Source organism: Bradyrhizobium sp. USDA 4532 (genome assembly GCF_024171315.1).
Classification (GTDB): domain Bacteria; phylum Pseudomonadota; class Alphaproteobacteria; order Rhizobiales; family Xanthobacteraceae; genus Bradyrhizobium; species Bradyrhizobium australafricanum.
On sequence record NZ_JALJZN010000001.1, the window covers coordinates 6,306,994 to 6,363,159 of the forward strand.

51 protein-coding genes, 1 tRNA gene and 4 pseudogenes (2 of these 56 cut by a window edge) are annotated in these 56,166 nt (G+C 64.2%); 21 read left to right on the forward strand and 35 right to left on the reverse strand.

Translation table 11 applies throughout. From position 1 onward, the window contains the following. Together lpdA and J2R76_RS29105 are read left to right on the forward strand one after the other, a co-directional pair. On the forward strand, positions 1-1,316 hold the 3' portion of the coding sequence (gene lpdA, locus J2R76_RS29100; RefSeq protein ID WP_057020923.1) for a dihydrolipoyl dehydrogenase. It extends 85 nt beyond the left edge of the window; the window shows 1,316 of its 1,401 coding nt (coding positions 86-1,401); its start codon lies beyond the left edge, outside the window; it ends in the stop codon at positions 1,314-1,316. A gap of 40 nt (positions 1,317-1,356) precedes the next feature. After that, positions 1,357-1,896 (forward strand): hypothetical protein, encoded by a 540-nt coding sequence (locus tag J2R76_RS29105; protein ID WP_076834626.1) that lies wholly within the window; start codon positions 1,357-1,359, stop codon positions 1,894-1,896. 209 nt (positions 1,897-2,105) lie between these two features. On the opposite strand, the gene J2R76_RS29110 is transcribed toward J2R76_RS29105, so the two are convergent. Continuing rightward, positions 2,106-2,696 carry a DUF4337 domain-containing protein gene (locus J2R76_RS29110; RefSeq protein WP_028336314.1) on the reverse strand — a complete coding sequence of 197 codons (591 nt, stop codon included), beginning with the start codon at positions 2,694-2,696 and terminating at the stop codon, positions 2,106-2,108. Positions 2,697-2,840: 144 nt separating this feature from the next. Further along, entirely contained in the window at positions 2,841-3,812 is a 972-nt protein-coding gene (locus J2R76_RS29115; RefSeq protein ID WP_076834624.1) for a tyrosine recombinase XerC, read from the reverse strand. Positions 3,813-4,046: 234 nt separating this feature from the next. Here J2R76_RS29115 and J2R76_RS29120 point away from each other — a divergent pair, with 234 nt between their 5' ends. After that, positions 4,047-6,257, forward strand: coding sequence for a primosomal protein N' (locus tag J2R76_RS29120; RefSeq protein ID WP_076834622.1), 2,211 nt, complete (start codon positions 4,047-4,049; stop codon positions 6,255-6,257). A gap of 223 nt (positions 6,258-6,480) precedes the next feature. Here J2R76_RS29120 and J2R76_RS29125 read toward each other — a convergent pair whose 3' ends face one another. Then, positions 6,481-6,972, reverse strand: a complete 492-nt coding sequence (locus tag J2R76_RS29125; protein WP_229189994.1) for a septal ring lytic transglycosylase RlpA family protein — start codon at positions 6,970-6,972, stop codon at positions 6,481-6,483. 629 nt (positions 6,973-7,601) lie between these two features. Between J2R76_RS29125 and J2R76_RS29130 the strand changes: the two genes are divergently transcribed. From J2R76_RS29130 to J2R76_RS29160, 7 genes are all read left to right on the forward strand, one after another. Then, a complete protein-coding gene (locus J2R76_RS29130; protein ID WP_028340805.1) occupies positions 7,602-8,162 on the forward strand; it encodes a F0F1 ATP synthase subunit delta in 561 nt (186 codons plus the stop codon). Beyond that, the gene (gene atpA / locus J2R76_RS29135; RefSeq protein ID WP_028340804.1) at positions 8,162-9,691 is read left to right on the forward strand and encodes a F0F1 ATP synthase subunit alpha; all 1,530 of its coding nucleotides are present in this window, start codon (positions 8,162-8,164) and stop codon (positions 9,689-9,691) included. Before J2R76_RS29130 ends, atpA begins: the two co-directional genes overlap by 1 nt. Positions 9,692-9,782: 91 nt before the next feature. Further along, complete coding sequence (locus tag J2R76_RS29140) at positions 9,783-10,661, forward strand: F0F1 ATP synthase subunit gamma (protein ID WP_076834620.1); 879 nt, start codon at positions 9,783-9,785, stop codon at positions 10,659-10,661. A 26-nt stretch (positions 10,662-10,687) separates the two neighbouring features. Next, positions 10,688-12,130 carry a F0F1 ATP synthase subunit beta gene (gene atpD / locus J2R76_RS29145; RefSeq protein WP_016843821.1) on the forward strand — a complete coding sequence of 481 codons (1,443 nt, stop codon included), beginning with the start codon at positions 10,688-10,690 and terminating at the stop codon, positions 12,128-12,130. Positions 12,131-12,246: 116 nt separating this feature from the next. After that, entirely contained in the window at positions 12,247-12,654 is a 408-nt protein-coding gene (locus J2R76_RS29150; RefSeq protein WP_028336321.1) for a F0F1 ATP synthase subunit epsilon, read from the forward strand. Between the two features lie 204 nt (positions 12,655-12,858). Next, entirely contained in the window at positions 12,859-13,104 is a 246-nt protein-coding gene (locus J2R76_RS29155) for a hypothetical protein (protein WP_141342851.1), read from the forward strand. Positions 13,105-13,117: 13 nt separating this feature from the next. Beyond that, positions 13,118-14,113, forward strand: coding sequence for a helix-turn-helix domain-containing protein (locus J2R76_RS29160; RefSeq protein WP_076834617.1), 996 nt, complete (start codon positions 13,118-13,120; stop codon positions 14,111-14,113). On the opposite strand, the gene J2R76_RS29165 is transcribed toward J2R76_RS29160, so the two are convergent. From J2R76_RS29165 to J2R76_RS29220, 12 genes are all read right to left on the reverse strand, one after another. Further along, positions 14,071-14,571 (reverse strand): RNA pyrophosphohydrolase, encoded by a 501-nt coding sequence (locus J2R76_RS29165; RefSeq protein WP_076834615.1) that lies wholly within the window; start codon positions 14,569-14,571, stop codon positions 14,071-14,073. The two genes, J2R76_RS29160 and J2R76_RS29165, sit on opposite strands and share 43 nt — an antisense overlap. 33 nt (positions 14,572-14,604) lie before the next feature. Further along, positions 14,605-15,108 (reverse strand): RNA pyrophosphohydrolase, encoded by a 504-nt coding sequence (locus J2R76_RS29170; RefSeq protein WP_016843816.1) that lies wholly within the window; start codon positions 15,106-15,108, stop codon positions 14,605-14,607. Positions 15,109-15,191: 83 nt separating this feature from the next. Beyond that, on the reverse strand, positions 15,192-16,406 hold the full coding sequence (locus tag J2R76_RS29175; RefSeq protein WP_057020913.1) for a divergent polysaccharide deacetylase family protein: 1,215 nt from the start codon (positions 16,404-16,406) through the stop codon (positions 15,192-15,194). A gap of 150 nt (positions 16,407-16,556) precedes the next feature. Then, entirely contained in the window at positions 16,557-17,924 is a 1,368-nt protein-coding gene (locus J2R76_RS29180) for a S41 family peptidase (protein ID WP_057020912.1), read from the reverse strand. Beyond that, complete coding sequence (locus J2R76_RS29185) at positions 17,921-19,327, reverse strand: murein hydrolase activator EnvC (protein ID WP_083715231.1); 1,407 nt, start codon at positions 19,325-19,327, stop codon at positions 17,921-17,923. Before J2R76_RS29185 ends, J2R76_RS29180 begins: the two co-directional genes overlap by 4 nt. Before the next feature lie 40 nt (positions 19,328-19,367). After that, positions 19,368-19,850, reverse strand: coding sequence for a 23S rRNA (pseudouridine(1915)-N(3))-methyltransferase RlmH (gene rlmH, locus J2R76_RS29190; RefSeq protein WP_076834612.1), 483 nt, complete (start codon positions 19,848-19,850; stop codon positions 19,368-19,370). Between the two features lie 50 nt (positions 19,851-19,900). After that, positions 19,901-20,269, reverse strand: coding sequence for a ribosome silencing factor (rsfS, locus tag J2R76_RS29195; protein WP_016847840.1), 369 nt, complete (start codon positions 20,267-20,269; stop codon positions 19,901-19,903). A 186-nt stretch (positions 20,270-20,455) separates the two neighbouring features. Continuing rightward, on the reverse strand, positions 20,456-21,079 hold the full coding sequence (locus J2R76_RS29200; protein WP_080583350.1) for a nicotinate-nucleotide adenylyltransferase: 624 nt from the start codon (positions 21,077-21,079) through the stop codon (positions 20,456-20,458). A gap of 45 nt (positions 21,080-21,124) precedes the next feature. Further along, positions 21,125-22,417 (reverse strand): glutamate-5-semialdehyde dehydrogenase, encoded by a 1,293-nt coding sequence (locus J2R76_RS29205; RefSeq protein WP_253625288.1) that lies wholly within the window; start codon positions 22,415-22,417, stop codon positions 21,125-21,127. A gap of 123 nt (positions 22,418-22,540) precedes the next feature. Continuing rightward, on the reverse strand, positions 22,541-23,683 hold the full coding sequence (gene proB, locus J2R76_RS29210; RefSeq protein ID WP_076834609.1) for a glutamate 5-kinase: 1,143 nt from the start codon (positions 23,681-23,683) through the stop codon (positions 22,541-22,543). Between the two features lie 82 nt (positions 23,684-23,765). Further along, on the reverse strand, positions 23,766-24,818 hold the full coding sequence (obgE, locus tag J2R76_RS29215; protein ID WP_016847844.1) for a GTPase ObgE: 1,053 nt from the start codon (positions 24,816-24,818) through the stop codon (positions 23,766-23,768). 101 nt (positions 24,819-24,919) lie between these two features. After that, positions 24,920-25,399 carry a MaoC family dehydratase gene (locus J2R76_RS29220; protein ID WP_076834607.1) on the reverse strand — a complete coding sequence of 160 codons (480 nt, stop codon included), beginning with the start codon at positions 25,397-25,399 and terminating at the stop codon, positions 24,920-24,922. 154 nt (positions 25,400-25,553) lie between these two features. Here J2R76_RS29220 and J2R76_RS29225 point away from each other — a divergent pair, with 154 nt between their 5' ends. Next, a complete protein-coding gene (locus tag J2R76_RS29225; RefSeq protein WP_253625289.1) occupies positions 25,554-26,468 on the forward strand; it encodes a DMT family transporter in 915 nt (304 codons plus the stop codon). Between the two features lie 176 nt (positions 26,469-26,644). On the opposite strand, the gene J2R76_RS29230 is transcribed toward J2R76_RS29225, so the two are convergent. The 4 genes from J2R76_RS29230 to J2R76_RS29245 all read right to left on the reverse strand — a co-directional run bounded on the left by J2R76_RS29230 (position 26,645) and on the right by J2R76_RS29245 (position 29,457). Then, positions 26,645-27,241, reverse strand: a complete 597-nt coding sequence (locus J2R76_RS29230; protein ID WP_028336336.1) for a GNAT family N-acetyltransferase — start codon at positions 27,239-27,241, stop codon at positions 26,645-26,647. A 170-nt stretch (positions 27,242-27,411) separates the two neighbouring features. Then, positions 27,412-27,681 (reverse strand): 50S ribosomal protein L27, encoded by a 270-nt coding sequence (gene rpmA, locus J2R76_RS29235; RefSeq protein WP_016847848.1) that lies wholly within the window; start codon positions 27,679-27,681, stop codon positions 27,412-27,414. Between the two features lie 102 nt (positions 27,682-27,783). Continuing rightward, positions 27,784-28,251, reverse strand: coding sequence for a 50S ribosomal protein L21 (gene rplU, locus J2R76_RS29240; protein WP_016847849.1), 468 nt, complete (start codon positions 28,249-28,251; stop codon positions 27,784-27,786). A gap of 255 nt (positions 28,252-28,506) precedes the next feature. Continuing rightward, a complete protein-coding gene (locus J2R76_RS29245) occupies positions 28,507-29,457 on the reverse strand; it encodes a GlxA family transcriptional regulator (protein ID WP_057020904.1) in 951 nt (316 codons plus the stop codon). 124 nt (positions 29,458-29,581) lie between these two features. Here J2R76_RS29245 and J2R76_RS29250 point away from each other — a divergent pair, with 124 nt between their 5' ends. Continuing rightward, positions 29,582-30,385 carry an SDR family oxidoreductase gene (locus J2R76_RS29250; protein WP_076834605.1) on the forward strand — a complete coding sequence of 268 codons (804 nt, stop codon included), beginning with the start codon at positions 29,582-29,584 and terminating at the stop codon, positions 30,383-30,385. A 169-nt stretch (positions 30,386-30,554) separates the two neighbouring features. Next, complete coding sequence (locus J2R76_RS29255; protein ID WP_076834604.1) at positions 30,555-31,712, forward strand: ROK family protein; 1,158 nt, start codon at positions 30,555-30,557, stop codon at positions 31,710-31,712. A 468-nt stretch (positions 31,713-32,180) separates the two neighbouring features. Here J2R76_RS29255 and J2R76_RS29260 read toward each other — a convergent pair whose 3' ends face one another. After that, complete coding sequence (locus J2R76_RS29260) at positions 32,181-33,044, reverse strand: alpha/beta fold hydrolase (protein ID WP_076834602.1); 864 nt, start codon at positions 33,042-33,044, stop codon at positions 32,181-32,183. Positions 33,045-33,257: 213 nt separating this feature from the next. Here J2R76_RS29260 and J2R76_RS29265 point away from each other — a divergent pair. Then, positions 33,258-33,347 (forward strand) — tRNA-Ser (locus tag J2R76_RS29265). A gap of 43 nt (positions 33,348-33,390) precedes the next feature. On the opposite strand, the pseudogene J2R76_RS41130 reads toward J2R76_RS29265, so the two are convergent. Beyond that, a pseudogene (locus tag J2R76_RS41130) lies at positions 33,391-33,595 on the reverse strand (IS481 family transposase); the annotation flags it as partial. On the opposite strand from J2R76_RS41130, the pseudogene J2R76_RS29270 reads away from it, so the two are divergent. Beyond that, a pseudogene (locus J2R76_RS29270) lies at positions 33,561-34,016 on the forward strand (GNAT family N-acetyltransferase); the annotation flags it as partial. The pseudogenes J2R76_RS41130 and J2R76_RS29270 overlap by 35 nt on opposite strands. Here the strand turns inward: J2R76_RS29270 and J2R76_RS29275 are convergent. From J2R76_RS29275 to J2R76_RS29295, 5 genes are all read right to left on the reverse strand, one after another. Next, on the reverse strand, positions 33,951-34,628 hold the full coding sequence (locus J2R76_RS29275; protein ID WP_229191612.1) for a hypothetical protein: 678 nt from the start codon (positions 34,626-34,628) through the stop codon (positions 33,951-33,953). The pseudogene J2R76_RS29270 and the gene J2R76_RS29275 overlap by 66 nt on opposite strands. Before the next feature lie 112 nt (positions 34,629-34,740). Further along, positions 34,741-34,941: a hypothetical protein gene (locus tag J2R76_RS29280; protein WP_057020971.1), complete on the reverse strand. Its 201-nt coding sequence runs from the start codon at positions 34,939-34,941 to the stop codon at positions 34,741-34,743. 131 nt (positions 34,942-35,072) lie between these two features. Beyond that, on the reverse strand, positions 35,073-35,717 hold the full coding sequence (locus J2R76_RS29285; protein ID WP_083715233.1) for a protein-S-isoprenylcysteine O-methyltransferase: 645 nt from the start codon (positions 35,715-35,717) through the stop codon (positions 35,073-35,075). Positions 35,718-35,961: 244 nt separating this feature from the next. Then, on the reverse strand, positions 35,962-36,501 hold the full coding sequence (locus J2R76_RS29290) for a GDSL-type esterase/lipase family protein (protein ID WP_244559011.1): 540 nt from the start codon (positions 36,499-36,501) through the stop codon (positions 35,962-35,964). Positions 36,502-36,626: 125 nt separating this feature from the next. Next, entirely contained in the window at positions 36,627-37,340 is a 714-nt protein-coding gene (locus J2R76_RS29295; protein ID WP_141342041.1) for a thioesterase domain-containing protein, read from the reverse strand. A 383-nt stretch (positions 37,341-37,723) separates the two neighbouring features. On the opposite strand from J2R76_RS29295, the gene J2R76_RS29300 reads away from it, so the two are divergent. Then, on the forward strand, positions 37,724-38,953 hold the full coding sequence (locus J2R76_RS29300) for a hypothetical protein (RefSeq protein WP_253626145.1): 1,230 nt from the start codon (positions 37,724-37,726) through the stop codon (positions 38,951-38,953). A 38-nt stretch (positions 38,954-38,991) separates the two neighbouring features. On the opposite strand, the pseudogene J2R76_RS29305 reads toward J2R76_RS29300, so the two are convergent. The 5 genes and pseudogenes from J2R76_RS29305 to J2R76_RS29325 all read right to left on the reverse strand — a co-directional run. After that, positions 38,992-39,111: pseudogene (locus J2R76_RS29305) on the reverse strand (sigma factor); the annotation flags it as partial. Between the two features lie 47 nt (positions 39,112-39,158). Continuing rightward, a pseudogene (locus tag J2R76_RS29310) lies at positions 39,159-39,745 on the reverse strand (flavodoxin family protein). Positions 39,746-40,610: 865 nt separating this feature from the next. Next, a complete protein-coding gene (locus tag J2R76_RS29315) occupies positions 40,611-42,200 on the reverse strand; it encodes an ABC-F family ATP-binding cassette domain-containing protein (RefSeq protein WP_076834598.1) in 1,590 nt (529 codons plus the stop codon). Between the two features lie 132 nt (positions 42,201-42,332). Next, positions 42,333-43,652, reverse strand: a complete 1,320-nt coding sequence (locus J2R76_RS29320) for an Hsp70 family protein (RefSeq protein ID WP_076834596.1) — start codon at positions 43,650-43,652, stop codon at positions 42,333-42,335. A 240-nt stretch (positions 43,653-43,892) separates the two neighbouring features. Then, complete coding sequence (locus tag J2R76_RS29325; protein ID WP_141342044.1) at positions 43,893-46,268, reverse strand: glucose/quinate/shikimate family membrane-bound PQQ-dependent dehydrogenase; 2,376 nt, start codon at positions 46,266-46,268, stop codon at positions 43,893-43,895. Between the two features lie 339 nt (positions 46,269-46,607). Between J2R76_RS29325 and J2R76_RS29330 the strand changes: the two genes are divergently transcribed. Then, positions 46,608-47,357 (forward strand): class I SAM-dependent methyltransferase, encoded by a 750-nt coding sequence (locus J2R76_RS29330; protein WP_076834593.1) that lies wholly within the window; start codon positions 46,608-46,610, stop codon positions 47,355-47,357. Between the two features lie 6 nt (positions 47,358-47,363). Here J2R76_RS29330 and J2R76_RS29335 read toward each other — a convergent pair whose 3' ends face one another. Further along, on the reverse strand, positions 47,364-47,852 hold the full coding sequence (locus tag J2R76_RS29335) for an SRPBCC family protein (protein WP_076834591.1): 489 nt from the start codon (positions 47,850-47,852) through the stop codon (positions 47,364-47,366). 7 nt (positions 47,853-47,859) lie between these two features. After that, the gene (locus tag J2R76_RS29340; RefSeq protein WP_076834588.1) at positions 47,860-48,816 is read right to left on the reverse strand and encodes a LysR family transcriptional regulator; all 957 of its coding nucleotides are present in this window, start codon (positions 48,814-48,816) and stop codon (positions 47,860-47,862) included. Between the two features lie 101 nt (positions 48,817-48,917). On the opposite strand from J2R76_RS29340, the gene J2R76_RS29345 reads away from it, so the two are divergent. Both J2R76_RS29345 and J2R76_RS29350 read left to right on the forward strand, forming a co-directional pair. Next, a complete protein-coding gene (locus tag J2R76_RS29345; RefSeq protein ID WP_076834586.1) occupies positions 48,918-50,099 on the forward strand; it encodes an MFS transporter in 1,182 nt (393 codons plus the stop codon). Positions 50,100-50,121: 22 nt separating this feature from the next. Beyond that, positions 50,122-51,156 (forward strand): aldo/keto reductase, encoded by a 1,035-nt coding sequence (locus J2R76_RS29350; protein ID WP_253625290.1) that lies wholly within the window; start codon positions 50,122-50,124, stop codon positions 51,154-51,156. 19 nt (positions 51,157-51,175) lie between these two features. On the opposite strand, the gene J2R76_RS29355 is transcribed toward J2R76_RS29350, so the two are convergent. Further along, positions 51,176-52,078, reverse strand: coding sequence for an AraC family transcriptional regulator (locus tag J2R76_RS29355; protein ID WP_076834585.1), 903 nt, complete (start codon positions 52,076-52,078; stop codon positions 51,176-51,178). Between the two features lie 302 nt (positions 52,079-52,380). On the opposite strand from J2R76_RS29355, the gene J2R76_RS29360 reads away from it, so the two are divergent. Next, positions 52,381-54,021 carry an NAD(P)/FAD-dependent oxidoreductase gene (locus tag J2R76_RS29360; protein WP_076834583.1) on the forward strand — a complete coding sequence of 547 codons (1,641 nt, stop codon included), beginning with the start codon at positions 52,381-52,383 and terminating at the stop codon, positions 54,019-54,021. Between the two features lie 89 nt (positions 54,022-54,110). Next, positions 54,111-55,304: a serine hydrolase gene (locus J2R76_RS29365; RefSeq protein WP_057020890.1), complete on the forward strand. Its 1,194-nt coding sequence runs from the start codon at positions 54,111-54,113 to the stop codon at positions 55,302-55,304. Positions 55,305-55,330: 26 nt separating this feature from the next. Here J2R76_RS29365 and J2R76_RS29370 read toward each other — a convergent pair whose 3' ends face one another. After that, a protein-coding gene (locus J2R76_RS29370) for a threonine synthase (RefSeq protein ID WP_076834581.1) crosses the window boundary here: on the reverse strand, positions 55,331-56,166 show its 3' portion. Its footprint extends 298 nt past the window's final position; the window shows 836 of its 1,134 coding nt (coding positions 299-1,134); its start codon lies beyond the right edge, outside the window — the gene reads right to left on this strand; the stop codon is at positions 55,331-55,333.

Genomic DNA, 56,166 nt, shown 5'->3' on the forward strand with positions numbered 1-56,166 from the left:
TCGCCGTCGTCGAGAAGGACGCGACGCTGGGCGGCACTTGCCTCAACGTCGGCTGCATGCCGTCGAAAGCGCTGTTGCACGCCTCCGAGATGTTCGAGGAAGCCGGGCACTCCTTCGCCAAGATGGGCGTCAGCGTCCCGGCGCCGAAGCTCGATCTGCCTGCGATGATGAACTTCAAGCAGCAGGGCATCGACGGCAACGTCAAGGGCGTCGAGTTCTTGATGAAGAAGAACAAGATCGACGTGCTCAAGGGGACCGGCAAGATCCTCGGTGCCGGCAAGGTCGAGGTCTCCGGCGACGGCAAGTCCGAGACCGTCGAGACCAGGAACATCGTGATCGCCACCGGCTCCGATATCGCCCGCCTGAAGGGTATCGACATCGACGAGAAGCGCATCGTGTCCTCGACTGGCGCGCTGTCGCTGGAGAAGGTGCCGGAGAAATTGCTGATCATCGGCGCGGGGGTGATCGGGCTCGAGCTTGGCTCGGTCTGGCGGCGTCTCGGTGCGGACGTCATGGTCGTGGAATTCCTCGACCGCATCCTGCCCGGCATGGACGGCGAGGTGGCAAAGCAATTTCAGCGCATGCTCGAGAAGCAGGGCTTCGTCTTCAAGCTCGGCGCCAAGGTCACCGCGGTCGATAGCTCCGGCAAGACGCTGCAGGCCAAGGTCGAGCCCGCCGCGGGTGGCGCTGCGGAAACCATCGAAGCCGACGTCGTGCTCGTCTGCATCGGCCGGGTGCCCTACACCGAGGGCCTCGGGCTGAAGGAAGCCGGCGTCGCGCTCGACAATCGCGGCCGCGTCGAGATCGACGCGCACTTCTCGACCAACGTGAAGGGTATTTATGCGATCGGCGACGTCGTGGCCGGGCCGATGCTCGCGCACAAGGCGGAAGACGAAGGCGTTGCCTGTGCGGAGATCATCGCGGGCCAGGCCGGCCACGTGAACTACGACGTCATTCCAGGTGTTGTGTATACCACGCCGGAAGTGTCGTCGGTCGGCAAGACCGAGGAAGAACTCAAGCAGGCCGGCGTCGCCTACACCGTCGGCAAATTCCCGTTCACGGCAAACGGCCGGTCCAAGGTCAATCAGACCACCGACGGCTTCGTGAAAATTCTCGCAGATGCGAAGACGGATCGGGTGCTTGGCGTCCACATTGTCGGCCGCGAAGCCGGCGAAATGATCCATGAAGCCTGCGTTCTGATGGAATTCGGCGGATCGGCCGAAGATCTGGCTCGCACCTGCCACGCGCACCCGACCCGTTCGGAGGCGATCAAGGAAGCCGCGCTTGCGGTGGGCAAGCGCGCCATCCATATGTGATGATCGAAAGTCCGGCGTCAGCCGGGTTGAGATCATAGCGATGCTGCGCCGCCTGCTTCAGCCGTTCTGGGTCCTGCTTGCGATCATCTTCCTGGTCGAGGCTTGGCTATGGGACCATCTCGAGCCGATCGTGGCGCGGGCGGTGGCGTGGATTCCGCTCCGCGCGCTCAAGCAATGGCTTGCCGACCGGGTCGATTCGCTGTCGCCGGCGATGACGCTGATCGTCTTCGTCGTGCCGGTCATCCCGCTGTTTCCGCTCAAGCTGATCGGGCTCTGGCTACTGGCGAACCAATATTGGTTCAGTGCGGTCTCGCTGATCCTGTTCGCCAAGTTCGTCGGCGTCGGCGTGACGGCCTTCCTGTTCGACGTGACGCGGCCGAAGCTGCTGGAGATGCCCTGGTTCGAGGCACTCTATAATTTCGTGATGGCGCTGCGGGCCAAGGCCACCGCGCTGGTCGACCCGATCAAGCGGCGCATTCGCGAGATGATCAGTGGCGACGGCGAGGGCTGGGCGGCGCGCACGCTGCGTGTGATCGCGCGCTTCCGCAAAAGCGTGCATCAGACCAGCAAGCCTCTCTAAGCAGGACTCTTCGGTCCGTCATCCTGAGGAGCCGCGCTCTGCGTGTCGTCTCGAAGGATCCCTATTCTCGTCATTGCGAGCGAAGCGAAGCAATCCATAAGTCGGCAGAACGGAAGGATGGATTGCTTCGTCGCTATCGCTCCTCGCAATGACGGCCATGAAAGCCTCACAGCCTCTCAGGATGACGGTTCGAAAGCGGCGCGCTGCGCTCAATGCAGATGCAGCAAGTGCGGCTGGAACAGGCCGAGCGCCGTCATCACGATGCCGGCAAGCGTCACCAGGCCGGAGACCCAGGCCAACGCGATGATGCCCGTGATGATGGTCGCCGATGCCAGCACGATGGCGATCTGGAAGGCGGCGGAGGCAAGCTCGAAATGATGATATTTCGCGGTGGCCTCGTCGCGCTCATGCTCGGCGTGCTTGGCGCGTTCGGAGAGCTGCTCCGAACCCTCGCCGGTTTCCGGCTCCGAGCGATAGCGCGCCGCGGTCTTCTGCCAATCGTCGATCTGCTTCTGCAGCGCGGCCCTGGCCGCCTCGTCGGTGGTGGTCGCGAGGTTCAGCTTGCCCTGTTCGGCCGCGGTCTGCACCGCGGTCCGGCGGATGCTCTTGGCCTGGAAGAAGGCCCACAGGTTGGAGGCCTCGACATTCTTGCTGATCGATTCGGTCTGGGCGCCCTTGCCGAGCGTTTCCGACAGCGCCAGGCACAGGGCGATCACGGCGATCAGGAGCGCGATCTTCTTGTTCTCGCCCGAGGCATGCTCGGCATGCTCCGCGTGCTCCATACTTTCATGTGCGCTCATGATTCCCCTCCGGATGAGACCGCGCCACGATTGCCGAATGCGGCGCACAAGGCAAGGGCCGAACGGTTTTGGGTAGCCGTATCAAGATGAACGGCGCATGACGGCGGGCCAAAGCCCGCGCTTTATTTTTTCAGAACCGAACGTTCAACCTCGGGGATGCGCGGAGCGATAGACTTCGAGCAGGCGGTCGCTGTCGATGCCGGTGTAGATCTGCGTGGTCGACAGCGATGCGTGGCCGAGCAATTCCTGGATCGCGCGCAGATCGCCGCCGCGGCTCAGCAGATGCGTGGCGAAGGAATGCCGCAGCGCATGCGGCGTTGCGCTGTCGGGGAGGCCGAGCGCGCCGCGCAGCCGCTCCATGGTGAGCTGGATGATGCGCGGGCTCAAGGGACCGCCGCGCGCGCCGACGAACATCGGCCCGGTCGGGCTGAGCTGATGCGGGCAGATCGCCGCATAGTCCGCGATCAATTGCAGCACGTTCTGCAGCACCGGCACCATGCGGGTCTTGTTGCCCTTGCCGGTCACCACGAGCACGTCGCCTTCGCCAGGTTTCGGCACGTCGCGGCGCTTCAGCCCCAGCGCCTCGGAGATGCGCAGGCCCGAACCATAGAGCAGCGCCATGACGGCGGCGTCACGCACCAGGATCCAGGTCTCGCGGGTTTCGTCCGCGCGCTCGTCGGCGTCGGCGAAGCGTTTCGCCGCTTCCATGTGAATCGGCTTCGGCAGGCTCTTCGCCACCTTGGGCGCGCGGATCGCCGAGAGCGCGCCGACCTTGCCCTTGCCCTCGCGTTCCAGGAATCGTCCGAACGAGCGCAGGCCCGCCAGCGCCCGCATCAGCGATCGCCCACCGATCTCCTCGGTTCGGCGCATCGCCATGAAGGCGCGCACGTCGCTCGCCTCGAGCGCGGCAAATGCCTTAAGCGTCACCCGCGCGCCCCAGTGCCCGGCCAGGAAGGCGAGGCATTGGCGCACGTCCCGGGCATAGGCCTCGAGCGTCTTCGGCGACAGCCGCCGCTCCGCACGCAGATGCGACAGCCAGCGCGTCATCTCCTGCGTGACCGATGCGTCGGCGCAATCGAGCTCGAGCGGCTGGATAGGCTGATCGGTCCGGGCCATGTCTGGGTCTTAAGTCCGTGTCTTAAGGGCTATTGGCGCTGCTCATCTCCTGATTATATCGCACTGCCTTCGTTTACCGTTCGCTAAGGCGCGAAGCGGTGGGAGAGCGTTTTCGAGCGAAGTGGACGCCTGTTCGCGTGAAGAAAACGCGTCAAAACAAGAAGCTGGAGATTTGGTTCTGATTCAATCAGAAACCAAATCTCTAGCCCGCTCGGGTTCAAGGTTTCTGATTCAATGGACCATACCACGCGCCCCGGCCCAGCCTCTGCATCGACGATACGTGTCGTCGACGTGCTGGTGCCTGTCGCGCTGAACCAGACCTATTCCTACCGCGTTCCGCGCGGCATGGAGCTTGCGCCGGGCGACGTGATCGGCGTTCCGCTCGGGCCGCGCGAGGTGGTCGCGGTGGTGTGGGCGGAAAATGCCAATCCGGATCCGCGGCTGCACAACCGGCTCAAGGACGTCAGCGAGAAGCTCGATGTTCCGCCGCTGAAGCCGGAGCTGCGCCAGCTGGTCGACTGGGTCTCCAATTACACTTTGTCGGCACGCGGCACAGTGCTGCGGATGACGCTGCGGATGGGCGAAAATCTCGGGCCGGAGCGGATGCGGCTCGGCGTGCGGCTGGTCGGCGAGCCGCCGCGGCGCCTGACGCCGGCGCGCCGGCGGGTGATCGAGGTGCTGTCGGACCGCTTGCTGCACGGCAAGTCGGAGGCGGCGCGGGAGGCCGGCGTCAGTTCCGGCGTGATCGACGGCCTGGTCGACGAAGGCACCCTGACGGTTGAGGCGATGCCGCCGCCGGCACCGCCGCCCGTTCCGGATCCCTCCTACGCGCAGCCGGATTTTTCGCGCGAGCAGCGCAGCGCCGTCGACGTGATGCGGACGCTGGCCGCGAGCGGCAGCTTTCACGTCGCGCTGCTCGACGGCGTCACCGGTTCCGGCAAGACCGAAGTCTATTTCGAGGCGATCGCCGAGAATATCCGCCGCGGCAAGCAGACGCTGATCCTGATGCCGGAGATCGCGCTGACCGGCCAGTTCCTCGACCGTTTCGCGCAGCGCTTCGGCGTGCGGCCGCTGGAGTGGCATTCGGAGCTGACGCCGCGCACGCGCGCGCGCAACTGGGCCGCGATCTCCGAGGGCAAGGCGCCGGTCGTGGTCGGCGCCCGCTCCGCGCTGTTCCTGCCCTATGCCGATCTCGGTCTCATCATCGTCGATGAGGAGCACGACCAGGCCTACAAACAGGACGACGGCGCGCATTATCACGCGCGCGACATGGCGGTGGTCCGCGCCCATATCGCAAAGATTCCGATCGTGCTGGCGTCGGCGACCCCGTCGGTCGAGAGCGAGGTCAATGCGCGCAAGGGGCGCTACCAGCGCGTGGCGCTGCCGTCGCGGTTCGGCGGCCAGCACATGCCGCATATCGAGGCGATCGACATGCGCCGCGCGCCGCCGCCGCGCGGCCGCTTCATTTCGCCGGTGCTGGCCGAGCAGATCGGCCATGCCATCGAGCGCCGCGAGCAGGCGCTGCTGTTCCTCAACCGCCGCGGCTATGCACCGCTGACGCTGTGCCGGGCCTGCGGCCACCGCTTCGCCTGCACCATCTGCGATGCATGGCTGGTCGATCACCGGTTCCGACAGCGGCTGGTCTGTCATCATTGCGGCTTCTCGATGCCGCGGCCGAACATCTGCCCGCATTGCGCGGCCGAGGAATCGCTGGTCGCGGTCGGGCCCGGCGTCGAGCGCCTGCAGGAGGAGGCCGCCCACATCTTCCCCGAGGCACGGACGATGGTGCTGTCGAGCGATCTCATCACCTCGATCGAGACCATGCGCAGCGAGCTCAACGAGATCGCCGAGGGCCGCGTCGACATCATCATCGGCACCCAGCTGGTGGCGAAGGGCCACAACTTCCCGCGGCTCAATCTGGTCGGCGTCATCGACGCCGATCTCGGCCTGAGCAATGGCGATCCGCGCGCCGCCGAGCGGACGTTCCAGCTGCTGAACCAGGTGGTCGGCCGCGCCGGCCGCGAGCAGGGCCGCGGCGTCGGCTTTCTGCAGACCCATCAGCCGGAGCATCCGGTGATCAAGGCCCTGATCGCCAATGACCGCGAGGCGTTCTATGCCAGCGAGATCGAGATTCGCGAGCGCACCGGCTACCCGCCGTTCGGTCGGCTGGCGAGCCTGATCGTCTCCGCCGGCGACCGTCCGACCGCGGAAGGCTTCGCCCGCAAGCTCGCCGCGGTGGCGCCGCTCGATGAGCGGATCCAGGTGCTCGGCCCCGCCGAGGCGCCGCTCGCCGTCATCAAGGGCCGCTATCGCTTCCGCCTGCTGGTGAAGTCGCTGCGCAATGTCGACCTGTCGCAATATCTGCGCGAATGGCTGGAATCCGGTCCCAAGACCAAGGGCAATCTGAAGCTCGAGGTCGACGTCGATCCGCAGAGCTTTTTGTAAGCAGCTTCAATCTTGACCGTCATTTGCGAGGAGCGAAAGCGACGAAGCAATCCATGTGTCCGCAAACGCGGTGAAATGGATTGCTTCGCTCCGCTCGCAATGACGGCGGCTGGCAGCACGTCCCGCAAAAGAAAAAGCCTGCCGTCATTTGCGACGGCAGGCCATTTTTTGGCGCGAAGCAGGCCTCGCGGCCGTTACGCAACGCAACGCTTACTGAAGGCGCTTACGAGACGACCTCAGCGGTGACGCGGCCGACGCCGGCACCGGTCAGGCCGATGGCGCGTGCTGCGCCGGTGGAGAGGTCGAGCACGCGGCCGCGGATGAACGGGCCACGATCGTTGATGGTGACGACGACGCTGCGGCCGCCATGGGTGACGCGGAGCCTGGTGCCGAACGGCAGCGAGCGGTGGGCCGCGGTCATGGCGTTCTGGTTGAAGCGCTGGCCGGAAGCGGTGCGGCTGCCCGACTCATTGCCGTAGAAGGAGGCCATCCCCGAGAACGAGTGGCCGCCGGACGGCTGGATCGATGCATTGGCGTCGCGCCAGGACGAGCCTTCGGCGCGGGCGTGGTGATGATGGTGGTGGCGATGATGGTGGTGCCGGGACTTCGCGGACGCCTCGGTCACGCTGCCCCCGACCAGAATAGTTGCGGCTACAAACGCAAGCGCCGTACGCGAGCGGGTTACGTTGCCCGCCGCCTTCTTGATATTCAGCATTGATAAGACCCTCAGACAGTATTGCCGCTAACGCGGCAAGTGGAACCCCCGTCCCTTCGTTGACCAAGGCCGTTTGGTTTCCCAATGAGGCACGAATTGGGCAGTAAATCCGGATTATCTCGTGCTGAAATATCTTGTTACCGCCTTGGGGTAGTCAATCGAGGTCCCGTAATCTTGCTGTTTAACCAATTTTTAACGATCAATATACTTGCCAATACTGATTATCGAGGCGACGGTAAGTTTTCGGTAAGTAATCGCTAAATGAAACCGCAGCCGGCCCGGAGTTCCCTGCGCGCTCGGCCATAGGCCTATGCAAATTTCGATGGAACAAAATCGCGGCGGCGCGAATCGGAGCCGACGCGCCGAATTTCCGCGCGCCAAATTTTCCGGTTCGGCCACCGGCTGCGGTCGGCAAAAAGCGCATGCGACAAGGCGGCACTCACGATGCCGTCATGTTGCACCTGCGCGATTGCTATGTTAGCAAAGCCGCGATTTTAACGGTCCCGGCACGTCCTGTGCCGGTCGAAAATCGAAGTCCCGCTTGAATTCCAAGGGCTTGGATCGCTAGGCGCTGCTTTGGTGGCGACGGTTTTTCCCTTGCGAATTTGACAGCAAAAAAGAGCGAGCTCGTGGCTGCTGAAGATCCGTCCGTTTCGGGAGTGTCCGGTCGTTACGCAACGGCCCTGTTCGAGTTGGCGCGCGACGAGCAATCCGTCGATCAAGTCCGGGCCGACCTCGACAAGTTCGAGGCCCTGCTCAACGAGAGCGCCGATCTCAAGCGCCTCGTCCGCAGTCCGGTGTTCGCGGCGGACGCCCAGCTGAAGGCGCTGACCGCGGTGCTCGACAAGGCCGGCATCGCCGGCACGTCGGCCAAGTTCCTCAAGGTGCTCACCGCCAATCGCCGGCTGTTCGCCGTTGCCGATGTGATCCGCGCCTATCGCGCGCTGGTGGCGAAGTTCAAGGGCGAGGCGACTGCGGAAGTCACCGTCGCCGAGCAGCTCAGTGACAAGAATCTCGACGCGCTGAAGGCCGCACTGAAATCAGTGACGGGCAAGGACGTCGCGCTCAACGTGAAGGTCGATCCCTCCATTATTGGTGGCCTGGTGGTCAAGCTCGGCAGCCGCATGGTGGATAGTTCGCTTCGCACCAAACTCAATTCGATCAAGAACGCGATGAAAGAGGCAGGCTGATGGACATCCGCGCCGCAGAAATTTCTGCGATCCTCAAGGACCAGATCAAGAATTTCGGCCAGGAAGCCGAGGTCACCGAAGTTGGCCAGGTGCTGTCGGTCGGTGACGGTATCGCCCGCGTCTACGGTCTCGACAACGTTCAGGCCGGTGAAATGGTCGAGTTCGAGAACGGCACGCGCGGCATGGCGCTCAACCTCGAAACCGACAACGTCGGTATCGTGATTTTCGGCGCCGACCGCGAGATCAAGGAAGGCCAGACCGTCAAGCGCACCCGCGCGATCGTGGACGCGCCGGTCGGCAAGGGCCTGCTCGGCCGCGTCGTCGACGCGCTCGGCAACCCGATCGACGGCAAGGGCCCGATCCAGGCCACCGAACGCAAGCGCGTCGACGTCAAGGCGCCCGGCATCATTCCGCGCAAGTCGGTGAACGAACCGATGGCCACCGGCCTCAAGGCGATCGATGCGCTGATCCCGATCGGCCGCGGCCAGCGCGAGCTGATCATCGGCGACCGTCAGACCGGCAAGACCGCGATCGCGCTCGACACCATCCTGAACCAGAAGCCGCTCAACGCCCAGCCGGACGAGAACCTCAAGCTGTATTGCGTCTACGTCGCAATCGGCCAGAAGCGCTCCACCGTCGCGCAGTTCGTCAAGGTGCTCGAAGAGCAGGGCGCGCTGGAATACTCGATCATCGTCGCGGCCACCGCGTCCGATCCGGCGCCGATGCAGTACATCGCGCCGTTCACCGCCTGCACCATGGGCGAGTACTTCCGCGACAACGGCATGCACGCCGTGATCATCTATGACGACTTGTCCAAGCAGGCCGTCGCTTATCGCCAGATGTCGCTGCTGCTGCGCCGCCCGCCGGGCCGCGAGGCCTATCCGGGCGACGTGTTCTACCTGCATTCCCGCCTGCTCGAGCGCGCCGCCAAGCTCAACAAGGAGCATGGTTTGGGCTCGCTGACGGCGCTGCCGGTCATCGAAACCCAGGCCAACGACGTGTCGGCCTACATTCCGACCAACGTGATTTCGATCACCGACGGCCAGATCTTCCTGGAAACCGATCTGTTCTTCCAGGGTATCCGTCCCGCCGTGAACGTCGGTCTGTCGGTGTCGCGCGTCGGTTCGTCGGCGCAGACCAAGGCGACCAAGAAGGTCGCCGGCAAGATCAAGGGTGAGCTCGCGCAGTACCGCGAAATGGCGGCGTTCGCGCAGTTCGGTTCGGACCTTGACGCTTCGACCCAGCGCCTGCTCAACCGCGGCTCGCGTCTGACCGAACTTCTGAAGCAGCCGCAATTCTCGCCGCTGAAGATGGAAGAGCAGGTCTGCGTGATCTGGGCCGGCACCAACGGCTATCTCGATCCGCTGCCGCTCAACAAGGTGAAGGCGTTCGAGGACGGTCTGCTGTCGCTGCTACGCGGCAAGAACGCCGACATCCTCGATGCGATCCGCACCAGCCGCGATCTGTCCGACGACACCGCCGCCAAGCTCAAGACGGCCGTCGAGGGCTTCGCCAAGACGTTTGCATAACGAATGGGGCGTCGCCCGGCTCGCCGCCGGGCGTGACGAACGGAGGCTTGCGATCTGACCATTGTGGTCGGATCGCCGGGGTGAACGAAGAATGGCGTCACTAAAAGACATGCGGGTCCGCATCGCCTCGACCAAGGCGACGCAGAAGATCACCAAGGCTATGCAGATGGTCGCAGCCTCGAAGCTGCGCCGCGCGCAGAACGCCGCCGAAGCGGCGCGGCCCTATGCCACCAAGATGGATGCGGTGATTTCCAACATCGCCGCGGCAGCCAACGGCACGCCCGGCGCGCCGGCGCTGCTTGCCGGCACCGGCAACGATCAGGTGCACCTGCTTCTGGTCTGCACCGGCGAACGCGGCCTGTCCGGCGCGTTCAACTCTGCCATCGTGCGCCTGGCGCGCGAGCGGGCGAACGCGCTGCTCGCGCAGGGCAAGGAAGTCAAATTCTTCTGCGTTGGCCGCAAGGGTTACGAGCAGCTGCGCCGGACCTTCGAGAAGCGCATCGTCGAGCACCTCGACCTGCGTTCGGTGCGCCAGATCGGCTTCGCCAATGCCGAGGACATCGCCAACAAGGTGCTGGCTCGGTTCGAGGCCGGCGAGTTCGATGTCTGCACATTGTTCTACTCGCGCTTCCAGTCGGTGATCGCGCAGATCCCGACCGCGCAGCAGATCATCCCGCTGGAGGTGGCTGAGCCCGCGGCCAATGCGGCGCCCTCCACGTCGTACGAATACGAGCCTGAAGAGGACCAGATCCTCGGCAGCCTTCTGCCGCGCAACCTCGCGGTGCAGATCTTCCGCGCGCTGCTCGAGAACAACGCCTCGTTCTATGGCGCGCAGATGAGCGCGATGGACAGCGCGACCCGCAATGCCGGCGAGATGATTCGCAAGCAAACCCTGATTTACAACAGAACCCGTCAGGCCCAGATCACGAAGGAGCTGATCGAGATCATCTCCGGCGCTGAGGCGGTCTAAGGCAGATTTTCGAAGGAGAACAGTCCATGGCTACAGCAGCCAATCAGATCGGTCGCGTTACCCAGGTCACGGGCGCCGTGGTCGACGTGCAGTTCGAAGGCCACCTTCCGGCGATTCTGAACGCACTCGAGACCAAGAACGGCGGCAACCGCCTGGTGCTCGAAGTCGCGCAGCATCTCGGCGAATCGACCGTCCGCACCATCGCGATGGACATCACCGAGGGCCTCGTGCGCGGCCAGGAAGTGACCGACACCGGCGAACCGATCCGGGTGCCGGTCGGCGAAGGCACGCTCGGCCGCATCATCAACGTCATCGGCGAGCCGATCGATGAAGCAGGCCCGATCAAGTCCGACGGCCTGCGCGCCATCCATCAAGAAGCGCCGACCTATACCGACCAGTCGACCGAAGCCGAAATTCTCGTCACCGGCATCAAGGTCGTCGACCTTCTTGCTCCGTATGCGAAGGGCGGCAAGATCGGCCTGTTCGGCGGCGCCGGCGTCGGCAAGACCGTGCTGATTCAGGAGCTCATCAACAACGTCGCGAAGGCGCACGGTGGTTACTCGGTGTTCGCCGGCGTCGGCGAGCGCACCCGCGAAGGCAATGACCTCTATCACGAGTTCATCGAATCGAAGGTCAACGCCGATCCGCACAACCCGGATCCGAGCGTGAAGTCGAAGTGCGCGCTGGTGTTCGGCCAGATGAACGAGCCGCCGGGCGCCCGCGCCCGCGTCGGTCTGACCGGTCTCACCGTTGCCGAGCACTTCCGCGACCAGGGCCAGGACGTGCTGTTCTTCGTCGACAACATCTTCCGCTTCACCCAGGCGGGCTCGGAAGTGTCGGCGCTCCTCGGCCGTATTCCTTCGGCGGTGGGTTATCAGCCGACGCTCGCGACCGACATGGGCGCGCTGCAGGAGCGCATCACCACCACCCAGAAGGGCTCGATCACCTCGGTGCAGGCGATCTACGTGCCGGCCGACGACTTGACCGACCCGGCGCCCGCCACCTCGTTCGCGCACTTGGACGCCACCACGGTGCTGTCGCGCGCGATCTCGGAAAAGGGCATCTATCCGGCGGTGGATCCGCTCGACTCGACCTCGCGCATGCTGTCGGCGCTCGTCGTCGGTGACGAGCACTACAACACCGCGCGCATGGTCCAGCAGATCCTGCAACGCTACAAGTCGCTGCAGGACATCATCGCCATTCTCGGCATGGACGAATTGTCGGAAGAGGACAAGCTGACGGTCGCCCGCGCCCGCAAGGTCGAGCGCTTCCTGTCGCAGCCGTTCCACGTCGCCGAAGTCTTCACCGGCTCGCCGGGCAAGTTCGTCGACCTCGCCGACACCATCAAGGGCTTCCGCGATCTCTGCCAGGGCAAGTACGACCATCTGCCGGAAGCGGCGTTCTACATGGTCGGTACCATCGAAGAAGCCGTCGAGAAGGGCAAGAAGCTGGCGGCCGAAGCCGCCTAAGCTTTGGGATGTCGTCATCGCCGGACCTGATCCGACGATCCATCGCACGTGAAGTATTTTGACTGATGGACCCGCGGGTCGAGCCCGCGGGTGACAGCGCAAAGAACGGAAAGACAATGGCCACCTTCCACTTCGATCTCGTCTCTCCCGAAAAGCTCGCCTTCTCCGGCGAGGTCGATCAGGTTGACGTCCCCGGCGTGGAGGGTGATTTCGGTGTGCTCGCCGGACACGCTCCGGTCATCGCCACGGTTCGTCCGGGCATCCTGACGATCACGACCGCCGGCAAGCGCGAGAAGGTGATCGTGCTCGGCGGCCTCGCCGAGGTCTCGGACAAGGGCCTCACCGTGCTCGCCGACGTCGCGACCGCGCTTGCGGACATCGATCGCGCGAAGTTCGCCGAGACGATCAACGAGATGCAGGAGAAGCTCGCCGAGAAGGAGGGCTCCGAGCTCGACCACGCGATCGAGCGGCTCGACCACTTCAAGAGCATCCAGCAAGAGCTCAACACGACGGCTATGCACTAGGGCGCGGTTGCCGACCGGCGATCGCGCCGCCATGTCGAGTGAGCCGACCCCTTAGTGGAATAGCTCACACTTTTTCGATCATCGCCTGAGAAGGCTTGAATAATTCAACGCTCGCCACGCCGTGGCGAGCGTTCAATGTTTATTGCGCGCGGGATCGTCTGGCGGCATTCTCCTCGGCATATCTGGGTTCGGGGGCCGCTACTCATGAAGCGTAAGGTCGCAGCAATCCTCGCGGCCGATATCGCAGGTCAGGGCCGATTGGTTGCCGACGATGAGGAAGCGACGCTGCGGCGGCTCGCCTCTTCTCGACAAGTCGCTTCTTCGCGGTCGGCCCGACCGAACGACCTGCAAATATGTGAAGCAGGTTACAGCAGGGATCGCGCACAAATGACAAGCTGCAGCGCGATGACGATACGGCCCGACCGCATCGCGATTTCATTCCTGACATAACGGACAAGCTGCCGTGCTGACCTTCACCACCGATGCTCTCCGCCCGCAGGACCGTTTCGAGCACTGGTGCGAGGTGCGCGGCAAGAGCCTGTTCGGGGTCACGATCGAGCTCGAGCGCGACAAGAGAGCCGATTTCCGCGGACACTTCTCGGCGACGACGGTGGGCAGTGCCGTGCTGGCGCAAATGTCGGCTTCCTCCTACCGCGTCAGCCGGACCGCATCCGACATCGCGCGCGTTCCGAGCAACAGCCTGCATCTCGCCTGGCAGGTGCGCGGCCCCGGCCACATGAATATCGGTCGCGATCGTGTCCAGTTCGTGCGCAACGGCGACCTGGTGTTCGGCCACTCCAATCTTCCGTTTGCCTCGACACCCGAACGGACCGACGGCTTTGACTTCTTCAGCCTCAAGATCCCGGTCACCGACGAGCTCGTGCTCGGCGCGCGGATCGAGGATGCGCCGCCGGTCGCGCTGGCGCGTGATGCGAGCCTGACCCGGCTTGTCGGCGCCATGTTCCGCTCGATGACGCGAGATCTCGCGCAAGCCGGGCAGTTCGCCGACGACGTTGCGCATATGGTGCGCCTGGCGCTGCTCGCGCGCGGACGCGTGCGGCCACGCCAGGACGAAATCCGTGCTGCGCTGCATGCGGGCTACCTTCATGCCGCCCGCGAAATTCTGTTCCGCGACCTGCATCGCGCCTCGCTCACGCCGGCCGTGGTTGCCGCCGAGCTCGGCATCTCACTGCGGCAATTGCATGCGCTGTTCGAGCCAACCGGCCTGTCATTTGCGCGGACGCTGACGGCGGCAAGGTTGAAGGCGGCGAGGCGCGCGCTCTACGCCATACGGGAGCGCAGCATCGACGAGATCGCGTTCTCGTGCGGCTTCGACAGCATCGCGACCTTCTATCGCGTCTTCCGTTCGACCTACGGCATGACACCGGGCGACGCGCGGCGCATACCGCCGCAGGATCAGCCGGCGAATTCCGCGAACCGGGTCGCGACCGCGCGATAGACGTTGCGGCGGAACGGCACCACGAGATCGGCAACGTGGTCGAGGCGCTCCCAGCGCCATTGATCGAATTCGGCGGGCTGGCCGTTGCGCGGCGTCAATGGATCGATCTCCTCGTCGCGTCCGGTGAAGCGCAGCGCAAACCATTTCTGCCGCTGGCCGCGGAACTTGGCGAGCCGGTGCGATGCCGGCCCGTCATAGGCGGGGAATTCGTAGGTCATCCAGTCGGTCTCGCCGAGATAGTCGGCGTTGACCGCCCCGGTCTCTTCCCACAATTCGCGCATCACGGCCTGGCCCGGATCCTCGCCGGCGTCGATGCCGCCCTGCGGCATCTGCCATTCGAGGCCGGGCAGCACGATCTCCGGACCGTCGTCCTTGATCCGGTGGCCGATCAGCACGCGTCCGTCGGCGTTGAACAGCGCGATGCCCACATTGGGGCGATAGGGCTTATCTGATGACATCTCGGTGGGTACGTCGCGCGTTGACCCGGTCGGCTACTTGGCCGCCAGACCGGCGAATTCCTTCACGACGCGCTCATAGACCGGACGCTTGAACGGCACAATCAGCTCCGGCAGATTCTTCATCGGCTCCCAGCGCCAGGTGATGAACTCGGCCTTGTGGCCGCCGCCCGGATTGGCGACGTTGATCTCGTTCTCATCGCCGGTGAAGCGTAACGCGAACCACTTTTGTCGCTGTCCGCGATAGCGGCCCTTCCAGGCGCGGCCGGCGACGGTGCGTGGGATATCATAGATCAGCCAGTCCGAGACCTCGCCGAGCTTCTCCACGGACTTGATGCTGGTCTCCTCATAGAGCTCGCGTCGCGCCGCCTGAAACGTATCCTCGCCGGGATCGACGCCGCCTTGCGGCATCTGCCAGACATGCGCGTCGTCGACATGCTCGATGCCGCCCGCGCGGCGTCCGATGAAGACCAGCCCCGCTGTATTCAGCAGCATGATGCCGACGCAGGTTCGATAGGGCAGGTCTTCATAACGTGCCATGCTGCCGCTACCTCGCACATTTTCTGGAGCCGCCCGACCCGGCCCCCCGGCAAGGTATCGAGCTGCACCAACGGATTGAATCTTTAGCCCGATTTTGATTTCAGCATCGCCGTTGTCAATGGCACAAGCATAATGCCCTTGGAGTCCAGTGTCTTGAGCCAGGCGCCGAGCCGCTCGATCGAGACCGGCAACGCCGAGGCGACGCCCACCGCCGTGCCGCGTTCCTTGGCGATGGTTTCCAGCTTGACCAGCGCGCGGTCGATTTCCGCCGACGTCGGCACCGCGTCGATGGCGAAATCGGCCTTGGCGAACGGCAATGACTGGCCCGCTGAGAGGGTCTGCGCGACGCTACGTGGGGTGGAACCGTCGTCGAAATAGCTCAGGCCGCGCTTGGCCGCTTCGCGGACGATGGGGTGCATCACGGGATCGGCCGCAACGAACCGGCCTCCCATGAAATTGGCTATCCCGGCATAGCCTTGCAGGCGGCTGAGGTGCCAATAGAAGCGGTCGAGGTTCTGCTCGCTGCTCAGCGTGGTCAGCAGGGTTTGCGGCCCGGGATCGTTGTCGGGATAGTCGAACGGCTCCATCGGGATCTGCAGCAGGATCTCGTGACGCTGGGTCCGGGCACGTTCCGCAAGCTTGCCCGGATCGGAGCCATAGGGCGTGAAGGCCAGCGTCACCGCCGGCGGCAGCTTCATGATGGCGTCGGTGGTCTTGGCGGCGCCGACGCCGAGGCCGGCGACCACAATGGCGACCACGGGCATCCGGGCGGCCTTGGCGCGGTCAGCCTCGGCCGCGTAGACCGTGAACGGCTTCAGGCCGTCGGTGACCACCGGGATCATGCCGTAGCGTGACTTTTCCAGCAGGCGCGGATCGATGCCAGTCATCGCAAGTGGCGGCGTATCGCCGTCGGCCTTGTCGGCCGGATCGCCGGCGCCGATCACCACGTCCTGGCGCTTGCCGTTGGAGCCGTCGATGATGGTGACGGTTCTCGCGTCACTGGCTGCGGCCGGGGCCTTGGCGGCGGATTTGGCCGCCGGTTCGGCCGCCGCCTGGGCGGCTGGAGCGTGCTTGTCGTCGTCGGCGGCGGGCGGGGGATTGCGCAGCGTGACACGGGCGATCGGCTCGCCCCCGAGCGGGTTGTCGTTGAACAGCGCGATGCCGACAAAGCCGACCAGCACGAGCCCGAGCAGCACGGCGAGCGCCTGCATCGCCGTGAATGGCAGGCGAAACCAGCGCGTCCTGCCCACGGTCGTCTGCCCAAGCGGCGTGCTCAGTTCGTCGGCCGCTTCTGCCATGACCCTCCCCGAATCAACAGCGCGAACGATAGCACGATGCGGTGCAATCCCGCGCGCCGGCCTGCCCGGCAAAGCACGGTTACGGGCGGACACCGAAAGCAGAAAGGGCGGCCCGCGGGCCGCCCTGTTCGCCGAATCGATCGGATTAAATCAGTTCGCGGCCTTGTTGCCCGGCTTGTCGACCGCGGCCTTGTCGCGCGCGGCCTCCGGCGCCGCTGGCGCGCTCGAGGTCGACTTGATGCCGTGCAGCAGGTCGTCGGCCATCTTCAGCGCCTTGTCGTCCTTGGCGTCCGGCGGGACGTAGGACTGCGAGCCGGTCTTCTCGTCGCCGTCGTTCTTGAGATGGCCGCGCAGCGAGGCTTCGCCCTTGGTGTCGGTGCGCGCCTTCAGCTCTTCCGGCACGTCCTGCAGCACCTCGATGTCGGGCACGATGCCCTTGGCCTGGATCGACTTGCCCGACGGCGTGTAGTAGCGCGCGGTGGTCAGGCGCAGCGCGCCATTGCCCGAGCCGAGCGGGATGATGGTCTGCACCGAGCCCTTGCCGAACGAACGGGTGCCGACCAGCGTCGCCCGCTTGTGGTCCTGCAGCGCGCCGGCGACGATTTCGGAGGCCGATGCCGAGCCGCCGTTGATCAGCACGATCACCGGCTTGCCCTTGGTCAGGTCGCCCGGATGGGCGGCGCGGCGCTGGGTTTCCTCGGCGTTGCGGCCGCGGGTCGAGACGATCTCGCCACGCTCCAGGAAGGAGTCGGACACCGTGACCGCTTCTTCGAGCAGGCCGCCGGGGTTGTTGCGGAGATCGATGACGTAGCCCTTCAGCTTGTCGCCGATCTGGCCCTGCAGATTGGTGATCTCCTTCTTCAGGCCTTCGGTGGTCTGCTCGTTGAAGGTGGTGATGCGGATATAGGCGATGTCATCGGCCTCGACGCGCGCACGCACCGAGCGGACGCGGATGTTGTCGCGCACCAGCGTGACGTCGATCGGATTGTCCTGGCCCTTGCGGATGATCTTGAGCTTGATCTTGGTGTTGACCGGACCGCGCATCTTCTCGACGGCCTGGTTCAGCGTCAGACCCTGCACCGCCTCGTCGTCGAGGGTCGTGATGATGTCGTTGGCCATGATGCCGGCCTTCGAGGCCGGGGTGTCGTCGATCGGCGAGACGACCTTGATCAGGCCGTCTTCCATCGTGACCTCGATGCCGAGGCCGCCGAACTCGCCGCGGGTCTGCACCTGCATGTCGCGGAAGCTCTTGGCGTCCATGTAGCTCGAGTGCGGGTCGAGGCCGGTCAGCATGCCGGAGATCGCGGATTCGACCAGCTTGCTGTCATCGGGCTTCTCGACATAGTCGCTGCGCACCCGCTCGAACACGTCGCCGAACAGATTGAGCTGGCGATAGGTGTCCGACGTCGCGGCGCGCGCGCTCGATCCCATCAGCACAGCGCGGGGCTGCGTAACGAAAAGCGTCAGGGCCGCGCCGGTGGCGGCGCTAAGGAGAATTACCGAAGTCTTGCGCATCATCCGCGAACCTTTTCGCCTTCATTTGCGGCCCACCATGGACCTGGATCGATTGGAGTGCCGTCTTTCCGGAACTCAACATAGAGCACTGGCTGGCTCGCATTTGTCGCGAGAATGGATGCAACTTGGGACGTCGACCCCATGGTCGCAACCGGCTCCCCCGTAAGTACAAACTGGCCGATGTTTACCGAAATACGCTCCATCCCGGCGATCAGGACATGATACCCGCCCCCGGCATTGAGGATCAAGAGTTGTCCATAGCTACGGAAAGGACCAGCGTAAACAACCCAGCCGTCACACGGGGTTGTGACCTGCGCGCCCGGCTTGGCTGCCAAAGAAATGCCTTTTTGTACGCCCCCCGCGCCGTCGGAACCGCCAAATTCGCGAATCTTGGTGCCATTCACGGGATAGGAGAACAGGCCCTTGGCCGAGGCGAAAGCGACCGCCGGGCTCATGCGGGCCGGGTCCTTGAGCGCCCCCAGATTCGGCTTGCCGTTAACCGTCGCCGGCGCTCCCTGGAGGCTGGCGGTGGCGGCGGCCTTGGCCGCGCTCTTGAGATCCTGCTCCATCTTGGCGATCAGGGTCTGCAGATTGTCGGCCTGCTTCGACAGCGCGATGGCACGGGCGCCTTCGGCCTCCATGTCCTTTTCGGCCGCGCTCTGCTGCCGTTGCCGTTCGTCGACCAGCGCCGCCAGCCGGGTCTGGTCTTCCTTCAGCTTGTCGCGGTCGGCCGCCAGCGCGTCGCGCTCGGTCGAGATGGTCTTGCGCAGCGCCACCAGCTCGCCGAGATCGGCCGCAAGCTTCTCGGCGCGGACGCGCAACTCCGGCACCACGGCGCCGAGCAGCATTGCGGTGCGCAGCGATTGCAGCGCGTCCTCGGGCCGCACCAGCAGCGCCGGCGGCGTGCGTCGCCCGGCGCGCTGCAGCGCGGCCAGCACCTCGATCACCTCGGAGCGGCGTGAATCGAGCGAGGCGCGGATTTCGCGCTCACGGCCGTCGAGCGGCTGCAGGCGTGCCTCGGCGTCAGCGATCCGCGTCTCGACGCCGCGGACCTGGCCGGCAATATCGATCAGCTGCTGATTGAGCTTGCTGCGGTCCTGGCCGATCGCGGCGATGTCGGCCTTCAGCTTCTCCTGCAGCTCGGTCGCCTTGCGCTGCTGCTCGCGCGCGGCCTCGAGTTCCTGTTCGCGCTGCTTGATCTCATCGGGCGACGGCTCCGCGGTTGCGGCCTGCTGCGCCGGCGGCGCAGATTGCTGCGCTGGTGGTGTCGCTTGCGCGTGCGCCGCGGCCAGCGGATAGGCGGCGAACATCGCGATCGACAGCGGCAGCGATGCCGGCAGCCGGCGGCGGCGCGCGGTGCCGGCATGCGAAGCCGAATACGAAGCTGTGTCCCGCTTGTGCTGCATTCGCGTGAGTTCAGTGGTTTCGACTGTCCGTCACCACGCCTTACGCGCGATGATAGGGGTGGCCGGCCAAAATGGTTGCGGCGCGATAAATCTGTTCCAGAAGCATGACGCGGACCATTTGATGCGGCCAGGTCGCGGAGCCGAATGCAATTCGCAACAAAGCCTTGCGCTGCAATTCAGGCGAAAGTCCGTCTGCGCCGCCGATCACGAAGACAGTATGTGCTGTTCCCTCGTCGCGCCAGCGGCCGAGCTGCCGGGCAAAGGTCGCACTGTCGATGCTCTTGCCGCGTTCGTCGAGGGCGACCAGCGCGTGCTTCTCAGGCAGCAATGCGGAGATCGCCGCAGCCTCCTCGGCAATGCGCGCGGCGGTGTCGCGCGCGCGGCTTTCCGCGATCTCGTGGATGTCGAGGCCGCGAAACCCGAGCTTGCGGCCGATATCCTCGAAGCGCTCGCGGTAACGCTCGGCGAGCTCCCGTTCAGGGCCCTGTTTCAGACGGCCGATGCAGATCACGACAAGGCGCATCAACGCAGACTAGCTGCGCTGCAGCCGATTCGCATCGGCTTCGAACCCCCTTAGACCGCCGCGACCGCCGGGTTCTGAGTCCACAACCGCTCGAGGTTGTAGAACTCGCGCACCTCAGGCCTGAACACGTGCACGATCACCTCGCCGGAATCGATCAGCACCCAGTCGCAATTGGGCAAGCCCTCGACATGGATGTTCTTGACCCCGTTCTCCTTGAGGCTCTTCGTCACATTTTCCGCGATCGCGCCAACGTGCCGGTTAACCCGGCCGGTGGTGACGATCATGTAGTCGGAATATGCGGATTTGCCCCGAAGGTCGATGGTGACCGTCTCTTCCGCCTTCATGTCCTCGAGGCGGGAGAGGATCAGGCTCAGCGTCTTGTTGGCATCCGGTTTGTCGGCGTCCGGTTGCGCCTGCAAGGCCGCGGTTTTCGTCGATGTTTTACGCGCAGTCTTTGGAACCTTGGGTAAAACAGACTTTGACAATACAGATGTGGCCAGGGACCATTCCTTTCACTGTATCGCGGGTGCCGAATCCTCGGCCCCACGCGCCATACTACGCATGTGGGGTTAATGGTTTCAATATTCCAGTAACCCTTTTGCGCTTCATGCCGTTCTCCAGCTCCCGTCCGGGTTCCGAAGTCCGGTCGAAGACAAATTGGATTTCATTCCTGTCAGGAACACCCAGGCCGGCGCCTGCTGGTCGGCCAGCCGTGTCGCCTGATTTTCGGGCATGCGATAGCGCGCGAGCGCCTGCGCCGCCGGTGCGGCAAGGGCGCGGAAGCTTTGGGGCGGACGGTCGATCACGGCAATCGGCACATCGGACGCGATGCGCCGCCAATCTTTCCAGCGATGAAATTGCGCGAGATTGTCAGCGCCCATGATCCAGACGAAGTGCACGCCGGAGACACGGCGGCGCAAGTGGATGATCGTGTCCACAGTGTAGCTGACGCCAATGACAGCTTCGAGACAGCTGATGTCGATGCGCGGATCATCGGCAACGCGGCGCGCGGCCTCGGCGCGCTCGGCAAGCGCATGCAGGCCGTCATGGTTCTTCAGCGGGTTGCCCGGCGTCAGCAGCCACCACACGCGGTCGAGCTGCAGGCGCTTGAGCGCAAACAGGCTGATGGCGCGATGCGCGGCGTGCGGCGGATTGAACGAGCCGCCAAGCAGCCCGATGCGCATGCCGTTGGTATAGAACGGAAGCGCCTGGGCTGCGGATAACGACACGCTCGATGCTTGCTGCAATGGCTTACCGTGCGCGTGCGACAATGATCACGGCCGCGTCTGCCCGGTGCCGTGGACGCGGTACTTGAAGCTCGTCAGCTGCTCGGCGCCAACAGGCCCGCGGGCGTGGAATTTGCCGGTAGCAATTCCGATCTCAGCGCCGAAGCCGAACTCGCCGCCGTCGGCGAACTGGGTCGAGGCGTTGTGCAGCACGATCGCCGAATCGACTTCGTTGAGAAACCTTTGCGCGGCAGCGGCATCCTCCGTCACGATCGCATCGGTGTGATGCGAGCCGTGATTTTGAATATGCGTAATCGCTTCATCGAGACCGTCGACGATCCTCGCCGAGATGATCGCGTCCTCGTATTCGGTGTCCCAGTCCTCGTCGGATGCGGGCTTCACCCTGGCATCGACGCCCTGCACGGCGTCGTCGCCGCGCACCTCGCAACCGGCATCGATCAACAGCTCGACCAGCGGTTTCAGCTGCGTCGCGGCAGCGGTGCGATCGACCAGCAGGGTCTCGACGGCGCCGCAGACGCCGGGACGGCGCATCTTGGCGTTCAGCACGACCGCCTTGGCCATATCGAGCCTGGCGCTGGCGTCGACGTAAATGTGGTTGACGCCCTCGAGATGCGCGAACACCGGAACGCGCGCCTCCGCCGCGACACGTGCGACCAGGCTCTTGCCGCCGCGCGGCACGATCACATCGATGCCGCCGTTCAATCCCGTCAGCATCAGGCCGACTGCCGCGCGGTCACGGGTCGGCACCAGGGTAATCGCGGCCTCGGGCAGGCCGGCCTCACGCAGGCCCTGCACCAGGCAGGCATGGATCGCGCGGCAGGAGCGGAAACTGTCCGAGCCGCCGCGCAGGATCACGGCGTTGCCGGACTTCAGGCACAGCACACCGGCGTCGGCGGCGACATTGGGCCGGCTCTCGAAGATCACGCCGATGACGCCGAGCGGCACGCGGACGCGTTCGATGGTCATGCCGTTCGGCCGCTGCCAGCTTTCGGTGACGGCGCCGACCGGATCGATGATCTCACGCACGGTCGCAACGCCATCGGCCATGCCGGCAACGCGCGCCTGGGTCAGCGTCAGGCGGTCGACGAAGGCGGAGGTCATGCCGCTCGCGCGCGCCTCGGCGACATCCTCGGCATTGGCGGCGAGGATGGCCGGCGCGTCGGCGCGGATCGCGCGCTCGATCGCGGCGAGCGCCCGGTCCTTCTGCTCCGGCGGCGCCAGCGCCAGCACGCGCGCCGCGGCGCGCGCCTTGGCGGCGAGGTCGGTCATCAGGGCAGTAAGATCGGCGTTGCCGTCGATCGCCTTCAGGGGGGCGCTCATGAAACTACCAGCTTTGGACTAAGGCCATGTTCTAGCATGGCAATTGAAGGGTGGCGAGGCGCGGAACCGGCATGGCAGGTGGGCGGCAGGCCGCCCCGCTCGGCCAATGGCCTATCCAGTGGCTTATTTGGGCGGGATCGCCCCGGCCGGGCCGATCACGAGGTCGTCGCGATGGATCATCTCGGACCGGCCGCTGATGCCCAGAATGGTCATCACGTCGGGCGAGGAGCGGCCCATGATCTTCTCGGCGTTCTCGGCGTCGTATGCGACCAGGCCGCGGCCGATCTCGTGGGTGTCGGGGCCGCGCACCACCACGGCATCGCCGCGGGCGAACTGGCCGTCGACCCGGATCACGCCAGCCGGCAACAGGCTCTTGCCGGCGCGCAGCGCCGCGACCGCGCCGGCATCGATGGTCAAGGTGCCCTTTGGCTCGAGTGAGCCCGCGATCCAGCGTTTGCGCGCGGTGACGGGATTGGCGGGGGTCAGGAACCAGGTGCAGCGGCCGCCGTCGGCGATCGCAGCGAGCGGATGCTCGATCTTGCCGGAGGCGATCAGCATGTGGGTGCCGGCCGTGGTCGCGATCTTCGCGGCCTCGATCTTGGTGGTCATGCCGCCGCGCGACAATTCGGACCCGGCCGAGCCGGCCATCCCCTCGATCTCCGAGGTGATGCTTTCGACCACCGGGATCAGCTTGGCGTCGGGATCGAGCGCGGGCGGCGCGGTGTAGAGGCCGTCGATATCGGACAGCAGGATCAGAAGATCCGCGCTCGCCATGGTGGCGACGCGGGCGGCGAGGCGATCATTGTCGCCATAGCGGATCTCGGTGGTCGCGACCGTGTCATTCTCGTTGATCACGGGCACCGCGCCCCATTCCAGCAGCTTTGCGATCGTCGAGCGCGCGTTGAGATAGCGGCGGCGCTCTTCGGTGTCCTGCAGCGTCACCAGAATCTGCCCGGCGCCGATGCCGTGATGGCCGAGCACCTCCGACCAGATTCGCGCCAGCGCGATCTGGCCGACCGCTGCGGCAGCCTGGCTCTCTTCGAGCTTCAGCGGGCCGCGCGGCAGCTTCAGGCGGCTGCGGCCGAGCGCGATCGAGCCCGACGACACCACCATGACCTCGCAGCCTCGTTTGTGCAGCTTTGCGATGTCCTCGACCAGCGCGGCGAGCCAGGACGCGCGCACTTCGCCGGCCTGCGAGTCGACCAGCAGCGATGAGCCGACCTTGACGACGATGCGGCGAAAGTTCTTGAGCGCGGGGCGTTTCATGGATTCGGTCTGGCAGGAAGGTGGAAGCAATAGACGCCACAATGTGGCTTGGGAAGTCCAGGCGTTGCGCGGCTTGTGCCGTTCAACCCTGCGGCACCGGCGTCGCCCACGGCTCCGCCTGGCCACCCTTGGCCTTGTTGGACACCGGCGCCTCGCCGATCACCTCGACCAGCGCGCGCAGCGCATCCTGCACGCCTTCGCCGGTCGCGCCTGACAGCAACAGCGGCGTCTTCTTCGCCGCCCGCTTGAGGCGGTCCTTCTGCTTCTTCAGTTCGTCGGGCGCGACGGCGTCGATCTTGTTGAGCGCGACGATCTCGATCTTGTCGGCGAGATGGCCCTCATAGGCTTCGAGCTCGGTGCGCACCGTCTTGTAGGCCTTGCCGGCATGCTCGCAGGTCGCGTCGACCAGATGCAGCAGCACGCGGCAGCGCTCGACGTGACCGAGGAAGCGGTCGCCGAGCCCGGCGCCTTCATGCGCGCCCTCGATCAGGCCGGGGATGTCGGCGAGCACGAATTCGCGGCCGCCGAAATTCACCACGCCAAGCTGCGGATGCAGCGTGGTGAAGGGATAGTCGGCGATCTTCGGCCGTGCCGCGCTGACCACCGACAAGAAGGTCGATTTGCCGGCGTTGGGCAGGCCGACCAGCCCGGCATCGGCGATCAGCTTCAGCCGCAGCCAGATCCAGCGCTCTTCGCCGGGCGCGCCGGGATTGGCGTTGCGCGGCGCGCGGTTGGTGGAGGATTTGAAATGCGCGTTGCCGAAGCCGCCATTGCCGCCTTCAGCCAGCACGAATTTCTCGCCGAGTTCGGTGAAGTCGTGCAGCAGGGTCTCGCGGTCCTCGTCGAACACCTGGGTGCCGACCGGCACTTTCAGCACGATCGGCTTGCCGTTGGCGCCATGGCGGTCCTTGCCCATGCCATTGGTGCCCTTCTGTGCCTTGAAGTGCTGCTGGTAGCGGTAATCGATCAGCGTGTTCAGTCCGTCGACGGACTCGATGATGACGTCACCGCCGCGACCGCCATTGCCGCCGGAGGGACCGCCGAACTCGATGAACTTCTCGCGCCGGAACGCGACGCAGCCGTTGCCGCCGTCGCCCGAGCGAATATAGACCTTGGCTTCATCGAGGAATTTCATGATTTTCACTAGTTAGGGCAGGGTGGCCGCGGCGGCAACCCGGAAAGGCCCTGACTTCAGCGAAAAGCCTTAATTTTCGGGCCTTTTTACGGCCCTTGCGGCTAACTCGGCCGCCGCCGGACCAGGAATTTCTGCATCCCCTCCAGCACCAGCTCGCGGCGCTGGTTGTGCACGGTCGAGCGCAGCGTCACGACGCCGGTGGTCTTGCCCGGCGACAGCTCGATCACCTCCAGCGCGGGGTAGATGGTATCGCCGGCATAGACCGGTTTCAGGAACTTGCTCGATTGCTCGAGGAAGCCGATCAGCGACTCCTCCACGACATAGGGGAACAATCCCGCGCCGGGCGCGGTGTGCACCAGGGTCTGGAAGCCGTGCGCGAGCAAATCAGGCATGCCGCGCGCGCGGCAATATTCGACGTCGTAATGGATCGGATGGGTGTCGCCGCTGGCGGTCTGGAACGCCGCGAACACCGCCGAGGTCTGGGTCCGGCTCGGAATCACGAAGCGCTCGCCGAGCACGAAATCCTCGAACCAGCGCTGCGCGGGGACCATGCGATGCTGGGTGGGGTCGAAGTCGCTCATGCGGCGTTTCCTGCTCATTTTGTTGCCGGGATCAGCTACCGGTATCGCAGCGGCGCAGGTGCGGCAATCCGTTCAATTCGTCATGCCCGGGCTTGTCCCGGGCATCCACGTCTTTAAAACCGGACGACTCGGGAACAAAAGCGCAAGTCTGCTCATGAGCCTGTTCGCAAAGCTGTCCTCCTACGACGACCGATCGGCGCGGCTCGCCGGCATCGGGTTGATGCTGCTGTCGATCTTCATGTTCTCGTTCGGCGATGCGATGGGCAAATTCATCGTCGCCACCTATTCGGTCGGGCAATTGCTGTGGCTGCGCGCCTGTGCGGCGCGGCTCGTGCTGCTGCCGATCGTGTGGCAGCGGCGCGCGGATTTTCTGCATCTGGAACGCCCGTGGCTGCAATTGCTGCGCGTCACGCTGTCGACGGTGGAGGTTGCGGCGTTCTTCCTGGCGACCGTCTATCTGCCGCTCGCCGACGTCATCACCTACTATCTGGCCGGACCGATCTTCGTCACCGCGATGTCGGGCCTCGTGCTCGGCGAGCATATCGGCTGGCGGCGCTGGACCGCGATCCTGGTCGGCTTCTGCGGGGTGTTGATCGCGCTTCGGCCGTCGGCGCAGACCATCAGCTGGCCGGCGATGATCGCGCTTGGCGGCAGCCTGTCGTTTGCAGTGCTGATGCTGATCACGCGCTCGCTGCGCGCGACCCCCGATATCGTGCTGGCGACGTCGCAATTCGGCGGCACCTTCATCCTGGGCCTCGTGCTCTCGCCGTTCGGCTGGGTGACGCCGTCAGCCGGCAGCCTCGTGCTGTTCTTCACCGCCGGCATCATCTCGGTCGCGGCGCTGCTTTGCGTCAATCGTTCGCTGAAGCTCGCGCCGGCGAGCGTGGTGGTGCCGTACCAGTATTCGATGATCGTCTGGGCGGTGATCTTCGGCTTCGTGGTGTTCGGCGACGTGCCGTCCTGGGCCACGATCATCGGCGCCGCTATTATCATCGCGGCCGGCCTCTACATCTTCGTGCGCGAGCAACAGCTTGGACGCCCGGACTCCGCGGTGAATCCGCCGGCGTGATGTTTACCCTCCCCTGGAGGGGGAGGGTCGACGCGAATGCAATGAGCGGCGGGGTGGGGTGAAGGTCTCTCCTCATCCAACGGTGCCCGAGTGGAGAGATCACCCCACCCCGTTGCGCCTTCCGCTGCGCTTCAGCAACGACCCTCCCCCTCCAGGGGAGGGTGAAGCCAAAAGTCTCAGCTCTCCCGCCGGGTCGAGTTGTTCCAGCGCTTCAGCGACGTCCAGACACCGCGTGACAGGCGGAAGCAGTCGACCGGGCTCGAGGAGCCCAGCGCCTCGAAGCGGTGCAGCTCGACGCCGCCCCACTGGAAGCCGCACTTCTCGAGGATATTGCGCGACGACGGATTGACGACGCGGGCGCCCGAGATCAGCTGGTCGAGATCGAACTCCTCGAAGAAGTAATCGATCACCGCGCGCGCAGCCTCGGTGCCGAAGCCCTGGCCCCAATAGTCGACGCCGAGCCAGTAGCCGAGTTCGGCCGATGTCTCCTCGCGCCAGTCGATGCCGACCATGCCGATCGGCGTGTGATTGTTCTCGATCAGGAAAACGGTTTCGCGCCCGCCGGCGCCGAGCGCGCGCACGAAGTCGATGGCGTCGTCCTGGGTATAGGGATGCGGCAGGCGGCGGGTGTTCTCCGCGATGCGGCGGTCATTGGCGAGGCGTGCGATTGCTTTTACGTCCGCGAGCGTCGGCTTGCGCAATGTCAGCCGTTCTGTCTCGAGGACGCAAGCTCTTGCCTCGCGCAAGGTCGGCGTCGGGATGTCCTGCAACATGTCGAGCTCCTGTGATGCGAAAAATCGGTACGCAACGCTTGGAACGTCACGCGCGGTCGAAGTGGAACGCGCGCAACAAAAAGGGGAGGCCGGTCATCCCGCCTCCCCTTGGAGCCCTTTGCGACTCCGCCGGTTCAACAGGACCCGGCGGACTCATGTGTGTCCACCGTCTACTCGGCCGCCTCTGCCATCGGAATAACCGATACGAATGTGCGGCCGTTGGCTTTGGCACGGAACTCGACATGACCCTCGACCTTGGCGAAGAGAGTATGATCGGTGCCCATGCCGACATTAAGGCCAGGATGCCAGGTGGTGCCGCGCTGACGCGCGATGATGTTTCCGGGGATCACGCGCTCGCCACCGAACGCCTTGATGCCAAGGCGCTTGCCCTTGGAATCACGCCCGTTGCGCGATGAACCGCCTGCTTTTTTGTGAGCCATGGCTCGTCTCCGACTTCGCTTTGATCTCTAGATCAATTCCTTGACGGAATCATTTCACGTTTTGTCACGCTTCACATCTGAAAGCGCGACGATCACTTCTTCTTAAGCCTTGGCCGCGGCCTTCTTGGCCGGAGCCTTCTTGGCGGCCGGCGCCTTTGCGGGCGCCTTCTTCTTGGCCGCCTTTGGCGCTGCATCCTCGCCATCGGCGGGCGCTGCGACCTTTTCCTTCTTCGGCCGCGGGCCGACGGTCGGCTTGGCGTTATCGGCGAGGATCTCGGTGATGCGAAGCACCGTGAGCTCGTCGCGATAGCCGCGCTTGCGGCGTGAATTCTTGCGGCGACGCTTCTTGAACGCGATCACCTTGGCGCCGCGCTTGTGCTGCAGCACTTCGGCTGCAACGGACGCGCCTGCGACGGTGGGCGTTCCCAGCACCGGCGTGTCACCGCCGAGCACCAGAACTTCGCCAAGCTGCACGATCGTGCCGACATCGCCGGCGATCTTGCCTATCTCGAGTACATCATTCGGAACGACACGGTATTGCCGGCCGCCGGTTTTGATGACTGCGAACATCGTTTGATTCCTTCGTGTTCGATCCCGGCCTCGGACGATTCGCCCGGGTCGGCTTTTTGTTCAGTCGCTATGGGTTGCGTGTCTCGTGCGAAGGGAATGAATTCCCAAATGGTCCGCACAAAAACGATCGGCGCGAGAAATCCCCGCGCCGGACGGGGGGACTTATAGCCGCAAACGACCGAGAGTCAAGGTAAAGCAGGGCAAAAACCGGCCAAAAATGAAGGGTTTGGCATGGTTTTGGCCGAGATTGGCGGCTCAAGCCTGCGCCTGGGCCGCGATCCTCGCGTGGCGTCGGATGGTCTGGGGCGGCTGGCCCAGCACCCGCAAGAACGCCCGCCGCATCCGTTCGCGGTCGGCAAAGCCGGTCTCTACGGCAATTTCGTCCATCGAATGGCGGCCGTCACCGATCAATTCGCGCGCCGCCTCGACCCTAAGATGCTCGATCGCCTTGGCCGGTGACTGGCCGGTCTCTGAACGGAAGGCGCGGCTGAACTGGCGCGGGCTGAGCCGTGCGACGGCGGCCAACTCCTCGACCGAGAGCTCGTTGCGCAGATGCGCCTTGGCGTAATTGAGCGCGTTCTGGATACGATCGGATTTCGGGTCGAGCTCGAGCAGCGCCGAAAACTGCGACTGTCCGCCGGTGCGGCGGTGATAGACGACGAGCTTGCGCGCCACCGAACGGGCGACCTCGACGCCGAGGTCATGCTCGACCATCGCCAGCGCCAGATCGATCGTCGCGGTCATGCCGGCCGAGGTCCAGATCGGCCCGTCGACGATGTAGATGCGGTCCTGCTCGACTTTCAGCTTGGGAAAGCGCGCCTGCAGCTCGGCGGCGTATTGCCAATGCGTGGAGACGCGCCGGCCGTCGAGCAGGCCGGCTTCGGCGAGCGAGAAGGCGCCGACGCAGGGCGCGGCGATGCGCTGTGACGCCGTCAGGGCGCGGCGAACATAGTCGGTCAGCTTCGGTGACGCTGGATGCAGCTCGGTGCCCGCGCCGACGAACAGCGTGTCGAAGCTGCGCGCGCTGAACGCTTCGGTCTCGACATTGAAGCCCGCGGATGACCGCACCGGGCCGCCATTCTCGGACAGCAGTGTGACCCGGTAGAAATTTTCACCCGCCACCAGATTGGCGATCTCGAAGGCGGTGATGGCGGTGAAGCCCATCACCTGGAATCCCGGGAAGACGACGAAGCCGATCTCCTGCATGGAACCCTCCAGCCACGATACGTGTCCTAAAAAGGTGTATATATGACATTTGAGACATGCAAGGGGGCCTGTAGAACCTGAACAGCGGCCAAAACCGGCCGTTCGGGTCAAACAGGAGACCAACATGACCAAGTCAGCCAAAGGAACGGCGCTCGTTACCGGTGCGTCGTCCGGAATCGGTGCCATCTACGCGGACCGGCTCGCACGGCGTGGCTACGATCTGATCCTCGTCGCACGCAACCGCGAGCGCCTCGATGGGCTTGCCAGGCGTCTGTCGGCGGAGACGGGCCGATCGATCGAGATCGTTGCCGCCGACCTCGGCAAGCGCGGCGACGTGTCACGGATCGAATCCATTCTGCGCAGCAATACCGGCATCAGCGTGCTGGTGAACAATGCGGGCGTCGGTGCGACCGCGCCGCTGCTCGCGTCCGATGTCGACAAGATGAGCGACTTGATCGCGCTCAATGTCGACGCGCTGATGCGCCTGACCTATGCGGCGGTGCCGGGATTCGTCGCGCGCGGCGGCGGCACCATCGTCAACATCGCCTCGGTGGTCGGCGTCGCGCCGGAGATGCTCAACGGCGTCTACGGCGGCAGCAAGGCTTTCGTCCTCGCCTTGACGCAATCGTTGCAGCACGAGCTCAAGGACAAGAACATCCGGGTCCAGGCGGTGTTGCCGGGCGCCACCGCGACCGAATTCTGGGGCGTGGCCGGTACGCCGGTCGAGCATCTGCCCGGCGAGATCGTGATGAAGGCCGAGGACATGGTCGACGCCGCGCTCGCCGGTCTCGACCAGGGCGAAGTCATCACCGTGCCGTCGCTGCCGGAGGCTGCCGATTGGCAGGCCTATGAGGCGGCCCGCCAGAAGCTGATGCCGAACCTGTCGCGCAGCACGCCTGCGGCGCGCTACGGGCTGAAGGCCGCCTGACGCCCCTGCGAAAATTGCGTCCCGCGCCTGGCCAGACGGCGCAGCGCGGGACGCAACCATTTGAGTTCCCGGCCGTTACAGCATGATCCGGAAAAGTGTGAAGCGGTTTTCCGAAAAGATCATGCTCAAGAAATAGTTCTGGGACCCTCAAGCGGGCAGGCACGGGCAAATGGCCGAAGACGCTGGATTGACCACGGGCATCGCGCACCACGGTGCCGCGCGGTTGCCGTCTGTCGACATCGACAGCTTCAACATCGAGCTGAAGGACGACGAGGGCTTTCTCGGCGATCGCGCCTCGAAGGGCGCGTTCCGCAAGATCCTCGACCGCTGGCGCAAGCCGCTGCGCAAATCGGACGAGGATCCGTTCGGCGACGAGCCGTCGGACAAGATCAGCAAGAAGAAGCTCGATGAGCTGTTGGTCGGCGACGACACCGAGGCCTCGGCGGTCGTGCACAGCGCCATCGAGGAGTTTGCGCAGGAGCTCGCCCATGTGACGCGGCGCTTCCTCAACACCAAGGCCTGGGCCAAGACCGAGCGCATCGTGGTCGGCGGCGGCTTCCGCGACTCCAGGCTCGGCGAACTCGCCATCGCACGCACCGAGATCATCCTGAAGTCGGAGGATTTCAAGGTCGATTTGCTGCCGATCCGCTTTCACCCCGACGATGCCGGCCTGATCGGCACGCTGCATCTGGCGCCATCGTGGATTTTCGAGGCCCATGACGGCGTCCTCGCCGTTGACATCGGCGGCACCAATATCCGCTGCGGCGTGGTCGAGTCGCGCTGGAAGAAGGCGCCCGATCTCTCCAAGGCGGCGGTCTGGAAATCGGAGCTGTGGCGCCACGCCGATGACGAGCCGACGCGCGAGGGCGCGGTGAAGCGGCTGGTGAAGATGCTGAAGGAGTTGATTGCCGCCGCCGAGAAGGAGAATCTCAAGCTCGCGCCGTTCATCGGCATCGCCTGTCCCGGCGTCATCAATGAGGACGGATCGATCGAAAAGGGCGCGCAGAACCTGCCCGGCAATTGGGAGAGCAGCAAATTCAACTTGCCGGCGAGCCTGGTCGAGGCGATCCCGCAGATCGGCGATCATGACACCGCGGTCGTGATGCACAATGACGGCGTGGTGCAGGGGCTGGCCGAGGTCCCGTTCATGCAGGATGTCGCGCGCTGGGGCGTGCTGACGATCGGAACCGGGCTTGGCAATGCCCGCTACACCAATCGCAAGCGGGAGAACGGCAAGGACGACAAGAAGGCCGAGAAGAAAGACAAGGATGACGAGAGCGAAAAGAGCGAGAAAAAGGCCAAAAAAGCCAGGAAAGCCGACGCCTGAGCCGTGCGGGCTGCAGCGATCGTGCGCGCTCCATCCGGGCTACGGTCTGCCTTCTCCTTCCCCCTGAAAGGGGGAAGGTCGGGATGGGGGTCGGCCGCAGGCGATGCTGTTTGCGGAGAGAGCAGATCTCCACCCGCTTTGCTCTGGCGAGCAAAGCGACCTCCCCTTTTCAAGGGGAGGTAAGCATGCGTAGCCCGGATGCAGCCAACGGGTCGCGCGAATGCGCGCCCGATGACAGGCTCCGCGAAATCCGGGGCACCTCCATCCGCAGATCCAGCGGCCGCGGATTACGCACGGTAAGGTTGATCGGTTAGGTTAAGATCGGGTTCGCGTTGCCGTTTCGACGTCGGTCGCTACCGTGGACCGTGTCGCTCCCGCCGACCGGCGAAGCCGCACTTCCCGGCCAGCAATATTAAGAAGCGGCACGGGACCGCCAGTTTTTGTCGCGTCCTGGCGGTCCCACCACTTCTACTTCCAATTGATCCGCCCGAAGAAGCCGGCGATCTCGGCGGCCGCGCGGTCGGGGTCCTCGCGATGCGGGAAATGCCCGACATCGGGAAACATCCCAAGGTCCAGATTGGAGAAGGTCTCGCCTAATCGGTCGGTCCAGGCATAGGGAAACAGCGGATCGTGCTCGGCCCAGCGAATGCAGGTCGGAACAGTGATCGGCGGCAGCGCCGGGGCTTCGCCCTGCATCATCTTCACGCGCGCCGCATGCGACGCGCGATAATGCGCAAAGCCGCCGGCGAGATTGCCGGGCTTGAAGAAGTTGTCGGCGAAGTCCTCGATCACGTCGTCGAACGCAGCCTTGCGGTGCGACCAGTTGTGCAGGAAATGGCCGATATAGGTGCGGCAGCTGTCTCTGTTGGCGCCGACCAGCGCCGGCGCCATCTCCATCTGGTGGAACGACTGGTACCAGATGTGGTTCAGCCGGTCGGGCGCGGCCATCCGCGGCCCGATGCCGGGATAGACGAAATCGAAGAAAAACAATCCGGCGATGCGCTCGGGCGCCTTGCGGGCGAGGGGCTGCATCACGGCGCCACCGACGTCGTGGCCAACCACGCCGGCCTTGTCGATCCCGAGCGCGTCCAGCAGCGCCAGCATGTCGTCGGTATGCTGATCGGGGCCATAGGGGCCTTCGGGCTTGTCGCTGTCGCCGAAGCCGCGCAGGTCGGGGGCGATCAGGGTGTAGCGGCCGGCGAGGCGCGCCATGACAGGCTTCCAGGTCAGCCAGAACTCCGGCCAGCCGTGCAACAGCAGCAGCGGCTTGCCCGTCCCGGTCCGCGCGACGTGGAACGCCGCGCCATTGGCTCGAATCGTCACATGCTCCATGGCCCGCTCCTGCTCCGGCTGGTTCGCTCGCGCGCCGATCGAGCCAGAACCGTTCTGCTAGCGCTTTGTTTCCGCGCGCTTTCTCCGGCCGTCCTGGTGCTTTGGTGGCGCGAGGCACGGGTGACGGAAATATTATTGCAGCGCCTTGTCTGGCCCGCCATCCTCGCCTAGAACACGCCCCGACCGCGGGTGGCGCAAATCACCCGGGCCATCGGAGAGGTGGCAGAGTGGTTGAATGCACCGCACTCGAAATGCGGCATAGGTGCAAGCCTATCGGGGGTTCGAATCCCTCCCTCTCCGCCACCCTTCGCCTGTCCAGCCCGGAGACATGGGTAACAGGTCGTACCTAAGACATGGGTGACAGCCTCGTGCCGAACGGGTTGTCGAGGGGTTGCAGGGTTTTCTGCTCCAGGTCGAAGTATCCCAAATCATAGTGCATGAAGCTGACGAGCCAAATGCCGTCGTCGACCTCCTTGATGCCGAGTTTTTTGTCCAGCCAGCACGGTGGAGAGGTTGATGCGCTTGCGATGCAGGCAGAGCCGTCCGCAGGCGATTGACGAGTTCCCCGCCGATCAGGCGTTCCTGGCTTCGCTCCGATCGGCCGGAATGGGCGGCTCGATCGATGTGCGCGCGGCGTGGGGGATGTTTTGCCACGACCTAGCGTGCTGGCGCTTGTTCGGTCATGGCGCGTTGATGATTGAGGTCACGGCTTCGAAGCAGTGCGTCGGCCAGGTCGGCATCAACCATGGGCCGCTGTTTCCGGAGCAGGAGCTTGGCTGGCTGCTCTATGACGGACAGGGCTACGCCACCGAGGCGGCGCTTGCCTTGCGCAACCGGACCTTTGCGGCAGCCGCGATCCGCTACAGCCTCGACCTCCCGGTATTTCGAACAGCCTTAGCGGGAAAACTAGCGATCCGAATCAGCCAACTGCGCCGTTTGGCGCCCGCCGTTCAACTCTCTCAACTGATTTACGTATTCCTCAGGCTTCAACAAATGGAATGGCGCCTTCAGGCCCATGAAGTTGGCGATGCGACCAATAAAGGCCGTGCAATTGGTCGTTTCCGCATTCCAAACAGGCGAGGTCGCCTGGAGGTGCTTGATGTACGCAAAGACCTTCTTCGCGTCGGCCTCGCTCAAGTACACGCGATAGCTGGCCGTCAGATACTGCTCGTCAAGGTCGCCGTAGCTCGCTCCGGTCTCGGAGGGCACCCAAGTAAGATGTCCGAGCACATAAGGCAGGACATCGCCCGCCGGGTGCAGCCCGGCGACTTCGACCTGCTTCTCGCTTGTCTTGCCGTACCAAACAAACGCATGCCCATAAGAAGCCGCCGTGCGGGCACGAAAGTCGACGTAGTACGGCCCTTTGGCCGAGGACCTTCGAACCGGCTTCGCGGCTGCTCCGGAAGCGGGACCGCTTGAACCCGCGACGGCCGTTGCCACAACCGACCTCGTCGACGGCTTACGCGGCTTGTCCTGCCGCAGCGGCGCTTGATCCGTTTGCGCAGCCAATTGCTGCGCATGACCGATGCCGGCTCCCAAAGTCACGGAAGCCACAATGACACCAATTCCGGCAAGCAGCCACAAGCCGCCCCGTGTCCGATTGGATTCTGGCACGTTCAAGCCCTCACAAGGGTAGTCGGCCCCAAGCAGCGCCTTCAGCAAAACTAAAGCGTGCGCTGACTGAGCGATCCTCGAGCTAACCCTTCGTCACGATCGGAGCAGGAGCTTTTCCAACCGGGTACTTGCCGACGGGGTACTTGCCAACCGGATACTTGCCGATCGGCATCTTGCCAACCGGAGCCGTAGCAGTAACCGGCTGCGGATGAGGAAGATCTGCCGCGCTGGCGGCAGCCACAAAACCAAACGTCGCAACTCCAGCAACCAGGAACTTCAACATCGTGATCTCCGAGATGGGTAGCGTGAACATGAACAGCCTACCCTCTAAAGGCCATGGCGTAATTAACGCTGTAGCAAAGCTGGCGCTTGCGCGGTCATTTCCTTGCCGAGTGTGACAAAAACGGCACGGCATTATTGCTTTGTGTGAGTATCCGGACGTGAGTTCGGCGAGAGGAGTCTCTTGTGGCCGGCTCGGAACAGCCTCGGTAAAAGGCGTCCGGTCCGGGCCATATATTCGCGATACTCGTCGCCGAAGGCTTCCAGCATCATCTGCTCTTCTCGGGCAACTCGCCCGAAAAACAAGGTTCCAAATCCGATCAGGCCTGCGAAACCGGCCACCCAGTTCGGAAGGAGCAATGCCTGAGCAGCAGCCCAAAGCCAGAATGCGGTATACATAGGATGGCGAACTGTCCGATAAATACCGTCTGTGATCAGGCGATGATTTTCCCGCACGTCGAGGCTTAAGGACCAATTCCGACCAAGAGCTCGGTGGGTCAGCCGGAACATGACCAGCGCCGCAACCGCGACGAAAACACCCAGCCAGGCTTGAGCTGGCCGGAAAGCGTATGATGCGAAATGAGGCATGGCCGTTGCGATGTAGACGAGCGGCACAATGCCAAGACCCGTGAGCGATATCAGCAGCAGGGTGTTTTCGCGCGAGCCTCGGGCGCTTCTCGCGACCTTTTCACGGCGAGCACGACGCGCGTGTCTGTAGCGGATGAGATACCAACCGACCGCCATCATCACGAACACGAACTTGGCAATACCGGGCGTCATCATGGACCACGCGCTTGTTTCGCTGGCGCGCCATCTTCGCCGATCATCGAAAGGGTAGCATCCTTGGCGAGCGTCTGAGATCTGACAGAAGCACGTCCACAGACCGGCATGAACCAATCATACAGGGCTTGCGGGTCGTTTCCACCGATTAGTTGGCAGTCCGACAGGTGGATCCTGGGTGGATGCGTCGCCCGGTTCGCTCTATCGAACCGGATAGCACAATGCCGGCATGGCAAGGCTTTTTCTATCTCGCGCGCGGCGGAGGCACGGTGGCTCTCCGGTCTATCTCCAACACTCGCGGGAGCAATTGCGACGCTATGAAAGCATGCCCGGCAGCCGTGAGGTGAATAAGATCGAAAGCGTAATACTGCGGAGGAATCTCTTCGTCGTACAAAATGACTTTGATGGCGCGATCACGGAGCCGTCGCTCCATCGCCGCGATGTTGGCCGCCCGCTGCTCCTTCGTGACAAGGAAGCGCCTATCGTTGCCTCCAGGCTGCAAGATGACGATGTCGGTTCCCTTTGGCACGTCGCTATCAATGCGCTTCAACATGCCGGCGGTGGTGTCAAAGGGAACTCCGGCATTGGCGACGGTCGCATTGACGCCCTTCTCTCTCAGCAGGGCTTCTAGCTTGGCCGGGTAAGCGCCTTGCCTCCCAACGTACCAGCCTTGGGTGTTGCTTGCGCCGACTGCCACGATATGAATCGGCTTTGTGAAGGCTGCACACACGGCCGCCACGCAACAAATGGCGATGGCGGCTGAGCGTTTTCTAAATGGCGTCACTGACTGTCTCCCGGCCTAAAGTGCTAAGCAAAAACAACACCGACACCGGGCTCCTGCAGGGACCTAATCTAAAGCCTCACATCTTGCGTCAACGCCAACTTCAAACTGTCCTTTTGGACGGTATGCTAAGAGTTGGTCGAAGCTCGGGCTGCAGATGAAACCGGGTTCGAAGGACTCTGATTTCTTCGTGGGCGCGCGACAGCCGATCCGATTGCCCTGATCTTTCGTAGAACCATGCTATGCAACGCCGTGTCTTTATCGATGTTGAAGTGAGTGACGTTTGCATTACGAACATAGAAATTCGTCAGCTCGCCGCGGAAGCCGGGTCCGCGACCTATTCTAACGCCTTCATTTTTGTACAGATTTAGAACGCGCCCTACGTTGGCCGATGCCATATGCGACGATGTTCCGTCGAATGGGACGACCAAAGCAACCGGCACGCCCATTTGGCCAAGGTGCTCTGCCATCGACATCACGGCATCTGCACCAAGAGAGTGCCCCACCAGTATGATAGGCCCGCGCTGGCCTGCCCTATATCTTACGATGATTTCGTCGGCGACGCTTCTCCATTGAGTGTGATTTGCGACAGCCGCGACAACGCCAGCCGCTTGCAACTGAGCGGCAAGGTCGTCCATGCCCAAAGAAAAGACGTTCAACAATCCGCGGAATAAATAAACGTGCGCCGCAGAAGAGTGCAGTCGAGCGGGCGAATTTGTCGATCTAAGCGCCACCGCCGTTCCGGGCTTCGCCTGAGCCCCATTGTTCAAAAGCAGACTGCTTGCCAAAAGAATCGTCAAGCCGGCGCAAATCAGCGCCGTGCTGCAACGCAATCTCTCCATTGTCAGAATCCCCGCCACCTCAGGTCGAGACGCATTAAATCAGACTTACGAATCGTGACAATCCTGAACGGCTTCGAAAAACGCGTTGAGGCGCGCAATTGGCTCGCTGTCGCGGATTTGCCACACGAAGAAAGCGATCGTGCCGCGACCGTCAGGACCCTCTACTGTCAGTGACTCCGGCGCCCTGCGCTTTTTTGCTCAAAGCCAAACTCAACGAGTGCCACCCCGCGGACGAAGTGGTAATTTTACAAGCCGAGATCCGCATCATCCATGTCAGGTTCGCCAAGGGCTGCGGTCAACGAGGAGTAGCGCCAAAGTGTCCATGCATTTCCGTCTTACAGAATGAGCGCCGATCAATATCTTTACAGAATTCGAGCTGCTGGATGATTCGACGACGGCACGTCTTTCACATTGGTGGTTACGATCCAATCACCCCCGAAGAGCAGGTCGAGCGCTTGCGGCGCTCGCTCTCGAGCTTCCAAAAGATTTGGGGCGCTTCTTCACGGCTGTCGGAGATATCGAACACGTCTGCAATTAGTGCTTCATGCAGCCTGGAAGCATGGGGGCCAAACTGGAAAACTCACGTCACCTTCGAAATACTCCGCTGGGATGATCTCATTCGGTGCGATTCGAAAGCCGGCTTCGTGTCTCGTCTCGTTCAATCCTTGAAAGCGCTATTCGACTTCATCGTGACGGGAACAATATTTAGATATGCGATCGCGAGCTGGAAGTACGCTGTCTTTTTCATCTTTCCATATTGCTGCTTGCTATTGATCGCATTTTGCAGCCTCGGGCTGTCATATCTGGTGATCAGGCTCATACACACTACATTTTGGATCGAATTACTGCTTGGACTTTCTTTGTTGCTTGCCATCTTCGTCGGCGCGATGCTCTGGATCGGACCAAAGCGTAGGATAAATCACATTCTCGATGATGCCATTTTCTCCCACCAATTTCTTTACGGGCAGAAGAACAAACTTGACGAGCGGCTCGGCGCTTTTGCGAACCTGATATCAAGAACGGTTCGGGCCGCAGAAGTTGATGAAGTTCTGATTGTTGGCCACTCCCTCGGCGCAGCGCTCACAATTGCGGCGGTGGCGCGCGCGCTGACATCGGATCCTCCGCTCGAAACGTGTGGACCCAAACTATGCGTTCTCACGGTGGGCGCTACCATTCCTAAATTCGCGCTGCATCCGATGGGCGGCCAAATACGGAAAGCGGCGCAACTTGTGGCCGGAACGTCTGCGATAGGCTGGGTCGAATACCAGGCTCGAGATGACGCAATCAGCTTCTATCGCTTCGACCCCGTCACTCTGAAACGTGTCAGTCGAGACCATTCAGGTGGCCACCCAAGGATTCGGCGCGTCCAAATACATTCAATGATAAGTCCAATCCGCTTCAGACGTCATCGATTCGATTTTATGCAGATTCACTATCAGTTTCTAATGGGAAACGATCAACGTTCGGCTTACGACTATTGCATGATTACTTGCGGTCCGCTCGATTTCGACGTTTCGACTTCACCGTGCGGAGCGGTTGGCCTGTTCGACGCGGACGGTTCGGTGATGACGACCAAAGTTGATGATCGGCTGGATCCGTCATGCCGAGAATAGACGCGAGCCAGCGCAGCCAGGCGTCGTGCACGACATCCGTCGTGCACGACATCCTCCGCGTCCGCGACCGAGCCCAGCATCCGATAGGCTAGCCGGATCAGGCGCGGACGCAGCTCGGCGAAGATTTCGGCCGCCGACGCTTCGGCTGCATCGTTCATGACGCTGCCCGAACGGTCGCCGTGGCCGCGTCACGGCCGCGCACGAACTAAAGCGCGGTTTTCGCGACCCGCTTTCCCAGGTGACCGGCGGTTGCGAGATCGGATCCCGGCGGCGCGGTGTCCGCACCCTCGCGGTGTTCGATTGCGCGCCGGCTCCCAGCCAAAATCCCAGCCTGTTCGGATCGGCTTCCGATCCCGATGCGGAGTTGTTCCCTGGGGGCAGATCGAGATTGACCCAATGCATCCCATGCTGCGCGGCGAACAATGCAAGCTGGATCAATGTGGACAGCTTGTCGCCGGCGTGTGCCCCCGAATTGGTGAAGCCTGCCGCGAGCTTGTCTTTCCAGCGATAGCCTTTGGACATCACCGCGCGTGAAGTTGCTTCCTGAAAGGCTTTGAAGGCCGCGGAGGCGGCGCCCATGTAAGTGGGCGTGCCGAAGATCAGCGCTTCCGCATCCATCAGCCGATCCCAGTTCTGTTCCACGTTCTCGACGGGCACCAGAAGCGCCTCTGCGCCATCGATATCCTGGACGCCGGACCTGACGGCCTCCGCCTGCCGCCGGGTATGACCGTAGGCGCTATGATAGACGATTGCGATCAGGGTGCGACCACCGCCGGTTCCGAGTGTGTGCATGCTGTCCTCTGCTGCTGCCCTTGCAGAAGCCAAGACAAGACAGCGCGTCGAAACGTGACATGCCCTGCGAATTTTCGTCCGGAGGATGTTGCTCCAATTGACCGCCACGCAGGCCGGGAGCGGCGGCCGCCGGCTCCTTTGCATGGGGTTGTTTTCGATATTTTGGTGGGAGCCGCGGTCGCGTCGGGGGCGATCGACCCTCGCCGAAGGTTGACCCCGACAATCCCATCCATCATCACCGGGTGTCGGCAGCGAGGTCGAACCTCGCGCGGTCGCGCCGGTAACCTTAATTTTTCCTTTCGATTGTCGATAAAGTTTTATCGATTATCCTCGTGACAGTTGAGCGGTGTGACGAACCGCACGATGAGCGGCAACAGCCGAGTGGCTGGACAACCGCTCTGAAATCGAAGGGTGGGCAGAGCGCAGTGCCAGCCACCTTTCGGGCTGTCCGGCGGCGGCCGGCGGGGCAAATCAATTTTGAAGTGCTTTTGATTGCCAGGTTGCGGCGCATATCGCTCCGCATGAAGCCTTTCAATTGGGATGTTCCAAGATGACGCTCGCGCATGTCTTGATCGCGGCCGGTGGCGGCTTTTTGTTGCTCGCTGGCTTCGTCGCATTTGCCCTTTGGAGAAACGCGCTTCATTCGACGGCGCGGATTTAGCAACAGACCAGATTCAGCTCCGACGGCCTCGCGCTTGGGGACAAGCGAGGCTGGCGGGATGGCCGCACCGCCGCGCGGCCTGACAGCCGAGCACCGCGCCTTACGACCTACCCCAAGGCGACGCGTGCTCGGCTGTTCACTTTCCTGATCAATCTTCGCCGTTCGAACATTGATTGCGCAATGGCAATTGCTCCGCTCTCCGCGTCACCTCCACGACGCGAGATCCAGTCTGCGCGTGATCGCGATGGCCTCGAGGAAGGCCTCATCGTGGCTGACGACCAGCAGCGCGCCGTCATAGGCGCGCAAGCCGGCCTCGACCGCTTCCATGGATTCGATATCCAGGTGATTGGTCGGCTCGTCGAGGATCAGGAAAGGCGGCGGCCTCACGCCGCCCAGCACACAGGCAAGACCGGCGCGAAGCAACTGGCCGCCGGAGAGGCTCGCAACGGGCTGCAGCGCGGCATCGGCGCGGAACATGAATCGCGCCAGCGCCGCGCGACAGGCGTTCTCGCCGGCATCCGGATTGATGCGCCGGAAATTGTCCAGGATGGAGGCCGACGCATCGAGCAGGCTGACCGCCTGATCGAACATGGCGAACCGGGTCATCACCTCGACGGTGCCGCGCGCCGCGGTCAGGTCGCCACTGACGAGCTTGAGCAGCGTCGTCTTGCCGGCACCGTTGGGGCCAGTGATCGCGACGCGCTCCGGACCCGACATGGAGAAGGTGACGTCACGCAGGGTCGGCGCGTCCGCGCTGTAGCCGACATCGGCCGCGTCGATCCGCAACACCATCCTGCTCGCCGGCAGATGCGTCGAGGGCAGCTGCACCGCGAACGGTTGCAGCACCTCGATGCGCTGCCGCGCCGCGGTGGCAAGTTCGAGCGCTTGCGTCCGCCGTCGTTCGGCGAGGCGGGCGTTCTCGCCGCCGCTGTCCTCGCTGCGGTCCTTGCGCAGCCCGGCGGCGATGCGCGGCAGATCGCCCTTGGCGCGCTTCCTTGCACCCGCGCCGTCCTTGCGCGCCTTCCGTTCGTTGGCTTCTCTTGTGTTACGGTCGATCTCGGCGACGCGCTTCTCGGCATCGGCCAGATCGTGTCGTGCTGCCGACAGCTCGATGGCCTTGCGTGCGCGATACTGGCTCCAATTGCCGCCGTACCGCCTGGCTTCCAGCGATGTCAGTTCGACGATCGCATCCATCGTCTCCAGCAGTTCGCGGTCGTGGCTGACGATGATGGCGCCTTGCCGCCAGTCGGCGAGCAGGTCGATCACCGCCTCGCGTCCCGCGCGGTCGAGATTGTTGGTCGGCTCATCCAGCAGCAGAAAATCAGGTTGCGCGAAGGTCAGGGCGGCGAGGCGCGCCCGGGTGGCCTGGCCGCCGGACAGCGCTGCCAGCGGCGCGTCGAGTGCATCGCTCAGTCCGACGCGCTCGAGCGCGGCCGCGATGCGCGTATCGAGCGTCCAGTCGACGTCGGCAATCTCCTCGGAGCTCGCAAGGCCCTGTTCGGCACGACGTAGCGCGGCCAATGCGCGGCGCGCGTCGAACAGGTCGACGACGCGTTCATCCGGCTTTAGCTGAACCGTCTGATGCAGCATCCCGACGCGTCCCTGAACCGAGACCGTGCCGGATTGCGGCGTGCGCACCCTCGCGATGAGGCCGAGCAGCGTCGTCTTGCCGACGCCGTTCCTGCCGACAAGGCCGGTGCGTTCAGGTCCGAAATTCAGATCGACATTGGAAAGGAGAACCCGGCCGTCAGGCGCGGACAGGGTCAGGTGAGAAAGCGCGATCGATGCAGGCATGAATATCCCCGAGGGCAAGGCTGATGGGCGTTGCTGTCAGGGTGAAATCCATGGTCGCCGGCATCCTCGTGGATTGATGATTGACGTGATGTAGTTGTCTATTGAGCCGGGATCAAGGCGCGAAGCCAGCCGTCACGCGGCCTCGGCGAAGGTCCAGCGGTCTGGATCGGGCGTGTGGCCGATCAAAGCGAGGCCGTAGGCGATCGATTCGAATTGATCCGCCGAAGTCAGCCGTGCCGCGCCGAAGCGCTCGGCGAACAGCCGCTGCACGGCCGGCACGAACGAGGTGCCGCCGGTCAGGAACACCTTCTCGACGTCGCGCGCGGTGATGCCCGCCTTGGCCAGCGCCTCGTCCACCGTCGCGCCGAGCCGCTCGATGTCGTCGGCGATCCAGGATTCGAAATCGTCGCGCGTCACTGTGGCGCCGATATCGATGCCGTCGCGGGCGAAGCGGAACTCGACACGGTCGCGGCTCGACAGCGCGACCTTGGTGTCGGACACGGCGCGATAAAGCGCGAAGCCGAGATCGTGGTCGACGATGGTGATGAAGTCTTGCAGCGGCGCCGGATCGAGCGCGGTGCGCGCGAGCTGCTGCAACTCGCGCAAATCGCCATTGCCCCGCATCATCGCGAGCTGATGCCAGCGGGCGAGGCTCGAATAATAGTGATTGGGGATCGGCAGCACCTTGTCGAACGAGCGGTAGCTAGTGCCCTTGCCGAGTCGCGGCGAGACGATGTGGTCGACGATGCGGTAATCGAAGGTGTCGCCGGCGATGCCGATGCCGGCATGGCCCAGCGGTTCGGCGCGCAGCACGCCGCCCTTGCGCGAGAACCGCATCACGGAGAAGTCGCTGGTGCCGCCGCCGAAATCGGCGACCAGCACGGTGGCATCGTGGTCGAGTGTGCGCGCGAAGGAGAACGCCGCGCCGACCGGCTCGTAGACATAGCGCGCATGGCCGGCGCCGAGCCGCTCGAATGCAGCGCGGTAGCGCTGCATCGCGAGCTCGTCATTGGGATTGCCGCCGGCAAATTTCACCGGACGGCCGACCATGATGGTCGGCGCGCCGAGATCGAATCCTTCGCCGGCATGGCGCGTCAGCGTGCGCAGGAACGCCGCGAGCAGGTCCTCGAACTTGTAGCGTTGCCGGAAGATCTGGGTGGTGTTGAAGGCCGAGCTTGCCGCGAACGTCTTGAACGACTGGATGAAGCGATGGATCGTGCGTCCCTCGAGGAACTGCTCGATCGCCCACGGGCCGCCCTCGGCGCGCGGATGCAGGCCCGCGCCCGGCCGCTCCTCCCAGAAGCACAGCGCGGACACATAGACGCTATGCGTGCGGCCGCCGTGGTCGAAACGAACAGCCTCGACGCGGCCGTCGCCGTCGGACAGCGCGACCACGGTGTTGCTGGTGCCAAAATCGACGCCAATCGAGACGGCGGGCGGGGCGCTCGACATGTCATGCTCGGATTGTCCGTGAAAGGGGGCGGACCTTTAGCGGCTTTGGCCGGATTTGCCAACCCGTCTGGAGCTATCCAGTTGGGCCAGTTCCACCTCCCCTTGGAAAGGGGGGGTCGCTTTGCTCGCCAGAGCAAAGCGGGTGGGGATCCGCGCCCTCCGCAGAGAGCATTGCCTGCGGCTGACCCCCATCCCGACCTTCGGGAAGGAGAAGGAAGATGACGGCCTCGATGACGCGGCTCAATCCTTCAACGCGTAGGCGATGACGTAGTCGCCGCGTTTGGTGCCGAACGAGCCGTGGCCGCCGGCCGCGGTGACGACGTATTGCTTGCCGCCAGCCTCGTAGCTCATCGGCGTCGATTGCGCGCCGGCCGGCAGGCGATCCTCCCAGAGCACCTTGCCGTTGCGGACATCGTAGGCCCGGATCGCGTACTCATAGGTCCCGGTGTAGAACGCAACGCCGCCGGCGGTAGTGATCGGCCCGCCCAGCATCGGCACGCCCATCTTGAATGGAAGCGGCAGCGGCGTGGTGTCCCGGATCGTGCCGTTGGGATGCTGCCAGACGATCTTCATCGTCTTCAGATCGATCGCGGCCATCGAGCCCCATGGCGGCCGGTAGCACGGCACGGAGAGCGGCGAGAGGAAGCTCGAGATGCCGACGCCGAACGGCGTGCCGTACATCGGCTGCACCCCGACCTCGCTGCCGACCGGTTTCTCGGCCGTCGGCGCCGGAGGATTGAGCGGACCGCGCGGAATGAGCCTGGAGGCGAACGGCAACGACATCGGATTGGCGATGGCGATCTGCCTGACAGGATCGACCGCGATGCCGCCCCATTCGAACATGCCGAGATTGCCCGGGAAGACCAGCGTGCCCTGCAACGAGGGCGGCGTGAAGGTGCCTTCGTAGCGCAAGCGGTGGAACATGATCCGGCACAGCAACTGGTCGAAGATCGTGCCGCCCCACATGTCGGCGCCGGTCAGCTTAGCCTCCGGGCGGAAGGTCAGTTCGGAAAATGGCTGGGTCGCTGCAGAGCGGTCGCCGGGCGCGGGCCCTTGCGGCACCGCGCGTTCCGGCGCCGGCACGATCAGCTCGCCGGTCCTGCGGTCGAGCACGAAGATGTTGCCCACCTTGGTCGGCTGGATCAGCGCGGGAACGACGCCCTTGGCCGTCGTCACATCGACCAGGCTCGGTTGCGAGGGAACGTCCATGTCCCAGAGATCATGATGCACGGTCTGGTACGACCAGACGCGCTTGCCGGTGTTGACGTCAAGCGCGACGATGGCGCTGGAATAGCGCTCGACCAGCGCATCGCGATTGCCGCCCCAGATGTCAGGTCCGTTGTTGCCGGTCGGGATGTAGACCAGATTCAATTTCGGATCGAACGAGGCCGTGATCCAGGAATTCGGCGACCCGTTGGTGTAATGACGCGTCGGCGACGGCAATGCGTTCTCGTCCGCCGCGCCGGAATCCCAGGCCCAAACCAGCTTGCCGGTATAGACATCGAAGCCGCGGATCACGCCCGACGGCACCTCGACCGCATAATTGTCGATCACCGCGGCGGCCACGACCAGGATCTTGTCGCTGACGACCGGCGGCGACGTCGGCTCGAAGAAGCCGGCGGTCTTGATCCCCATGCCTTGCTGCAGGTCGAGGATGCCGTGATCGGCGAAGCCATCGCAGAGCTTGCCGCTGTCGGCATCGAGCGCGATCATGCGGCCGTCATTGACGGGCAGGAAGATCCGCCGTGGGCATTCGGCCGGCGCCGAATTGCCGCCAGAGTCGACGGCGCCCTGCGCGGTTTCGTGATAGGAGACGCCGCGGCAAGTCATGTGCTGGAACGTCTTGTTGTGCACGAGCTTGGGGTCGTAGCGCCAGCGCTTCGTGCCGGTCTTGGCGTCGAGCGCGAACAGCACCTGGTGCTGCGAGCAGAGATAGAGCGTGTCGCGCACCTTGATCGGGGTGACCTCGAAGGTGGTCTCCCCGGAATCGTCTGGTGTCTTCACGTCGCCGGTGCGGAAGGTCCAGGCGACCTTGAGGTTGCCGACATTGTCAGGCGTGATCTGCTTCAGCGGCGAATAGCGCTGTCCGAACTGCGTACGTCCATAGGCGCGCCAGTCGCCGTCCGGCTGCGGGTCGGCTTCGCTTTGCGGCACGGCAGAGCCGGACTCGGCAATCGTGCCGTTGATGTCGTGATAGCTGGACAGCAGCCCGGCGATGAGCACCGCCGCAGCAGCGACGACGCCGATCCAGAGTGGCGCCGTCGCGCGCATGTAAGGCACCGGCCCGCTTCGTGTCAGGGCACGAACGATCACCGGCGTAAGCAGCCAAAGGGCCATGGGGAAGATGATGTCGCCACGCGCCGCGAGCGGCCACCAGTCGAACCGCACCTCATAGACGGCCCACGCCAGCGTGCCGAGCAGCACGATCGCAAACAGCCAGAGCGCCTGATGGCGCCGCGCCAGCAACAGCGCAGCCGTGGCGAGAATGCCGACGCCGAGGACAATGTAGAAGGGCGATCCACCTAGTGCGGCGAGCCAAATGCCCCCGCCCGCGAGGACCAGGCCGATCAGGGCGTAGACGATAGCCGTGATGAAGACTGCCCTGGATCGCTGCATGGTCGCCCCGGTGCGGGGGAGGGATCGGGCTTGTCCCGCACAAGCGCGACAGACCGCGTCCGCCATCGCGGACTGTCGTTCAGCCAACCGCAACTTGCAACCTGGAACTGCGATGTTGATGTGCCACAAGCGCGTAAGGTTGCTATGCGAAACCCGCCGAAGCAAATCATTCAAAATGCGCGCATCTTCAACGGGGAGCAGTGGAGCTGCGGGGCTGACGCAAAGGTGAGAGAATTCAGCGAATTTTGAATCGACGCGCTCTTCCAGTCCTGTGCAGGCGCTGCTCTATACCGTTCCGCGGATCGCACCGCGGATGGTTGGCGCGCAGGAGAAGCAACAATGACACTGAACCCCACTGCCGAGAATTATCGTGTCGCGGTCGCCGCCTACGAGGCGGGCCGGCCGAGCTACCCTGCGGAGATCGTCGCCGCGCTGCCGCTTGCGGCCGCGCGCTGCGTCGTTGACCTCGGTGCCGGAACCGGCAAGTTCACCCGCCTGCTGCTGCAGCATTTGCCCGCGGCTGCGCGCCTGATCGCGGTCGAGCCCGTCGCCGAGATGTCGGCCAGGCTGGCCAGGGAAGCCGGGGTGGAGGTCATCAACACGCGCGCCGATGCGATCAATCTTGATACCGGCAGCGTCGACCTCGTCACCTGCGCCCAGGCGTTCCACTGGTTCGACAACGAGGCGTCGGTGGCCGAGATCGCGCGACTGCTGCATCCCGGCGGGACGCTTGCGCTGGTCTGGAACAACCGGGATGACCGCACGCCGTGGGTCGACGCGTTGTCCGTCATGATCGAGGGCTATGCGGGCGACACGCCCCGGCAACGGACCGGACGCTGGCGCTGGATCCTGAAGGACCCGCGCTTCGTGCTTGAGAGGGAAATCGCGCAGGACCATCCGCACCGGATGAAGCGACAGGACGTCTTCGAGCGCATCGCATCGACGAGCTATGTCGCCAATTTGCCCGATGCGGAGAAGGCGATCCTGCGCGACAAGACCGACAATATCCTGCGCGAAGCCGGTCTCGGCGACGCCGACGAAGTGGTGTTTCCCTATGTCACGCAGCTCTTCTTGCTGAAGCGGGCATAGACCGCGCTATTGCGCGGCACGTCCTTGCTCGACCGCCTGCTTCAGGCGCGGCAGCGTCATGCGCCAGTAGAAGGCAACGTGTTTGGCGCCTGAGTCAGGCCCGATTTCCCAGCCGCTTCCGCGGCGGATCGGCGAAGGCGGCACCTGCTGGGTGACGGTCAGCACCGTTTCGCCGCCGTCAGGCGCGAGCGTCATCGTGATCGTTGCATAGGATTGCGGAACATCCGGCAGGCCGGAGACCTGCGACCAATAGGAGTATTCGAGCCGCATCGGCGGCTCGATATGGAGGACGCGGCCCCTGTCGCGATAGCGCTTTGTGCCGATCTCCGCCTCGATCTCGATCGGCGCGCCGATCCGCCAATCGGTCCTGAAATGCGCGTTGCGCCATCTCTCGCCCGCTTTGGAGTCCATGATCGCGTCCCACACCTGCCTTGGCTCGGCAGCGATGCGGATCGTTTCGGTGACGGACTGAAAGGCCGGGGGCTCGTGCGTCATCGAATGCTCACTTGTCGCCCACGACCTTCCATTTTCCATCGGCGCCGCGCCGCAGCGAGGGATCGCCGATGCGGATGTGTTGCGCAAGAAAATCGATGAAAGCGCGGACCCGTGCCGGCAGCGGGCCGGCATGGCCGACATAGACCGCGTGGATGTCCTCGCGGTCGCCGGGATTGAGATTTTGCAGCACCGGCACCAGGCGCCCGGCCTCGATATCGGGGCCGATGTGAAACAGCGCCAATCGTCCGAGCCCGATACCGCCGAGCGTGAGCTGGCGCGCGGCTTCGCCGTCACTGACGCGGGCAACCGGCGGCGGCAGCGCTTCTTCGATCCGTTCAGCGCGGCGAAACGGCCAGCCGCGGATGCTGCGTGGAAAGGTCCAGCCGATGCCGCGATGGTCGGCGAGGTCGGCCGGCGTCTTCGGCGTGCCGAAGCGGGCGAGGTAGGACGGCGCGGCGGCCACCACCATGCGGCTGGTGCCGAGCTTGCGTGCGATCAGCCGCGAGGCGCCGAGCGGGCCGACCCGGATCGCGACATCAGCGCGCGCCTGCATCAGATCGACCAGCGTGTCGGTCAGCACGATGTCGAGCGTGATATCGGGATGTTCGCGCATGAAGCGCGGCAGCAGCGGCATCACATGCAGCATGCCGAACGGGATGTTGCTGTTCACGGTGAGATGGCCGCGCGGCACGCATGAGGCGGCCTCGCGTTCGGCCTCGTCGATATCGGCGAGGATGCGCTGGGCGCGCTGATAGAAGGCCTGGCCTTCCTCGGTGAGCTGCAGCTTGCGCGTGGTGCGGTTGACCAGCCGCGTGCCGAGCCGGGTCTCGAGCCGCGAGACCAGCTTGCTGACGCCGGACGGTGTCTGGCGCAGGCTGTTCGCGGCAGCCGTGAAGCCGCCGAGATCGACGACGCGGACGAATACGTCCATCTCGCCGGAGCGGTTGGTATCTGTGCGGGCCATCTTGAATTCAAGTCACAAATGATTGGATTGCGGTCATTCTAATCCTTCCCCGCCCGGACCGCTATCTCGCTTTGCGGAATCCTTTTTGTCCGGAGCGACACATGCCTGCTGCAGTCCTTGCCTTGACCGCCGGTGCCTTTGGTATCGGCACCACCGAATTCCTCATCATGGGACTGCTGCTGCAAGTCGCCGCCGACATGCAGGTATCCGTATCCGCGGCTGGCCTGCTGATCTCCGGCTATGCGCTCGGCGTATTCGTCGGCGCGCCGATCCTGACGCTGGCAACACGGCGGATGCCGCGCAAGGCGGTTTTGCTGGCGCTGATGGCGATCTTCACGCTCGGCAACGCAGCGTGTGCGCTGGCGCCGAGCTACGGGCTCTTGATGGCGGCACGCATTCTCACCTCGCTGGCGCACGGCACCTTCTTCGGCGTCGGCTCCGTGGTGGCGACAGGCCTCGTCCCGGAAGACAAGCGCGCGTCGGCGATCGCCACGATGTTCATCGGGCTCACGGTCGCGACCCTGCTCGGCGTGCCCTTCGGCGCTTGGTTCGGGCTGATGCTCGGCTGGCGCGCGGCGTTCTGGGCGGTGGCGGCGATCGGCGTGATCGCGTTCATCGTGCTGGCGGTGCTGGTCCCCGGCCATGTCGGCGCCAACGACAAGCCTGCGCCGCTGCGCGAGGAACTCGCCGTGCTCGGCCGCCCGCAGGTGTTGCTCGGGCTTGCCATGACGGTGTTCGGCTTCGGCGGGCTGTTCGCGGTCTTCACCTATGTGCAGCCGATCCTGACGCGGCTCACCGGATTCTCCGACGCCGCGGTGTCGCCGATCCTGCTGGTGTTCGGTGCCGGCCTTGCGATCGGCAACGTCGCCGGCGGACGGCTCGCCGACAAGGGACTTGCGCGGGCGCTGCTGGTGTCGCTCGGCGGCCTCGCCGCCGTGCTCGTCGCGCTGACGGCGGTCGTCTCGATCAAGGCATTGGCGGTCGTGCTGCTGTTCATTCTCGGCATCGCCGCGTTCGCGACCGTCGCGCCGCTGCAGCTCCGCGTGCTCGAAGCCGCCGGCGTCGAAGGGCGGACGCTGGCCTCCAGCCTGAACATCGCGGCGTTCAATCTCGGCAACGCGCTCGGCGCCTGGGCCGGCGGCGTCACCATCGATCGCGGCCTCGGCCTCGGCGCGCTGCCGCTGGTGGCCGCCGTCATCACTGCAATCGGCCTGCTGCTCGCGCTGTGGAGCCTGCGCCTCGATCGGCCGATCGCGCTCGCCGCGCAGTGCCCGGCGGAATGAATCGGATCAAGGGAGCATGACCATGGAATACCGCAATCTCGGTGCATCCGGCCTGAAGGTCCCCGTGCTTAGCTTCGGCGCCGGCACCTTCGGTGGCCAGGGGCCGCTGTTCTCGGCCTGGGGCCGCAGCGACGCCAGCGAGGCGCGCCGGTTGATCGACATCTGCCTCGAGGCCGGCGTCAATTTGTTCGACACCGCCGATGTCTATTCAAACGGCGCGTCGGAGGAGATCCTCGGCGCCGCGATCAAGGGCCGCCGCGACAAGGTGTTGATCTCGACCAAGACCGGCCTGCCGATGGGCGACGGCCCGCTCGATGCCGGTACGTCGCGATATCGCCTGGCCGCCGCGGTCGACGCCGCGCTTCGCCGGCTCAACACCGACTATATCGACCTGCTGCAGCTTCATGCTTTCGATGCCTTCACGCCGGTCGATGAAGTGCTGTCGACGCTCGATGCGCTGGTGCGCGCCGGCAAGCTGCGCTATGTCGGCGCCTCGAATTTCTCCGGCTGGCATCTGATGAAATCGCTCGGTGCCGCCGAGCGGCACGGCTGGCCGCGCTATGTGGCGCACCAGGTCTATTATTCGCTGGTCGGCCGCGACTATGAATCCGAGCTGATGCCGCTCGCGCTCGACCAGGGCGTCGGCGCGCTGGTCTGGAGCCCGCTCGGCTGGGGCCGCCTCACCGGCAAGATCAGGCGCGGGCAGCCATTGCCGACCAACAGCCGCCTGCACGAGACCGCGCAGTTCGGGCCGCCGGTCGACGACGAGAAGCTTTACGCGATCGTCGACGCGCTGGACGCGGTCGCCACGGAGACCGGCCGCAGCGTGCCGCAGATCGCGATTGCCTGGCTGTTGGCGCGGCCGAGCGTGTCGTCCGTAATCATTGGCGCCCGCGATGAGGCGCAGTTGCGCGACAATCTCGGCGCGGTCGGATGGTCGCTCTCGCCGGACCAGATCGCGCGTCTCGACCGCGCGAGCGCAGTGATGCCGGCCTATCCCTACTATCCCTACCGAATCCAGGAAGGCTTCGCGCGCCTCAATCCGCCGCCAGTGTGAGTCCGTCGCAGACTCGGTCTCATGCCTGGACGGTGTGCTCGCAGACCTGCCGGCGGTATTCCGCCGGCGTCACGTTCATGTGCTGCCGGAACACGCGATTGAGGTGGCTTTGATCGGCGAAGCCGGCGAGCAGCGCGATCTCCTTCAGCGCGACGCGGTCCTTGCGCAGATGCTGGCACGCATGCTCCACCTTGCGCCGCAGGACATAGGCATGCGGCCGCATGCCGTAATGCACGCGGAATTTGCGGGCGAACTGGACCGGCGTGCAATTGCAGATGTTCGCGAGCTCCTCCAGCGTGATGTTCCGGAAGATGTTCTGCTCGATATAGTCCTCGATCAGCCGGGCATGCGCCGGGCGAAAGGGTCCTTGCGCGCAGGGCATCTTGAACTCGATCGCCGCATATTTCCGCAGGATATGCACGCTCGCCTGCAGCGCCAGTGCATCATAGCAGAGCCGTCCACCGGGACCGCCCGCGGCGACTTCCTGGACCATTTGATCGTTGATCCAGGTCAGCATTGGGTCTTCGACCTTGAGCAGGTCGTGAATCTCGATCGTTTCGGCGTCGCGGTCGAAGGCATCGCTCGCGGTCTTCGTCATGAGGGCAGGAGAGATGTAGAAATGGCTGACCTCAATGTCGTTGTTCCAATGCCAGCTTGACGGCTCGGCGCGCGTCATGAGCGACGTGACGCCGCGACCGACTTGATCCTGCTTCCACGCGCCGGTGACGCGGCGGTTCATCGACGTCACGCCGTCGCGATAGAGCACCAGGAGGAAGTTTGCCGACGGCGGGACCCAGATATCCGACGGCGCATAGCGGAAAATTCGCAGCCGGAAATCGCTTCTCCCGACTGACAAACTATCCAGCTTCATCTCGCCGGGAGCGTAGCGCGGCAGCTCCTCGACCGTGATCAATTGGCCCATCGCGTGAGCCTCCTCCCTGGGATTGGTGGCGCGGTTGACCGCTTGTTCTTGGCCGGACGGCTGAGCGCAGAATAGGCCGCTTTCGCCATTTGCCAAGCCGACCAACGGCCGGTGCTCGATTGCACGGTCGCGTTCCAGAGATTGTCGGTTTCATCCAAGCCGCGCGGCCGAACGGCCCGTAGCCTGCTCTGCGTTTCGGCGACAACGCGAACGGCCGAGACCCAAATTGACGCAACGCACCATCATCCGGCGACACCGCGGGTGGGAAGGTGCGTGCGAGAAGCCAGACACAGGAGGAAACCATGACCGAGACCGTCACAAGGTCGAAAGGAAGCAATGGTGCGCATGCAACGACCAAGCTCGACGCCGTGGTCGTCGGCGCCGGCGTCGCCGGTCTCTATCAATTGTTCCGCCTGCGTGAGCAGGGACTGAGCGTGAAGGCGATCGACGCCGGGTCCAGCGTCGGCGGCACCTGGTACTGGAACCGTTATCCCGGGGCGCGCTTCGATTCCGAAGGCCACACCTATCAGTACCTGTTCTCCGAGGAGCTCTACAAAGGCTGGAGCTGGAGCGAGCGATTCCCGGGCCAGCCGGAAATCGAGCGCTGGCTGAACTACGTCGCCGACCGCCTCGACCTCAGGAAGGACATTCAATTCGGCACCACGGTGAAGAGCGCGCATTTCGATGAGGCGACACAACGCTGGCTGGTCGCGACCGACCAGGGCGACGTGATCGATACCCAGTTCCTCGTCACCTGCTGCGGCATGCTCTCGGCCCCGCACGTGTCCTTCCCGGGACAGGAGACGTTCAAGGGCAAGCTGTTCCACACCGCGCGCTGGCCCAAGGGGCCGATCGAGCTTGCCGGCAAACGCGTCGGCGTGGTCGGCAATGGCGCGACCGGAATCCAGGTGATCCAGTCGATCGCCGGTGAGGTCGGCCACCTCAAGGTGTTCATCCGCACCCCGCAATACATCATCCCGATGAAGAACCCGAAATGGGACGCGTCGGATGCCGAGGCCTACAAGTCGAAGTTCAAATTCCTCACCGAGCGGCTGCCGAAGACGTTCACCGGATTCGAATTCGACTTCGAGCACGCCTGGGCCGACCTGACGCCACAGCAGCGCCGCGAGGTGATCGAGGACTGCTGGAACGACGGATCCCTGAAGCTGTGGGTCTCGTCCTTCGCCGAACTGTTCTTCGACGAAGCCGTCAACGCCGAGGTCACCGAATTCGTCCGCGAGAAGATGCGCGAGCGGATCAAGGACCCCAAGCTGTGCGAACAGCTGATTCCCGCCGACTACGGCTTCGGCACGCACCGGGTGCCGCTCGAGAGCAATTTCCTCGAGGCCTTCCACCGGCCCAATGTCGAGATCGTCAGCGTCAAGAACAATCCGATCGCCCGCATCACGCCTGAGGGCATCCAGACCGCCGACGGCACGGTGCACGAGTTCGACGTCATCATCCTGGCGACCGGCTTCGACGCCGGAACGGGAGCGCTGACGCGGATCGACATCCGCGGCCGCGACGGGCGATCGCTGAAGGACGATTGGGGCAGGGACATCCGCACCACGATGGGCTTGCAGGTCCATGGCTATCCGAATCTGTTCACAACGGCGGTGCCGCTCGCGCCCTCGGCCGCACTCTGCAACATGACCACCTGCCTGCAGCAGCAGGTGGAGTGGATTGCCGACTGCATCAAATATTTGCGCGGCAAGAACCTGAACGTCATCGAGCCGACCAGGGATACCGAGGATCAGTGGGTGGCGCATCACGATGAGACCGCCAACGCAACGCTGATCGCCAAGACCAACTCCTGGTACCTGGGCTCCAATGTCGAGGGCAAGCCGCGCCGGGTGCTGTCCTATTGCGGCGGTGTCGGCACCTATCGCCAGAAATGCGATGAGGTCGCCGCGAGCGGCTATCGCGGTTTTGCCACGCAGTAGGGCTGACCGCATTTCGACCGCGTAGCCGGATGGAGCGAAGCGTAATCCGGGCTGCGCGGGTCAACATCACAAAACACAGGAGGAAGACAATGAGCACGAATTTCAGTGCAGCCGCCGATGCAATCCTTGACGGCGTCGTGACTTCAAACCCGCGCGTTCCCGGCGTCGTTGCGATGGTGACCGACCGCCATCGCAACATCTATGAAGGTGCCGCCGGCAAGCGCCGCCTCGACCAGCCCGCCGATATGACGGCCGATAGCGTGTTCGCGATCTTCTCGACCACCAAGGCGATCACCGGGACGGCCGTCCTGCAGCTCGTCGAGGAAGGCAAGCTCGATCTCGACGCACCCGCCAGGACCTACGCGCCCGACATCGGCAAGCTCCAGGTGATCGAGGGTTTTGACGACAAGGGCGAGCCGCGGCTGCGTCCGCCGAAGCGCGACATCACCACCCGCATGCTGATGGTCCACAGCGCGGGTCTGAGCTACGACTTCATCAATCACACCTATAACCGGCTGGCGCAAGAGAAGGGGCAGCCCAGCGTCATCACGGCATCCAAGGCTTCGCTGATGACGCCGCTGCTGTTCGATCCAGGCGAGCGCTGGGAATACGGCACCAACATGGATTGGTGCGGCCAGATCGTCGAGGCCATCGCCGGCAGGCGGCTCGGCGAGGTCTTCAGGACGCGGATCTTCGAGCCGCTCGGGATCATGGACACGACGTTCGAGCTCACCGACGCGATGCGTCGCAAGCTCGCCGGCATCCACGCCCGCAACGCCGACGGCTCACTCACGCCGATGGATTTCGAGCTGCCGGCCAATCCCGAGATCCACATGGGCGGCCACGGGCTTTACGGCACCATCGGCGACTACATGCGATTCATCCGGATGTGGCTGAACGACGGCGCCGGCGAGCATGGGCGGGTCCTGAAGGCGGAGACCGTGCGGATGGCGGAGAAGAACCATCTCGGCAACAACAAGGTCACCGCGATCACCGGCGTGATCACCTCGCTCGCCAACGACGCCGAGTTCTTCCCCGGTCAGTCGAAATCCTGGGCGCTGAGCTTCATGATCAATGAGGAGCAGGCTCCGACCGGCCGCCCCGCCGGCGCGCTCGGCTGGGCTGGGCTGGCCAATTTGTTCTACTGGATCGATCGGCAGAACGGTTTTGGCGGATACTGGGCGACGCAGATCCTGCCGTTTGGCGATCCGACGTCCTTTATCGGCTACATCAATTTCGAGACCGCGTTCTACGAATCCCTGAGGCTGCGCAAGGCGGGATAGGGACAGCTCATCGAAGCGTGCCAAAGCTAGCTCGCTCCGAGCAGCTCCGTGATCAGCCCCGCCGCCTTGATCCCGGTGCCGCTGATGATGACGACGGTGCGCTCCGCCGGCCGGATCGCGCCGCGCGCCTTCAGGACATCGAGCGCGGCGGCGGCCGAGGCCGAGGTCGGCTCGACGAACAGACCGGTCTGCGCCAACCGCTTCAACGCGGCGACGATGCCGTCTTCGGGAATTGCGACGGTGCCGCCGCCGCTCTCCTTCAGTGCCGCGATCATCTGCTTCAGCCGCAGCGGATGCTTGATCGCGGTGCCCTCGGCGATGGTCTTGCGGACCGCGCGATCGACCGGCGTGTCGACGCCGGCGGCGAAGCTGGCATCGACCGGCGAGCAGTTGAGCGGCTGCGCCGCGAACAGGCGCGGCAGGCGCGCGATCTGCCCGGCCGCCAGCAGTTCCTTGAAGCCGATATAGCAGCCGAGCAGGCTGCTGCCGGCGCCGACCGGCATGATGACATTGTCGGGCGCGGTGAAGCCGAAATCTTCCCAGATCTCATAGGCCAGCGACTTGGTGCCCTGCAGGAAGAACGGTTGCCAGTTGTGGCTGGAGTAGAAGATCTGCTTCGACTGGCGGATCGCCTCTGCCTCGGATTCCTCGCGCGGGCCTTCGACCAGCTGCACCTCGGCACCGAAGGCGTGCATCTGCGCCACCTTCATCGGCGACGTCGTGGCCGGCGCAAGGATCCTGACCCGCATGCCGCCGGCCGCGCCATAGGCCGAGACCGACGCGCCGCCATTGCCGGAAGAGTCCTCCAGCACCGCATCGACGCCGAGCTGGCGCAGGAACGACAGCATCACCGTGGTACCGC

Excerpts from the sequence above, each read along its gene's own strand:
- rpmA (WP_016847848.1), bottom strand. The coding sequence starts at position 27,681 with ATGGCTCACAAAAAAGCAGGCGGTTCATCGCGCAACGGGCGTGATTCC.
- J2R76_RS29175 (WP_057020913.1), bottom strand. The coding sequence starts at position 16,406 with ATGGCAGAAGCGGCCGACGAACTGAGCACGCCGCTTGGGCAGACGACC.
- J2R76_RS29245 (WP_057020904.1), bottom strand. The coding sequence starts at position 29,457 with ATGCAGGAGATCGGCTTCGTCGTCTTCCCGGGATTCCAGGTGATGGGC.
- J2R76_RS29165 (WP_076834615.1), bottom strand. The coding sequence starts at position 14,571 with ATGTCATCAGATAAGCCCTATCGCCCCAATGTGGGCATCGCGCTGTTC.
- J2R76_RS29225 (WP_253625289.1), top strand. The coding sequence starts at position 25,554 with ATGAGCCTGTTCGCAAAGCTGTCCTCCTACGACGACCGATCGGCGCGG.
- J2R76_RS29185 (WP_083715231.1), bottom strand. The coding sequence starts at position 19,327 with ATGCAGCACAAGCGGGACACAGCTTCGTATTCGGCTTCGCATGCCGGC.
- atpD (WP_016843821.1), top strand. The coding sequence starts at position 10,688 with ATGGCTACAGCAGCCAATCAGATCGGTCGCGTTACCCAGGTCACGGGC.
- J2R76_RS29330 (WP_076834593.1), top strand. The coding sequence starts at position 46,608 with ATGACACTGAACCCCACTGCCGAGAATTATCGTGTCGCGGTCGCCGCC.
- J2R76_RS29260 (WP_076834602.1), bottom strand. The coding sequence starts at position 33,044 with ATGGAGCATGTGACGATTCGAGCCAATGGCGCGGCGTTCCACGTCGCG.
- J2R76_RS29220 (WP_076834607.1), bottom strand. The coding sequence starts at position 25,399 with ATGAGCGACTTCGACCCCACCCAGCATCGCATGGTCCCCGCGCAGCGC.
- J2R76_RS29300 (WP_253626145.1), top strand. The coding sequence starts at position 37,724 with ATGATTCGACGACGGCACGTCTTTCACATTGGTGGTTACGATCCAATC.
- J2R76_RS29280 (WP_057020971.1), bottom strand. The coding sequence starts at position 34,941 with ATGTTGAAGTTCCTGGTTGCTGGAGTTGCGACGTTTGGTTTTGTGGCT.
- J2R76_RS29345 (WP_076834586.1), top strand. The coding sequence starts at position 48,918 with ATGCCTGCTGCAGTCCTTGCCTTGACCGCCGGTGCCTTTGGTATCGGC.
- J2R76_RS29115 (WP_076834624.1), bottom strand. The coding sequence starts at position 3,812 with ATGGCCCGGACCGATCAGCCTATCCAGCCGCTCGAGCTCGATTGCGCC.
- J2R76_RS29355 (WP_076834585.1), bottom strand. The coding sequence starts at position 52,078 with ATGGGCCAATTGATCACGGTCGAGGAGCTGCCGCGCTACGCTCCCGGC.
- J2R76_RS29325 (WP_141342044.1), bottom strand. The coding sequence starts at position 46,268 with ATGCAGCGATCCAGGGCAGTCTTCATCACGGCTATCGTCTACGCCCTG.
- J2R76_RS29295 (WP_141342041.1), bottom strand. The coding sequence starts at position 37,340 with ATGGAGAGATTGCGTTGCAGCACGGCGCTGATTTGCGCCGGCTTGACG.
- J2R76_RS29105 (WP_076834626.1), top strand. The coding sequence starts at position 1,357 with ATGCTGCGCCGCCTGCTTCAGCCGTTCTGGGTCCTGCTTGCGATCATC.
- J2R76_RS29140 (WP_076834620.1), top strand. The coding sequence starts at position 9,783 with ATGGCGTCACTAAAAGACATGCGGGTCCGCATCGCCTCGACCAAGGCG.
- J2R76_RS29350 (WP_253625290.1), top strand. The coding sequence starts at position 50,122 with ATGGAATACCGCAATCTCGGTGCATCCGGCCTGAAGGTCCCCGTGCTT.
- J2R76_RS29155 (WP_141342851.1), top strand. The coding sequence starts at position 12,859 with ATGAAGCGTAAGGTCGCAGCAATCCTCGCGGCCGATATCGCAGGTCAG.
- J2R76_RS29205 (WP_253625288.1), bottom strand. The coding sequence starts at position 22,417 with ATGAGCGCCCCCCTGAAGGCGATCGACGGCAACGCCGATCTTACTGCC.
- rlmH (WP_076834612.1), bottom strand. The coding sequence starts at position 19,850 with ATGCGCCTTGTCGTGATCTGCATCGGCCGTCTGAAACAGGGCCCTGAA.
- J2R76_RS29365 (WP_057020890.1), top strand. The coding sequence starts at position 54,111 with ATGAGCACGAATTTCAGTGCAGCCGCCGATGCAATCCTTGACGGCGTC.
- rplU (WP_016847849.1), bottom strand. The coding sequence starts at position 28,251 with ATGTTCGCAGTCATCAAAACCGGCGGCCGGCAATACCGTGTCGTTCCG.
- J2R76_RS29360 (WP_076834583.1), top strand. The coding sequence starts at position 52,381 with ATGACCGAGACCGTCACAAGGTCGAAAGGAAGCAATGGTGCGCATGCA.
- atpA (WP_028340804.1), top strand. The coding sequence starts at position 8,162 with ATGGACATCCGCGCCGCAGAAATTTCTGCGATCCTCAAGGACCAGATC.
- obgE (WP_016847844.1), bottom strand. The coding sequence starts at position 24,818 with ATGAAATTCCTCGATGAAGCCAAGGTCTATATTCGCTCGGGCGACGGC.
- J2R76_RS29110 (WP_028336314.1), bottom strand. The coding sequence starts at position 2,696 with ATGAGCGCACATGAAAGTATGGAGCACGCGGAGCATGCCGAGCATGCC.
- J2R76_RS29285 (WP_083715233.1), bottom strand. The coding sequence starts at position 35,717 with ATGACGCCCGGTATTGCCAAGTTCGTGTTCGTGATGATGGCGGTCGGT.
- J2R76_RS29335 (WP_076834591.1), bottom strand. The coding sequence starts at position 47,852 with ATGACGCACGAGCCCCCGGCCTTTCAGTCCGTCACCGAAACGATCCGC.
- J2R76_RS29125 (WP_229189994.1), bottom strand. The coding sequence starts at position 6,972 with ATGCTGAATATCAAGAAGGCGGCGGGCAACGTAACCCGCTCGCGTACG.
- J2R76_RS29315 (WP_076834598.1), bottom strand. The coding sequence starts at position 42,200 with ATGCCTGCATCGATCGCGCTTTCTCACCTGACCCTGTCCGCGCCTGAC.
- J2R76_RS29120 (WP_076834622.1), top strand. The coding sequence starts at position 4,047 with ATGGACCATACCACGCGCCCCGGCCCAGCCTCTGCATCGACGATACGT.
- J2R76_RS29150 (WP_028336321.1), top strand. The coding sequence starts at position 12,247 with ATGGCCACCTTCCACTTCGATCTCGTCTCTCCCGAAAAGCTCGCCTTC.
- J2R76_RS29255 (WP_076834604.1), top strand. The coding sequence starts at position 30,555 with ATGGCCGAAGACGCTGGATTGACCACGGGCATCGCGCACCACGGTGCC.
- J2R76_RS29340 (WP_076834588.1), bottom strand. The coding sequence starts at position 48,816 with ATGGCCCGCACAGATACCAACCGCTCCGGCGAGATGGACGTATTCGTC.
- J2R76_RS29250 (WP_076834605.1), top strand. The coding sequence starts at position 29,582 with ATGACCAAGTCAGCCAAAGGAACGGCGCTCGTTACCGGTGCGTCGTCC.
- J2R76_RS29170 (WP_016843816.1), bottom strand. The coding sequence starts at position 15,108 with ATGGCACGTTATGAAGACCTGCCCTATCGAACCTGCGTCGGCATCATG.
- J2R76_RS29230 (WP_028336336.1), bottom strand. The coding sequence starts at position 27,241 with ATGTTGCAGGACATCCCGACGCCGACCTTGCGCGAGGCAAGAGCTTGC.
- J2R76_RS29180 (WP_057020912.1), bottom strand. The coding sequence starts at position 17,924 with ATGATGCGCAAGACTTCGGTAATTCTCCTTAGCGCCGCCACCGGCGCG.
- proB (WP_076834609.1), bottom strand. The coding sequence starts at position 23,683 with ATGAAACGCCCCGCGCTCAAGAACTTTCGCCGCATCGTCGTCAAGGTC.
- J2R76_RS29320 (WP_076834596.1), bottom strand. The coding sequence starts at position 43,652 with ATGTCGAGCGCCCCGCCCGCCGTCTCGATTGGCGTCGATTTTGGCACC.